Source organism: Nonomuraea sp. NPDC050783 (assembly GCF_040802095.1).
In the GTDB taxonomy this organism is placed as follows: Bacteria; Actinomycetota; Actinomycetes; order Streptosporangiales; family Streptosporangiaceae; genus Nonomuraea.
Genome location: NZ_JBFAHK010000040.1, coordinates 1 through 54,948, shown reverse-complemented (window position 1 = coordinate 54,948; position 54,948 = coordinate 1). Strand labels below are relative to the sequence as shown.

The 54,948-nt window shown below is 72.2% G+C and carries 52 protein-coding genes and 4 pseudogenes (1 of these 56 only partly in view); 36 read left to right on the top strand and 20 right to left on the bottom strand.

Annotated elements, in window-relative coordinates; genetic code table 11:
• The 4 genes from AB0H75_RS47890 to AB0H75_RS47875 all read left to right on the top strand — a co-directional run.
• Positions 1-555, top strand: the 3' portion of a protein-coding gene (locus tag AB0H75_RS47890; protein ID WP_367808318.1) for a GDP-mannose 4,6-dehydratase. 474 nt of this gene lie to the left of the window's left edge; the window shows 555 of its 1,029 coding nt (coding positions 475-1,029); its start codon lies off the left edge, out of view; the stop codon is at positions 553-555.
• 77 nt (positions 556-632) lie between these two features.
• The gene (locus tag AB0H75_RS47885; RefSeq protein ID WP_367808316.1) at positions 633-1,226 is read left to right on the top strand and encodes a helix-turn-helix domain-containing protein; all 594 of its coding nucleotides are present in this window, start codon (positions 633-635) and stop codon (positions 1,224-1,226) included.
• Positions 1,204-2,064 (top strand): SRPBCC domain-containing protein, encoded by an 861-nt coding sequence (locus tag AB0H75_RS47880; RefSeq protein WP_367808314.1) that lies wholly within the window; start codon positions 1,204-1,206, stop codon positions 2,062-2,064. The genes AB0H75_RS47885 and AB0H75_RS47880 overlap by 23 nt, the downstream gene beginning before the upstream one ends.
• Positions 2,065-2,627: 563 nt before the next feature.
• Positions 2,628-3,449, top strand: coding sequence for a DUF559 domain-containing protein (locus AB0H75_RS47875; protein ID WP_367808312.1), 822 nt, complete (start codon positions 2,628-2,630; stop codon positions 3,447-3,449).
• 174 nt (positions 3,450-3,623) lie between these two features.
• Here AB0H75_RS47875 and AB0H75_RS47870 read toward each other — a convergent pair whose 3' ends face one another.
• A complete protein-coding gene (locus tag AB0H75_RS47870) occupies positions 3,624-4,829 on the bottom strand; it encodes a cytochrome P450 (RefSeq protein ID WP_367808310.1) in 1,206 nt (401 codons plus the stop codon).
• 289 nt (positions 4,830-5,118) lie between these two features.
• Here AB0H75_RS47870 and AB0H75_RS47865 point away from each other — a divergent pair, with 289 nt between their 5' ends.
• The 4 genes from AB0H75_RS47865 to AB0H75_RS47850 all read left to right on the top strand — a co-directional run bounded on the left by AB0H75_RS47865 (position 5,119) and on the right by AB0H75_RS47850 (position 9,719).
• Complete coding sequence (locus tag AB0H75_RS47865) at positions 5,119-5,964, top strand: fumarylacetoacetate hydrolase family protein (protein ID WP_367808308.1); 846 nt, start codon at positions 5,119-5,121, stop codon at positions 5,962-5,964.
• On the top strand, positions 5,961-7,262 hold the full coding sequence (locus AB0H75_RS47860; protein WP_367808306.1) for an L-fuconate dehydratase: 1,302 nt from the start codon (positions 5,961-5,963) through the stop codon (positions 7,260-7,262). Before AB0H75_RS47865 ends, AB0H75_RS47860 begins: the two co-directional genes overlap by 4 nt.
• Positions 7,259-8,008: an SDR family NAD(P)-dependent oxidoreductase gene (locus AB0H75_RS47855; protein ID WP_367808304.1), complete on the top strand. Its 750-nt coding sequence runs from the start codon at positions 7,259-7,261 to the stop codon at positions 8,006-8,008. The genes AB0H75_RS47860 and AB0H75_RS47855 overlap by 4 nt, the downstream gene beginning before the upstream one ends.
• 766 nt (positions 8,009-8,774) lie before the next feature.
• Complete coding sequence (locus AB0H75_RS47850) at positions 8,775-9,719, top strand: aldo/keto reductase (RefSeq protein ID WP_367808302.1); 945 nt, start codon at positions 8,775-8,777, stop codon at positions 9,717-9,719.
• A 336-nt stretch (positions 9,720-10,055) separates the two neighbouring features.
• On the opposite strand, the gene AB0H75_RS47845 is transcribed toward AB0H75_RS47850, so the two are convergent.
• From AB0H75_RS47845 to AB0H75_RS47815, 7 genes and pseudogenes are all read right to left on the bottom strand, one after another.
• Positions 10,056-11,012: a TIGR01777 family oxidoreductase gene (locus tag AB0H75_RS47845; RefSeq protein WP_367808300.1), complete on the bottom strand. Its 957-nt coding sequence runs from the start codon at positions 11,010-11,012 to the stop codon at positions 10,056-10,058.
• Positions 11,009-11,509: a GNAT family N-acetyltransferase gene (locus AB0H75_RS47840; RefSeq protein WP_367808298.1), complete on the bottom strand. Its 501-nt coding sequence runs from the start codon at positions 11,507-11,509 to the stop codon at positions 11,009-11,011. Before AB0H75_RS47840 ends, AB0H75_RS47845 begins: the two co-directional genes overlap by 4 nt.
• A gap of 14 nt (positions 11,510-11,523) precedes the next feature.
• Positions 11,524-11,850, bottom strand: a pseudogene (locus tag AB0H75_RS47835) (DUF4143 domain-containing protein); the annotation flags it as partial.
• 177 nt (positions 11,851-12,027) lie between these two features.
• Entirely contained in the window at positions 12,028-12,726 is a 699-nt protein-coding gene (locus AB0H75_RS47830) for a FadR/GntR family transcriptional regulator (protein WP_367808296.1), read from the bottom strand.
• 7 nt (positions 12,727-12,733) lie between these two features.
• Positions 12,734-13,759, bottom strand: coding sequence for an MBL fold metallo-hydrolase (locus AB0H75_RS47825; protein ID WP_367808294.1), 1,026 nt, complete (start codon positions 13,757-13,759; stop codon positions 12,734-12,736).
• Between the two features lie 47 nt (positions 13,760-13,806).
• The gene (locus AB0H75_RS47820; RefSeq protein ID WP_367808292.1) at positions 13,807-14,919 is read right to left on the bottom strand and encodes a steroid 3-ketoacyl-CoA thiolase; all 1,113 of its coding nucleotides are present in this window, start codon (positions 14,917-14,919) and stop codon (positions 13,807-13,809) included.
• Between the two features lie 45 nt (positions 14,920-14,964).
• A complete protein-coding gene (locus AB0H75_RS47815) occupies positions 14,965-15,972 on the bottom strand; it encodes a sigma-70 family RNA polymerase sigma factor (protein ID WP_367808290.1) in 1,008 nt (335 codons plus the stop codon).
• A gap of 97 nt (positions 15,973-16,069) precedes the next feature.
• Here AB0H75_RS47815 and AB0H75_RS47810 point away from each other — a divergent pair, with 97 nt between their 5' ends.
• Positions 16,070-17,527 (top strand): MFS transporter, encoded by a 1,458-nt coding sequence (locus AB0H75_RS47810; RefSeq protein ID WP_367808288.1) that lies wholly within the window; start codon positions 16,070-16,072, stop codon positions 17,525-17,527.
• Positions 17,528-17,612: 85 nt separating this feature from the next.
• Here AB0H75_RS47810 and AB0H75_RS47805 read toward each other — a convergent pair whose 3' ends face one another.
• Positions 17,613-18,227, bottom strand: coding sequence for a TetR family transcriptional regulator (locus tag AB0H75_RS47805; protein ID WP_367808286.1), 615 nt, complete (start codon positions 18,225-18,227; stop codon positions 17,613-17,615).
• A gap of 188 nt (positions 18,228-18,415) precedes the next feature.
• Here AB0H75_RS47805 and AB0H75_RS47800 point away from each other — a divergent pair, with 188 nt between their 5' ends.
• The 6 genes from AB0H75_RS47800 to AB0H75_RS47775 are packed head-to-tail and all read left to right on the top strand — an operon-like array spanning position 18,416 to position 24,637.
• Positions 18,416-20,002 carry an AMP-binding protein gene (locus AB0H75_RS47800; protein WP_367808284.1) on the top strand — a complete coding sequence of 529 codons (1,587 nt, stop codon included), beginning with the start codon at positions 18,416-18,418 and terminating at the stop codon, positions 20,000-20,002.
• Positions 20,003-20,012: 10 nt separating this feature from the next.
• Positions 20,013-21,032 (top strand): acyl-CoA dehydrogenase family protein, encoded by a 1,020-nt coding sequence (locus AB0H75_RS47795; protein ID WP_367808282.1) that lies wholly within the window; start codon positions 20,013-20,015, stop codon positions 21,030-21,032.
• The gene (locus AB0H75_RS47790; protein ID WP_367808280.1) at positions 21,032-22,186 is read left to right on the top strand and encodes an acyl-CoA dehydrogenase family protein; all 1,155 of its coding nucleotides are present in this window, start codon (positions 21,032-21,034) and stop codon (positions 22,184-22,186) included. Before AB0H75_RS47795 ends, AB0H75_RS47790 begins: the two co-directional genes overlap by 1 nt.
• Positions 22,183-23,091: a bifunctional MaoC family dehydratase N-terminal/OB-fold nucleic acid binding domain-containing protein gene (locus AB0H75_RS47785; RefSeq protein WP_367808278.1), complete on the top strand. Its 909-nt coding sequence runs from the start codon at positions 22,183-22,185 to the stop codon at positions 23,089-23,091. Before AB0H75_RS47790 ends, AB0H75_RS47785 begins: the two co-directional genes overlap by 4 nt.
• Complete coding sequence (locus AB0H75_RS47780; protein ID WP_367808276.1) at positions 23,088-23,477, top strand: MaoC family dehydratase; 390 nt, start codon at positions 23,088-23,090, stop codon at positions 23,475-23,477. Before AB0H75_RS47785 ends, AB0H75_RS47780 begins: the two co-directional genes overlap by 4 nt.
• A complete protein-coding gene (locus AB0H75_RS47775; protein ID WP_367808274.1) occupies positions 23,471-24,637 on the top strand; it encodes a lipid-transfer protein in 1,167 nt (388 codons plus the stop codon). The genes AB0H75_RS47780 and AB0H75_RS47775 overlap by 7 nt, the downstream gene beginning before the upstream one ends.
• Here AB0H75_RS47775 and AB0H75_RS47770 read toward each other — a convergent pair.
• Positions 24,634-25,092, bottom strand: a complete 459-nt coding sequence (locus AB0H75_RS47770) for a carboxymuconolactone decarboxylase family protein (RefSeq protein WP_367808272.1) — start codon at positions 25,090-25,092, stop codon at positions 24,634-24,636. The genes AB0H75_RS47775 and AB0H75_RS47770 overlap by 4 nt on opposite strands.
• Positions 25,093-25,164: 72 nt before the next feature.
• Between AB0H75_RS47770 and AB0H75_RS47765 the strand changes: the two genes are divergently transcribed.
• Positions 25,165-26,043, top strand: coding sequence for a sigma-70 family RNA polymerase sigma factor (locus AB0H75_RS47765; RefSeq protein WP_367808270.1), 879 nt, complete (start codon positions 25,165-25,167; stop codon positions 26,041-26,043).
• Positions 26,044-26,223: 180 nt separating this feature from the next.
• Here the strand turns inward: AB0H75_RS47765 and AB0H75_RS47760 are convergent, their stop codons facing one another.
• Positions 26,224-26,586, bottom strand: a complete 363-nt coding sequence (locus tag AB0H75_RS47760; RefSeq protein WP_367808268.1) for a MerR family transcriptional regulator — start codon at positions 26,584-26,586, stop codon at positions 26,224-26,226.
• Between the two features lie 91 nt (positions 26,587-26,677).
• Between AB0H75_RS47760 and AB0H75_RS47755 the strand changes: the two genes are divergently transcribed.
• Entirely contained in the window at positions 26,678-27,376 is a 699-nt protein-coding gene (locus AB0H75_RS47755) for an SDR family oxidoreductase (protein ID WP_367808266.1), read from the top strand.
• Positions 27,377-27,409: 33 nt separating this feature from the next.
• Entirely contained in the window at positions 27,410-28,312 is a 903-nt protein-coding gene (locus AB0H75_RS47750) for a MerR family transcriptional regulator (protein WP_367808264.1), read from the top strand.
• Here AB0H75_RS47750 and AB0H75_RS47745 read toward each other — a convergent pair.
• Positions 28,281-28,901, bottom strand: coding sequence for a TetR/AcrR family transcriptional regulator (locus tag AB0H75_RS47745; RefSeq protein WP_367808262.1), 621 nt, complete (start codon positions 28,899-28,901; stop codon positions 28,281-28,283). The genes AB0H75_RS47750 and AB0H75_RS47745 overlap by 32 nt on opposite strands.
• Positions 28,902-28,954: 53 nt before the next feature.
• Between AB0H75_RS47745 and AB0H75_RS47740 the strand changes: the two genes are divergently transcribed.
• A complete protein-coding gene (locus AB0H75_RS47740; RefSeq protein WP_367808260.1) occupies positions 28,955-29,599 on the top strand; it encodes an O-methyltransferase in 645 nt (214 codons plus the stop codon).
• Between the two features lie 76 nt (positions 29,600-29,675).
• Here the strand turns inward: AB0H75_RS47740 and AB0H75_RS47735 are convergent, their stop codons facing one another.
• Positions 29,676-31,223 carry a hypothetical protein gene (locus AB0H75_RS47735; RefSeq protein ID WP_367808258.1) on the bottom strand — a complete coding sequence of 516 codons (1,548 nt, stop codon included), beginning with the start codon at positions 31,221-31,223 and terminating at the stop codon, positions 29,676-29,678.
• A gap of 262 nt (positions 31,224-31,485) precedes the next feature.
• On the opposite strand from AB0H75_RS47735, the gene AB0H75_RS47730 reads away from it, so the two are divergent.
• The 5 genes from AB0H75_RS47730 to AB0H75_RS47710 are packed head-to-tail and all read left to right on the top strand — an operon-like array spanning position 31,486 to position 35,389.
• Positions 31,486-32,544 carry an ABC transporter ATP-binding protein gene (locus tag AB0H75_RS47730; RefSeq protein ID WP_367808256.1) on the top strand — a complete coding sequence of 353 codons (1,059 nt, stop codon included), beginning with the start codon at positions 31,486-31,488 and terminating at the stop codon, positions 32,542-32,544.
• Positions 32,537-33,217 (top strand): ABC transporter permease, encoded by a 681-nt coding sequence (locus AB0H75_RS47725; protein ID WP_367808254.1) that lies wholly within the window; start codon positions 32,537-32,539, stop codon positions 33,215-33,217. Before AB0H75_RS47730 ends, AB0H75_RS47725 begins: the two co-directional genes overlap by 8 nt.
• Positions 33,214-33,906, top strand: a complete 693-nt coding sequence (locus AB0H75_RS47720; protein ID WP_367808252.1) for an ABC transporter permease — start codon at positions 33,214-33,216, stop codon at positions 33,904-33,906. Before AB0H75_RS47725 ends, AB0H75_RS47720 begins: the two co-directional genes overlap by 4 nt.
• Positions 33,907-33,943: 37 nt before the next feature.
• Positions 33,944-34,882, top strand: a complete 939-nt coding sequence (locus AB0H75_RS47715; RefSeq protein WP_367808250.1) for an ABC transporter substrate-binding protein — start codon at positions 33,944-33,946, stop codon at positions 34,880-34,882.
• Positions 34,883-34,912: 30 nt separating this feature from the next.
• Positions 34,913-35,389 carry a flavin reductase family protein gene (locus AB0H75_RS47710; RefSeq protein ID WP_367808248.1) on the top strand — a complete coding sequence of 159 codons (477 nt, stop codon included), beginning with the start codon at positions 34,913-34,915 and terminating at the stop codon, positions 35,387-35,389.
• 25 nt (positions 35,390-35,414) lie between these two features.
• Here AB0H75_RS47710 and sppA read toward each other — a convergent pair whose 3' ends face one another.
• Positions 35,415-37,112, bottom strand: a complete 1,698-nt coding sequence (gene sppA, locus AB0H75_RS47705) for a signal peptide peptidase SppA (RefSeq protein ID WP_367808246.1) — start codon at positions 37,110-37,112, stop codon at positions 35,415-35,417.
• Positions 37,113-37,308: 196 nt separating this feature from the next.
• Between sppA and AB0H75_RS47700 the strand changes: the two genes are divergently transcribed.
• Positions 37,309-37,962, top strand: a complete 654-nt coding sequence (locus tag AB0H75_RS47700; RefSeq protein WP_367808244.1) for a nucleoside/nucleotide kinase family protein — start codon at positions 37,309-37,311, stop codon at positions 37,960-37,962.
• Between the two features lie 56 nt (positions 37,963-38,018).
• Complete coding sequence (locus AB0H75_RS47695) at positions 38,019-39,458, top strand: ATP-binding protein (RefSeq protein WP_367808242.1); 1,440 nt, start codon at positions 38,019-38,021, stop codon at positions 39,456-39,458.
• Positions 39,459-39,465: 7 nt separating this feature from the next.
• Here the strand turns inward: AB0H75_RS47695 and AB0H75_RS47690 are convergent.
• Positions 39,466-39,620: pseudogene (locus tag AB0H75_RS47690) on the bottom strand (deaminase); the annotation flags it as partial.
• A gap of 69 nt (positions 39,621-39,689) precedes the next feature.
• Here AB0H75_RS47690 and AB0H75_RS47685 point away from each other — a divergent pair.
• From AB0H75_RS47685 to AB0H75_RS47675, 3 genes are read left to right on the top strand one after another with little or no spacing between them, the layout of a single operon-like run.
• The gene (locus AB0H75_RS47685; RefSeq protein WP_367808240.1) at positions 39,690-40,049 is read left to right on the top strand and encodes an ArsR/SmtB family transcription factor; all 360 of its coding nucleotides are present in this window, start codon (positions 39,690-39,692) and stop codon (positions 40,047-40,049) included.
• Positions 40,046-40,495 carry an SRPBCC domain-containing protein gene (locus tag AB0H75_RS47680; protein ID WP_367808238.1) on the top strand — a complete coding sequence of 150 codons (450 nt, stop codon included), beginning with the start codon at positions 40,046-40,048 and terminating at the stop codon, positions 40,493-40,495. The genes AB0H75_RS47685 and AB0H75_RS47680 overlap by 4 nt, the downstream gene beginning before the upstream one ends.
• A gap of 14 nt (positions 40,496-40,509) precedes the next feature.
• Positions 40,510-41,292 carry an alpha/beta fold hydrolase gene (locus tag AB0H75_RS47675; RefSeq protein WP_367808236.1) on the top strand — a complete coding sequence of 261 codons (783 nt, stop codon included), beginning with the start codon at positions 40,510-40,512 and terminating at the stop codon, positions 41,290-41,292.
• Positions 41,293-41,307: 15 nt separating this feature from the next.
• On the opposite strand, the gene AB0H75_RS47670 is transcribed toward AB0H75_RS47675, so the two are convergent.
• Positions 41,308-41,517 (bottom strand): hypothetical protein, encoded by a 210-nt coding sequence (locus AB0H75_RS47670; protein ID WP_367808234.1) that lies wholly within the window; start codon positions 41,515-41,517, stop codon positions 41,308-41,310.
• Between the two features lie 502 nt (positions 41,518-42,019).
• Between AB0H75_RS47670 and AB0H75_RS47665 the strand changes: the two genes are divergently transcribed.
• From AB0H75_RS47665 to AB0H75_RS47640, 6 genes and pseudogenes are all read left to right on the top strand, one after another.
• A complete protein-coding gene (locus tag AB0H75_RS47665) occupies positions 42,020-42,844 on the top strand; it encodes a DUF5753 domain-containing protein (RefSeq protein ID WP_367808232.1) in 825 nt (274 codons plus the stop codon).
• Entirely contained in the window at positions 42,841-43,059 is a 219-nt protein-coding gene (locus AB0H75_RS47660; protein ID WP_367808230.1) for a DUF397 domain-containing protein, read from the top strand. Before AB0H75_RS47665 ends, AB0H75_RS47660 begins: the two co-directional genes overlap by 4 nt.
• A gap of 134 nt (positions 43,060-43,193) precedes the next feature.
• Positions 43,194-44,279, top strand: a complete 1,086-nt coding sequence (locus AB0H75_RS47655; protein ID WP_367808228.1) for an AAA family ATPase — start codon at positions 43,194-43,196, stop codon at positions 44,277-44,279.
• 5 nt (positions 44,280-44,284) lie between these two features.
• A pseudogene (locus AB0H75_RS47650) lies at positions 44,285-44,521 on the top strand (DUF4276 family protein); the annotation flags it as partial.
• Positions 44,522-44,552: 31 nt separating this feature from the next.
• Positions 44,553-44,999, top strand: a complete 447-nt coding sequence (locus AB0H75_RS47645; protein WP_367808226.1) for a DUF4276 family protein — start codon at positions 44,553-44,555, stop codon at positions 44,997-44,999.
• Between the two features lie 88 nt (positions 45,000-45,087).
• On the top strand, positions 45,088-46,518 hold the full coding sequence (locus AB0H75_RS47640; RefSeq protein WP_367808224.1) for a serine hydrolase domain-containing protein: 1,431 nt from the start codon (positions 45,088-45,090) through the stop codon (positions 46,516-46,518).
• Positions 46,519-46,533: 15 nt separating this feature from the next.
• Here AB0H75_RS47640 and AB0H75_RS47635 read toward each other — a convergent pair whose 3' ends face one another.
• The 3 genes from AB0H75_RS47635 to glgB all read right to left on the bottom strand — a co-directional run bounded on the left by AB0H75_RS47635 (position 46,534) and on the right by glgB (position 52,593).
• A complete protein-coding gene (locus AB0H75_RS47635) occupies positions 46,534-48,165 on the bottom strand; it encodes a S8 family serine peptidase (protein ID WP_367808222.1) in 1,632 nt (543 codons plus the stop codon).
• A gap of 164 nt (positions 48,166-48,329) precedes the next feature.
• Entirely contained in the window at positions 48,330-50,318 is a 1,989-nt protein-coding gene (locus tag AB0H75_RS47630; protein WP_367808220.1) for a S8 family serine peptidase, read from the bottom strand.
• 109 nt (positions 50,319-50,427) lie between these two features.
• Entirely contained in the window at positions 50,428-52,593 is a 2,166-nt protein-coding gene (gene glgB / locus AB0H75_RS47625) for a 1,4-alpha-glucan branching protein GlgB (protein WP_367808218.1), read from the bottom strand.
• 282 nt (positions 52,594-52,875) lie between these two features.
• Here glgB and AB0H75_RS47620 point away from each other — a divergent pair, with 282 nt between their 5' ends.
• Complete coding sequence (locus AB0H75_RS47620) at positions 52,876-53,511, top strand: DUF4328 domain-containing protein (RefSeq protein ID WP_367808216.1); 636 nt, start codon at positions 52,876-52,878, stop codon at positions 53,509-53,511.
• On the opposite strand, the pseudogene AB0H75_RS47615 reads toward AB0H75_RS47620, so the two are convergent.
• A pseudogene (locus AB0H75_RS47615) lies at positions 53,496-54,948 on the bottom strand (AfsR/SARP family transcriptional regulator); the annotation flags it as partial. The gene AB0H75_RS47620 and the pseudogene AB0H75_RS47615 sit on opposite strands and share 16 nt — an antisense overlap.

Genomic DNA, 54,948 nt, shown 5'->3' with positions numbered 1-54,948 from the left:
TACGGCGTGGCCAAGGCCTACGGGCACTTCCTCACCCAGAACTACCGCGAGTCGTACGGCATGTTCGCCGTCTCCGGCATCCTGTTCAACCACGAGTCGCCGCGGCGCGGGGCGGAGTTCGTCACCAGGAAGGTCTCCCTCGGGGTGGCCAGGATCAAGCTCGGGCTCGCCGACGAGCTGCGGCTGGGCAACCTGGAGGCGCGGCGCGACTGGGGGTACGCCGGCGACTACGTCCGGGCCATGCACCTCATGCTGCGGGCCGACACCCCCGAGGACTACGTGATCGGCACCGGCCGGATGAAGTCGGTGCGCGAGCTGGCCGAGGCCGCCTTCACCGCCGCCGGGCTCGACTGGGAGCGGTACGTCGTCACCGATCAGGCGCTGCACCGGCCGGCCGAGGTGGACCTGCTGTGCGCCGATCCGAAGAAGGCGCGCACGCAGCTCGGGTGGGAGCCGACGGTGTCGTTCGACGAGCTGGTCGCCAGGATGGTCGAGTCCGACCTGAAGCTGCTCACCGACGGCGGCGACCCCGACCAGGAAGGCTCCTGGCCCTAGAACGCCATGACGCACGCGCGTTCTTCAGCCATGCCCTATTGACAAAAGGAATTTTTACGTAAAGACTCATTTTTGCGATGAGAGACGTCCTGTACCTGGAAGCCATCGAGCAGGCCGAGGCCCTGCTCAAGCCGCAACGCGTGGAGGTGCTGCGGCAACTCGCCGAGCCCCGCACCTGCTCGGAGGTCGCCGAACGCCTCGGCCAGACCCCGCAGCGCGTGTACTACCACGTCAAACGCCTGGTGGAGGCCGGCCTGGTCGACCAGGTGGCCGAGCGCAAGGTCCGCGGGATCTCCGAGGGCATCTACCAGGCCGGGGCCCGCTCGTACTGGCTGTCCCCGCGCCTGGTCGGCCGCATCGGCGACCTGCGCCGGGCCCGCGACGAGCTCAGCCTCGGCTACCTGCTGGACCTCATGGAGGAGGTGCAGGCCGACATCGCGGCGCTCGACCGCGACGCGCCCGAGCTGCCGTCCATCGGCCTGTCCGGCGAGATCCGCGTGCGGCCGGAGCACCGCCAGCGGTTCCTGAGCGAGCTGCAGGGCCTGCTCCAGGACCTGTTCACCCGCTACGGCGGCAGCGAGGGCGACGCCTTCAAGCTCGCCGTGGCCTGCTATCCGACCTCACCCGACGACCGTCGAGGAGACGACGATGACCGACCCGCAGAGCGCTGAGACCCCCATGACCCTGCACGCCCGCATCCCGGCCCCGCTCGCGCGGGTCCGGCAGGCGCTGACCGACCCCGCCGCCATGCGCGTCTGGCTGGCCGAGCACGCCGAGGCGGACCTGCCCGCCGGCCGCTACGCCTTCTGGGGCCCGACCACTCCCGAGGGCGACGCGCCGCACCAGCGCTTACTGCACGCCGACGAGCGCACGCTGCGCTTCGCCTGGCTGCTGGACGGCGAGGAGACGACCACCGAGATCCTCCTGGACGACGACGGCCCCGACCTCACGTCCGTGACGCTGACCCAGACGCACTTCGACTTCGAGGACGTGATCAGCGGCAAGAGCATCCGGGGCGTGCTGCAGACCTACTGGTGCCTGGCCCTCGCCAACCTCGCCGAGTACCTGGAGGGGCGCGAGCTGACGTCGCGGGTCGACTTCACCTCGTCGGAGTTCCGGGCCGAGACCGTCGTGGACGCCTCGCCGGCCGAGGTGTTCGCCTCGCTGGTCGACGGCGAGGCGGTGACGAAGTGGTTCGGCTTCCCGATCGAGATCGAGCCGCGGGTGGGCGGGCGGTTCGCGATGGGCGGCCTCGACCGGGACCCGGCCCCGGCCAAGGTGCTGGAGCTGGAGCCCGACCGCAGGTTCTCGCTGGACTGGGGCGAGTCCGGGGTCGGGACGTGGGAGCTGGAGGGGACGGGTGGCAGGACCCGGCTGACGCTGGTGCAGAGCGGGTTCGCCGCCGAGCGGCCGCCGTACGCGGGGTGGGGCGGCATGCTGGCGGGGCTGTCGGAGCTGCGGCGCTACCACGAGGTGCCGAACTGGCAGCCGATCCTCTCGGCGGCATAGAGCCGCACGCACGTCCCGGCCTGCGCGGGCACCCGTGGCCGTGCGGACGCGCGGGGCCGGCGGGGCACGGATCGGTAGGGGCGAGGGTTGTTGAGCGAGGGGTCGGCGCGGCCCGGCGCGGCCCGGCGCGGCCCGGCGCGGGCCGGCGGGGGCCGGCGGGGGCCGCGGGTCGGCCTGGGACTGTCCTGCGGAACTGAACCCGCCGGTATCCACAGAACCCCGTTCGGCCCCTCGCCGCCCTCCTCCGCTCGGCCATCCTTACGGCCATGACCGCACTCCCGCCAGCACCCCCGCCCTCATCTCCCTCGCCTTCGTCCCTCTCGCCCTCATCCCCCTCGCCCTCATCCGGCCGGGCATCCTCATCCGGCTACCCGCCCACCTCCGGCCACCCACCCACCTCCGGCCACCCACCCACCTCCGGCCTCCCGTCCTCATCCGGCCGTCCGCCTTCATCCGACCTGGCACCCTCACCCGTCTGCCCGCCCTCCGAAATCAGCGAAACCGGCGAAATCGGCGAAACCGGCGACGCTGACGGTCGTTCCCTCATCGCCCGGACACGCCGGTTGACCCGGGCGATCCCGCAAGCCGTCGCCTGCCGCCAGACCGCCGCGCACGTCTGGGGCCTCCAGGTCCTCCCCACCCCCACCGGTGACAACTGGCCGGTAGAGGTGACCGCCCCCGGCCACCTCGCTCTCCCCGACTGCGTGACCTACGTCGCGTCGCTGCCCGGCGAGGACGTCACCGAGCACCAGGGCATCCGCCTCACCACCATGGAGCGCACGGCCCTCGACTGCGCCCGCTGGCTCCCCCGCATGGAGAGCGTGGCGATCCTCGACCAGTTCGCCCGCAAGGGGGTCGATCTGGAGGCGCTCTGGCACCGCCCGCTCAACACCTGGCGCCTGCGCGACACCCTGAGCCTGGCCGACCCGGGAGCCGCCTCCCCGAGGGAGAGCTGGCTGCGCGTGATCCTCGTCGAGGGCGGCCTGCCCAGGCCCGCCACCCAGATCAGGGTCGACCTCGACGACGGCCGGCACGCCTGCCTCGACCTGGGCTGGGAGTCCTTCAAGGTCGCCGTCGAGTACGACGGCCAGGCACACCACACCTCGCCCCTCGACCGCCGGCGCGACACCGACCGCCGCGAGGAGCTGCGCCGCCGGGGCTGGCGCGTGATCGCCGTCCGCCGCGACGTCATCCCCGGCCAGATCGCCGACCTCCTCCACCATGTCGCGAACGCCCTGATCGAGCGCGGCTGGAAACCGGGCCCCGAGACCACGACCCGCATCCTCGGCAACATCCGCGCCGCCCGCCGCCGCTCCCGCCACCACTCCGCGCGCCGAGGCACCCGCCGCCGGCGCCCCGCCCCGGGCGGTGACTGGACCCTGTGACCAGAAAGACCCGGCGGCAGCCGGCCGGTCCCCAACGTTGCTCCGTCTCCGCCCCCGTCCCCGCCCTTCCGGCGGCCGGACGACACCACTCGGGACGGCAGTGCCGTGGCGGGCCTTATCCGTGAGCACGCCGCCCACCGCTGAGGGGGACGAGAGCAGGGAGAGAGAGGAGGGTCAGCCGATGGTCACGGGAAGTTCCTTGATGCCGTTGATGAAGTTGGAGCGCAGGCGGCTGGCCGGGCCCGACTGGCGCAGGCGGGGGCGGCGGCGGGCCAGTTGCTCGAAGAGCACCCGTAGTTCGAGCTTGGCCAGGTGGTTGCCCAGGCAGAAGTGGGCGCCGCCGCCGCCGAAGCCGATGTGCGGGTTCGGGCTGCGGCCGATGTCGAAGACGTCGGCGTCCGGGAAGGCGGAGGCGTCGCGGTTGGCGGAGGCATAGAAGACGACGACCTTGTCGTCGGCCTTGATGGGCTGGCCACCCAGCTCCTGGTCGCGGGTGGAGGTGCGGCGGAAGAGGTTGACGGGGGAGACCCAGCGGACGATCTCGTCGGCGGCGGTCCGGGCCATCGTGGGGTCGGCGACGAGGCGGTCCCACTGGTCCGGGTGGTCGAAGAGGGCCAGCATGCCGCCGGAGGCCGCGTTGCGGGTGGTCTCGTTGCCGGCGACGACCAGGAGGAGGACGAACAGGTCGAACTCGCTCTCGTCCAGCGTCTCGCCGTTCTCGTCCGGCTGCAGGAGCTTGGTGACGATGTCGTTGCGGGGGCTGGCCCTGCGCTGCGCGGCGAGCTGGTTGGCGTAGGCGTAGACCTCCATGGCGGCGTCCGAGCCCTCTTCGGGGCTGGGGGCGTAGTCGGGGTCCTGGGCTCCGATCATGCGGTTGGACCAGGTGAAGATCTTGTCGCGGTCGGAGACGGGCGCGCCGAGCAGCTCGCAGATCACGTACAGCGGGAGGGGCGCGGCGACCTCGGTGACGAAGTCGATCTCGCCCGTGCACTTGTCGAGGAGGTCGTCGCAGATGTCACGGATGTGCTGTTCGAGGGCGTTGATGGTGCGCGGGGTGAAGCCCCGGTTGACCAGGGAACGGCGGCGGGTGTGCTCCGGCGGGTCCTGGTTGAGCATCATGAGCCGCTGGAGGGCGATCTGCTCCTCCTCCAGCTCGTCGAAGAGCGCCAGCTTGCGATGGGAGGAGAACCGATCGGAGTGGCGCGAGACGTGGACCACGTCGTCGTAGCGGGTGACGGCCCAGAAGCCGGGCTCGCCGTGGTGCCAGTGGACGGGGGAGTTCGCGCGCAGCCAGGCGAACTGGTCGTGTGGCGGTCCAGCGGTCGCGTAGCGGTCCCTGTCGACGAGGTCGATGTGCACCCGGCTCACCCTCTTGATCAAGCGCTTGGTTAGAGCGTACTGAAACGTGTTCTATTACGTCGCTGTACGACCGTCAAGGAGGACTCGTGTTTCACGGATCGACGTCCGATGTCTTTGTCGCGGCCACGTTTTCGCCGGTCGGCCTGGATCGCCGGGGCGATGACGCCGCCTCGGGGAAGCGCGAACGGCCTTGGGGCGGTGTGTTCAGGTTGTGGATCGGAGGTTTCGGCGTTCCCGTCCTTGACACATCCTGGATGGGCGCACGAGCATCAGGAAACAAGACATCCGATGTATATGTGAAGGATGCGGTGTGAAGCTGCTGCGAGTAGGACCTGTCGGACAGGAGCGGCCGGTGGTGCTGGACGAGACCGGCCGCCTGCGCGACATCGGAGAGCCCGACATCGACGGCGCTTTCCTCGCCTCCGGGGGAGTGGCACGCGTCCGCGCCGCGCTCGACCGCGGTGACCTCCCGATCGTGGCCGAGGAGGGCCTGCGGATCGGCGCCCCGGTCGCGCGGCCGGGCAAGATCGTCTGCATCGGCCTCAACTACCGCGACCACGCCGCCGAGTCCGGTGCGGAGCCGCCGGCCGAGCCCGTCGTGTTCATGAAGGCGTCCAACACCATGATCGGCCCGTACGACGAGGTGCTCGTCCCCAGGAACAGCGTCAAGACCGACTACGAGGTGGAGCTGGCGGTCGTCATCGGCCGGCGGGCCCGCTACCTGGAGAGCCGGGAGGAGGCGCTGGACGTCATCGCCGGCTATGCCGTGGCCAACGACGTCTCCGAGCGGGAGTTCCAGCTCGAACGCGGCGGACAGTGGGACAAGGGCAAGTCCTGCGAGACGTTCAACCCGCTCGGCCCGTGGCTGGTGACCGCCGACGAGGTGGGCGACCCGCAGAGCCTGCGGCTGCGCCTGTGGGTCAACGGCGAGCCGCGCCAGGACGGCGGCACCCAGGACATGATCTTCGACGTGGCCGAGATCGTCCGCTATCTCAGCCGGTTCATGGTGCTGGAGCCGGGCGACGTCATCAACACCGGCACCCCGGCGGGTGTGGCGATGGGCATGCCGGGGCAGCCGTACCTGCGGGCGGGGGACGTGGTGGAGCTGGAGATCGAGGGTTTGGGGCGGCAGCGGCAGACGGTGGGCCAGGCATGACGGGCGGCGCACCGGCGTACCGGATCGTCGGGATGGAGACGCACGACGTGCGTTTCCCCACCTCGCGCGAGCTCGACGGCTCCGACGCGATGAACCCCGATCCCGACTACTCCGCGGCCTACGTGGTGCTGCGCACCGACGACGGTGACGAGGGTCACGGGTTCGCCTTCACGATCGGGCGGGGCAACGACGTCCAGACGGCCGCGATCGGCACGCTGGAGCCGTACGTGCTGGGCAAGGACGTCGAGGACCTCGGCGCCCTCTACAAGGAGATGGTCAACGACTCGCAGCTGCGCTGGCTGGGCCCGGAGAAGGGCGTCATGCACATGGCGATCTCCGCCGTGGTCAACGCCCTGTGGGACCTGAAGGCCAAGCGGGCGGGCAAGCCGGTATGGCAGTTGTTGTCCGAGATGTCCCCGGAGGAGATCGTCGGCCTCGTCGACTTCCGCTATCTCAGCGACGCGCTGACCCCCGACGAAGCCCTGGAGATCCTGCGCGCGGCCGAGGGCGGCAGGCAGGAGCGGATCACCCGGCTGGCCGAGACCGGCTACCCGGCCTACACCACCTCGCCCGGCTGGCTCGGCTACGACGACGAGAAGCTGCGGCGGCTCTGCAAGGAGGCCATCGAGCAGGGGTTCGGGCAGATCAAGCTGAAGGTCGGCGCCGACCTTGAGGACGACCGGCGCCGCTTCAGGATCGCCCGCGAGGTCTGCGGCCCCGATTTCCCTATCGCCATCGACGCCAACCAGCGCTGGGACGTCGGCTCGGGCATCGCGTGGATCAACGCGCTCGGCGAGTTCGGCCCGCACTGGGTGGAGGAGCCCACCAGCCCCGACGACGTGCTCGGCCACGCCGCCATCGCGCGGGGCGTCGCGCCGATCCCGGTGGCGACCGGCGAGCACGTCCAGAACCGGATCGTCTTCAAGCAACTGTTGCAGGCCGAGGCCATCTCCTACCTGCAGATCGACGCCGCCCGCGTCGGCGGGGTCAACGAGAACATCGCGATCCTGCTGCTGGCGGCCAAGTTCGGCGTGCCGGTCTGCCCGCACGCCGGTGGCGTCGGCCTGTGCGAGCTGGTGCAACACCTGGCGATGTTCGACTACGTGGCGATCTCCGGGACGATGGACGGCCGCGTGATCGAGTACGTCGACCACCTGCACGAGCACTTCGTCGACCCGGTGGCGATCCGCGACGGCCGTTACCTCGCGCCGTCGCGGCCCGGCTTCAGCGCGCAGATGCACGCCGAGTCGATCGCCGCCCACACCTTCCCCAACGGATCGGTCTGGAGGAACACGTGAGCCGGACAAGCGCGGGTCTCAAGGCCGTCGTCACCGGCGGCGGCTCAGGCATCGGCCTGGCGACGGCCACCCTGCTCGCCGAGCGCGGCATGACGGTGGCCTGCCTCGACCTCAACCCGCCCGGCGAACCCCTCATCGGCATCAAGGCGGACGTGACGGACGACGCCGGCGTCCGGGCCGCGATCGCCACCGCCGCCGAGCGGCTGGGCGGCATCGACGTGCTCGTCAACAACGCGGGCATCGGCGCCCAGGGGACCGTCGAGGACAACCCGGACTCCGAGTGGCACCAGGTCTTCGACGTCAACGTGCTCGGCATGGTCCGGGTGACGCGGGCCGCGCTGCCCTATCTGCGCAGGTCGGAGCATGCGGCGATCGTCAACACCTGCTCGATCGCGGCCACCGCCGGGCTGCCCCAGCGCGCGCTCTACAGCGCGACGAAGGGCGCGGTGCTGTCGCTGACGCTGGCGATGGCGGCCGACCACATCCGCGAGGGCATCCGCGTCAACTGCGTCAATCCGGGCACCGCCGACACGCCGTGGGTCGGCAGGCTGCTCGACGCCGCGCCCGATCCCGAGGCGGAGCGGGCGGCGCTCAACGCCAGGCAGCCCATGGGCCGCCTGGTCACGGCGGAGGAGGTCGCCGCGGCGATCGCCTACCTCGCCGGCCCGGAGGCCGGCGCGACCACCGGCACCGCGCTCGCGGTGGACGGCGGCATGCAGGGCCTCCGGCTGCGGCCGGTCAACTGAAACGGCCGATCGACCAAGGAGGCACGCTCGATGCGGTTCGTACGGGTGACCACGGGCGCCGCCCTCGTGACCCGGAAGCCACCACGGCAGGCGGCGGCGGCGTGGACGTGCCCCGGACGGCCGGCGGCGAGCTCAGAGCGGACCTCATACCCGGCACGAACGCACAGAACGCCACGGCCAAGCCGGGTGGCCAAGCCGGGTGGTCAAGCCGGGTGGTCAAGCCGGCGTGTTCATCCTCGGCGGCATATTGGCCCCGCTCACACTGGCCCGCTCACACTGGCCCGCTCACACTGGCCCGCTCACACTGGCCCGCTCACGCTGGCCCCGCTCGCCGCATCCCGGAGACCGACCGCCTCGGCGCGCTCACCGGCGTGCTGGTGAGCGGCCTGGTGCGGAACATCCTGACGCTGGTCGGCGCCTCCGGTTTCTGGCTGGCAGCCGGTCATCTACGGTGCCATCATCCTGATCGCCCTGGTGATCAGCCGCATCGCGGGGTGGGAAGGCACAGGACTGACGAGAGGTACGGCGGTGGGAGGTACGGCGGTGGGAGGTTCGATGGCGGGAAGCAGCGCCACGGGAGGCACTCCCATGGGAAGTTCAGCGATGGGAGTTCTGCAACGGGGAGCTCCGCGATGAGAGGCGCCGCGATGGGGAGTTCCGCGATGAGAGGTGTTGCAACGAGAGGGGCCGCAACGAGAGGTGTTGCGATGAGAGGGGCCGCGACGGAAGGCATGGCGATGGGGGGCACGACGATGGGGGGCATGGCGTGATCGAGTTGCCGCGTCACGGGTTAGGCGGTGCGCCTATCGGTAACCTTTTCGAGGAGGTCACCGACGAGCAGGCCCGCGCCACGGTGGACGCCGCCTGGGAGAGCGGCGTCCGGCTGTATGACACCGCGCCGCACTACGGCCTCGGCCTGTCGGAGCGCCGCCTCGGCGCGGCGCTCGCCGGGCGCTCGGGCTACGTCCTGTCGACCAAGGTCGGCCGGCTGCTGGTGCCCGCGGCGGCGGTGGCGGGTGCCGGGCGGGACGCGGACGTCTTCGACGTACCGGCCGAGCTGGCCCGGAAATGGGACTTCTCGCGCGACGGCGTGCGCAGGTCGCTGGAGGAGTCCCTGGAGCGGATGGGGCTGCCCGCCGTGCACGTCGCGCTCATCCACGACCCCGACGAGCACGTCGAGCAGGCGCTCGGCGAGGCGTACCCGGCGCTGGCCGAGCTGCGCTCCGAGGGCGTGGTGCAGGCGATCGGGCTCGGCATGAACCAGTGGCAGGTGCCGCTGCGCTTCGTCCAGGAGACCGACATCGACGTGGTCATGCTGGCCGGCCGTTACACCCTCCTCGACCAGTCCGGCCTGCCCCTGCTGGAGGCGTGTGCCGAGCGGGGGGTCAAGGTGCTGGCGGCGGGGGTCTTCAACAGCGGCATCCTGGCCACGCACCGGCCGGCGGGCACCTTCGACTACCAGCCCGCCTCCGGGCCGCTGCTGGAGCGGGCCACCCGCATCGCCGGGATCTGCGAGCGCCACGACGTCACCCTGCCCCAGGCCGCCATGGCCTTCCCGTTGCGCCACCCGGCCATCGCCACGATCGTCCTGGGGGCGCGCAGCGCCGAGGAGGTCACGGCGAACGCCGCCCTGTGGTCGCGCCCGGTCCCGGAGGCACTGTGGGAGGACCTGGAAGCAGAAGGACTACTGCCCAGAGGCCAGTCGTCCTGACGCAGCCCCCACCCGGCCGACCCGGACCGTCCGGCCCTGCCCGGCCGCCCCGGATCATCCGGCCGCCCCGGATCATCCGGCCGCGCGGGACCGCCCGGCCGATCCGGACCATCCGGGGCACTCGGACTCGCTCGGCCGGACCGGGCCGATGCGGGCATCCGGGTCCGCCCGGGCCGCCTCGTACTCCCGGGCTATCCCGCGTTCCCGGGTTGTGCCGCGTTCCCGGGTTGTGCCGCGTTCCCGGGTTGTGCCGCGTTCCCGGGTCGTGCCGCGTTCCCGGATCGTGCCGCGTTTTCGGGATCCGGTCGGTCGGCTCGGGGTGTCTGGGGGTTGGGCTCACCCGGTTGAGATGGGGCGTTCGCGGGTTCGTCGTACGAGGTCGTGGGCGGCCTGGGGCCACTCCGGGTAGTCGAAGGAGAAGTCTGCTTCGAGCAGGCGGGTGGGGACGACGCGGCGGCTCTTCAGCAGCAGTTCGGTGTCCGAGCGCAACGCGAGCGCGCCGACTTCGGCCATCCACCGCGTCGCGGGCAGACCCACCGGCATGCCCCAGGCGGCGCGCAGCACGCGCATGAACGCGCGCTGCGGCAGGGGAGCGGGGGCGGCGAGGTTGACCGGCCCCGCGAGGTCGTCCCGGCCGATCAGGAACGCGACGGCGCGGACGAAGTCACGGTCGTGGATCCACGACACGTACTGCCCGCCGCCCGCGACCGGGCCGCCCAGGCCGAGCCGCACCAGCCGCAGCAGGACGTCGAAGGCGCCGCCGCGATCGGGGCTCATCACTATGGCGGTACGCAGGCTGACCTTGCGCGTGGCGGGAGTCTCCGCCTGCTCCTGCGCCTGCTCCCACGCCTTCGCGATCTCCACGCTGTAGCGCCAGTAGCGGGGCACGCCGGGTTCGGAGCCGCCGAGCACGCCGGTCGGCTCGTCGTTCGGGGCGTCGAAGCGGTGGGCGTAGATCGTGGCGGTGCTCATCTGCAACCAGAGCCGGGGAGGCCGGGCGGCGGCCGCGATCGCCGCCCCCACCACCCGAGCGGAGCGGATCCGCGACGTCATCATGGCGCGCAGGTTGTCCGGCGTGTAGCGGCAGTTGACGCTGCGCCCCGCCAGGTTGATCACGACGTCGCTGCCGTCGATCTCCTCCGCCCACGGACCGAGGGTCTCGCCGTCCCAGCGGACGTCACGCTCGCGCGCCGGACGCCTGGTCAGGATGACGACGTCGTGGCCCGCGGCGGTCAGCGCGCGGTCGAGGACGGCTCCCACCTGCCCGGTTCCCCCGGGTATCACGATCTTCATCGGGCGTCGGCGGGGGTCGGGGCCGAGTGTCGGCGGGCGTAGGCGGCGATCCACAGGCTGGGGATCACCTCGGTCTCGCCGAGCAGCGTGAAGCCCAGGCCCTCGTACAGCCTGCGCGCCGGGACGTTGTCCCGTCCGGTGGACACCACGACCCGCCGCCCGCCGGCCCGTGCCAGCACCGCCTCGACCAGCGCCCGCCCGAACCCGCGCCGCGCCGCCGACGGGTGCACGACGAGCCGGTTGATGTCGATCTCGTCGATGCTCTCCTCCCACGCCACGGCCCCGACCGGCCGCCCGCGTCCGCCCGCCGCCCGCTCGCCGTCCACGGCGGCCAGCCAGCGCAGCTCCTGAGCCCGTAGCTCGGCCAGGCTCTCGTGCAGCGGCGGGATGCGGTCGTCGCCGATGAGCTCCGCCTCGACGGCGTACGCGGCCTTCTGCAACGCCAGCAGCTCGCCCCCGAGCGGGTCGTCGTGCGGCGAGACCTCAATGATGATCACCGCACGAGTATCCCTCACCCGACCTCCCACAGCGCGCTCACGGGCATGGCACGCATGCGGTCACCGAAGGGGAGGGTCTGCGTGCCGGTGTAGAACACCAGGCCAGCGATGAAATCGTCGCCCAGCCGTTCCGCCAGGTGCTTCAACCCTCGGAAATCCTCCGCCCGTACGGTGGAGGCGGCCTTGACCTCGATGCCGACGACGAGCCCTCGCCGGTTCTCCAGCACGGCGTCCACCTCGGTGCCGTCCTTGGTCCGGTAGTGGTGGAGCTGCACCCGCTCCTCGGCCCAGGTGAGCTGCCGGGCGAGCTCCATGAGGACGAAGCCTTCAAGCAGCGGGCCGAAGGCACCGTTGTGCTTCCCATGCGTCTAGCGTGACACGCTGGCCGCCGGGTACGTGACACGCCGGCCGCCACGTTGCTGACACGTCGGTCGCCATGTCGCTGACACGTTGGTCGCTGGTGTGGTGGCGCGTCCGACGCCGTCAGGGCGGACGGCCAGGGCCTGGGCGGGGGAGTGTCAGTCCAGGTCGAGGGCCTTGCGGAGCCAGGACTCGACGCCTGCCACGTGCACCGTGGCCCAGGAGCGGGCCACGTCGGCCTGGCGGGCGGCGATGGCCTCGTAGATCGCGGTGTGCTGCTCGCGGGTCTTCTGCATCGCGCCCTCCTGGGTGAGCCCGCGCCACACCCGTGCCCGGGTGGTCGGACCTGACAGGCTCTCGATGAACGAGCACAGCACGGCGTTGCCGGACCCCTGCGCGATGCGCTGGTGGAAGCGCAGGTCGTTGGCGACCAGTTCCTCGATCGTGGGCCGCTCGGGCAGCTCCTCCAGGATGACCCGCAGCTCCTCGATCTCCTCGTCCTTCATCAGCTCGGCCGCCATGGCGGTGGCGGCCGGCTCCAGGATGCGCCGGACCTCGAAGAACTGCAGCACCGTGTCGTCGCGGTGCAGGTCGAGCACGAAGGACATGGTGTCGAGGAGCAGCCGCGGCTCCAGGCTGGTGACGTAGGTGCCGTCGCCCTGGCGCACGTCGAGCACGTTGATGAGGGACAGCGCGCGGACGGCCTCGCGCAGCGAGTTGCGCGAGAGGCCGAGCCGCTCGGCCAGGTCGGCCTCCTTCGGGAGCCGGTCGCCGGGGGCCAGCTCGCCCGAGACGATCATCTGCTTGATCCTGTCGATGGCCGCGTCGGTGACCGCCACGCTCTTCTCCCTGGACATCGGATGTCTAGGAGTCTAGAGCCTGGAAACGTACGGGATCGGCCGCCGCCGTGACGCGGCGGACGCGGCCGCGGGCCTCCAGCGTCCGCAGGTGGGCCGCGGCCTCCCCGGCGGCCATGCCCCGCAGCATGGGGGACATGGTGTCCCACGGTTTGTTCCAGGTCATCATCGCGGCGACCTCCCAGATGGTCAGCGGCTCCGGCCGCCGGGTCAGGAGGGCGAGCAGCCGGTCGAGCTTCTCCTCGTGATGGTCGCGGATTTCGGCGGCCCGTGCCGCCACATCCGGAAATATCCATTCATGCGCGGGCAGCGCGTCGAGCATCCCCATCTCCCCGACCCGCTCCAGCGACCCCAGGAAGTCGCCCAGCGGATCGATGTCGTCGCGATCGTACGGATAAATCCCGATGTGCGGGGTGATGTCGGGCAGGACGTGGTCGCCGGTGAACAGCCGGTCGGCGTCCTCCAGGTGCAGGCAGATGTGCCCCGGCGTGTGCCCGGGCGTGTGGACGGCCCGCAGCTTGCGCCCCGGCAGGTCCACCAGGTCGCCGTCGCGCAGCTCGCGGTCGGGCAGGGCGGGCGGGGACGGCCGCTCGCCCATGACCGCGCCGGCCTCGACCGCGTCGGCCCCGGCCCGCCGGAGCATGTCGGTCTGGAAGGCCGCGTGCTCGCTGCCGGCGTACTCGCGCATGAGCCGGACCAGGGCCGCGTCGTCCTCGTGCATCGCGATCCAGGCTCCGGAGGCGTCCCTGACCCGGCCGGCGAGCCCGGCGTGGTCGGGGTGGAAGTGGGTGACGACCACGCCGCGCACCGCGCCCACGTCGAGCCCGAGCGCCGCCAGGCCGCCGCTCAGCGCCTCCCACGCCTCGGGGTGGTTCCATCCGGCGTCCACCAGCACGGGGCCCTTCGGCGACTCGACGGCGTAGACGAGCGTGTAGCCGAGCGGGTTGCCCGGGATCGGCACCGGCACGCTCCACACCCCGCCGCCGAGGCCCTGCGGGCGCTGCTGCGCGTACGGTCTGCGTCTGCTCTTCATCTGCCCCCCGAATGCGTACAGAGTGTGCTCAACAGGCGCCGGATACGTCAGACCCGCTCCAGGATCGTCGCGGTGGCCAGCGCGCCGCCCGCGCACATGGTCACCAGCGCGGTCGTCGCGTCGGCGCGCTCCAGCTCGTGCAGCGCCGTGGTGATCAGCCGCGCGCCGGTCGCGCCCACCGGATGGCCGAGCGCGATCGCGCCGCCGTTGACGTTGACCCGGTCCAGGTCGGGCTCGTGCACGCTCGCCCAGGACAGCACGACCGAGGCGAACGCCTCGTTGACCTCGAACCTGTCGATGTCGCCGATCGCCATGCCGGCGTCGGCCAGCACCTTGGCCGTCGCGTCCACCGGCCCGTCGAGGTGGTAGTAGGGCTCCGCGCCGACCAGCGCCTGCGCCCGGATGCGCGCCCGGGGGCGCAGCCCGTGCCGCCGCGCCGCCTCCTCGCTCATCACCAGCACCGCGGCGGCGCCGTCGGAGATCTGGGACGAGGTGCCCGCCGTGTGCAGGGCCCCCTCCGCCACCGGCTTGAGGCGGGCCAGCCCGTCCACGGTGGTCTCGCGCAGCCCCTGGTCCCTGCGGACGTCGCCGACCGGCACGATCTCGCGCTCGAAACGCCCGTCGGCCCACGCCTTGGCGGCCAGGTGCTGCGAGCGCGCCCCGAACCAGTCGAGCCGCTCGCGCGTGAGGCCGCGCCGCCTCGCGATGCGTTCGGCGGCGGTGAACTGGTCGGGCAGGTCGATGCTCCAGTCGTCGGGCCGCGGGTTGGCGGGCAGCACGTTGCTGCCGAGCGGCGCGCGGCTCATCATCTCCACGCCGCAGCCGACGCCCACCTCGATCACGCCCGCGCCGATCATGGCGGCGGCCAGGTGGACGGCCTGCTGGGACGAGCCGCACTGCGCGTCCACGGTGGTGACACCCGTGCCGTACGGCAGCCCGGCGTACAGCCACGAGCCCCGGCCGACGTGCCCGCCCTGCTCGCCCGCCTGCGTCACGCAGCCGGCGAACACCTGCTCGACGGCCGCAGGGTCGAGGCCCGACCGCTCGACGAGCCCGTTGAGCGCGGTGGCGAGAACCTGTTGCGGCTTGAGCCCGGCGAGCCGGCCCGCCCGCTTGCCGATGGGGGTACGAACGGCCTCGACGATCACAGGTGTGCCCACAGTCGCCTCCAGCAGAATGATGCTCTGGCGCGACTGTAACGCGTTCTACTTTGCCGCGGAAGCCTCGGCGGGCAAAGTGGCGGGCAGCTCGAAGGTCTCGAACAGGCCCTCCTCGAAGAACATGCCGACGTGGCCGACGGCGCCGCCCGCCAGCGTCAACACCATGATCGCGAACTGCCGGTAGCCGCCGTCCTCGCGCAGGTAGACCGCGAACGCCGGCTGCCCGTTGGCCGCCACCGGCACCAGCTTGAGGTCGCCGGCCCGCTGCGCGGGGCACTGCGTCCTGGTGAGCTGGGCGATCGTCTCGGGGCCCTGGTACCAGCCGGTGAAGGGCGGCATCTCCCACACCGCGTCCTTGGTGAACAGGTGCACCAGGTCGTCCACGTCGTAGTTCTCGAACGCGGCGACGTAGCGGTCGAGCAGCGCCCGCTGCTCCTCGGTCAGCGGCTCCACCGGGTCGTCCAGGCTCGGCGCCGCCTCGTTGAGCTGGGCCCTGGCCCGCTGCAGGATGCTGTTGACGGCCGCGGTGGACACGCCGACGGCCTCGGCCACCTCGGCGGCCTTCCACTTCAGCACGTCGCGCAGGACGAGCACCGCGCGCTGCCGCGGCGGCAGGTGCTGCAACGCGGCGATCAGCGCGAGCCGGATGCTCTCGCGCGCGGTCACGATCGTGGCCGGGTCGCCCGCCGGCCCGCTCGCCCCGGCGCCCACCAGCGAATCGGGCACCGGCTCCAGCCACGGCACCTCGTCGTCGCGCGCCAGCGGAGCGGTCGCCTCGGCGCTGGGCGCGCCGAGCCCGGTCGGCAGCGGCCGCCGGCCGCGGCTCTCCAGCGCGGTCAGGCAGGTGGTGGTCGCGATGCGGTACATCCACGTACGCAGCGAGGAGCGCCCCTCGAAGCCGTCGTAGGCCCGCCACGCCCGCAGGTAGGTCTCCTGGACGAGGTCTTCGGCGTCGTGCACCGAGCCCATCATGCGGTAGCAGTGCGCCAGCAGCTCGCGCCGCATGGGATCGGCCTGGCGGAGGAAGTCGTCGTTCGTCGGCTTGTCGCTCATACTCCCCTTATAAACGTCGCCACCGACAGTCCGATGAGTTTTCCGCGGCCGTCCGGTCGATACAGGTGAACCTCCTACCGGATGTGAAGGAATCACCATGAAGACGGACCGTTCGCGCTGGATCGCGCTCGCCGTGCTCTGCACCGGAATGTTGATGATCGTCCTCGACGCCACCGTGGTGAACGTCGCGCTGCCCGCCATCCAGAACGACCTCGGCTTCACCTCCTCGGGCCTGGCCTGGGTGGTGAACGCGTACCTGATCGCCTTCGGCGGCCTGTTGCTCCTCGCCGGCCGGCTCGGCGACCTGGTCTCCCGGCGGGGCGTCTTCCTGGCCGGGCTGGCGGTGTTCGTGCTGGCCTCGCTGGCCTGCGGACTGGCCGGCAGCCAGGAGGTGCTGATCGCCGCCCGGTTCGCGCAGGGCGTCGGCGGGGCCATGACCTCGGCCGTCATCCTCGGCGTGATCGTCACCATGTTCCCCGAGCCGCGCGAGCGGGCCCGCGCCATCGGCTTCTACAGCTTCGTCGCCTCGGCGGGCGGCGCGGTCGGGCTGCTGGCCGGCGGCGTGCTCACCCAGAGCCTCACCTGGCACTGGATCTTCTTCATCAACCTGCCGATCGGGCTGGCCACCGGCGTGGCGGCGCTGCGGCTGCTGCCGAAGGACCGCGGGATCGGCCTCGGCCGGGGCGCGGACCTGCCCGGCGCGGTGCTCATCACCGCCGCCCTCATGCTCGGCGTCTACACCATCGTCAAGCCCGCCGCCGAGCTGGGCTGGACCGCCGGCGAGACGCTGGCGCACGGCGGGGTGTCGCTGCTGCTGCTCGTGTTGTTCGTGCTGCGTGAGGCCACGGCCCGCAACCCGCTGGTCCCGCTGCGGATCTTCCGCTCGGCCAACGTCACCGGGGCCAACCTCATCCAGGCGCTGACCGTGGCCGGCATGTTCGCGATGTTCTTCCTGGGCGTGCTCTACCTGCAGCGGGTGCTCGGTTACGACTCCCTCGGCACCGGCCTGGCGTTCCTGCCGCTCACGATCGTGATGGGCGCGCTGTCGCTGCGCTGGTCGGAGCGGCTGGTCACCCGCTTCGGCGCGAAGCGGACGCTGCTCGGCGGGCTCGTGCTGATCGCGGCGGGGCTGGCCTGGTTCGCCCGGGTGCCGGTGGACGGGAACTACCTGGTGTCGGTGCTGCCCGCGACGGTGCTGGTCGGAGCCGGGGTCGGCGGCTCGTTCCCGGCGCTGGCCGCCCTCGCCATGTCGGGTGCCACCGCGCGGGACGCCGGCCTGGCCTCCGGCCTGGTGCAGACCACCGCGCAGGTCGGCGCGGCGCTGGGGCTGGCGGTCCTGGCCACCCTGTCGGCCACCCGCACGGCGGCGCTGACCGCCGCGGGCCGGCCCGAGGCGGAGGCGCTGACCGGCGGCTACCGGCTCGCCTTCCTCATCGGGGTCGCCCTGGTCGTGGTGTCCTTCGCCGTCGCGGCGCTGGTGCTCAAGCCCGGCCGCCAGGAGGAGGACGAGGGGGCGGAGGAGCGCGAGGAGGCCGTGCTCGTCCACACCCTGTGAGGGACGGGCCGCCGGGGCGCGGGGCACCCCGGCGGCCATGGCCGCAGGCGCGGGGCCGTCCGGGCCGTGACCGGGGGAGCGGGGCTCAGAGGTCGGCGAGGAGGCGGGAGGCGGCGGTCTCGATGCGGCGCTGGATCTGGTCGTAGGTGCGCCGGCCGCGCAGCATCTCCAGCAGCTCCTGCACCCACACGCCGGCCAGCGACCCCGCCAGGTCGCGCTGCTCCTCGGTGGCCTGCTCGAAGCCGAGCCCGTCGGCCGCCACCCGCAGCAGCAGCCCCGTCATCCGGTCGCCGAACGGGGTCTGGACCTCGGCCAGGATCAGCGAGCGGATGAGCGCGTCGGCCAGCTCGGGCTCGCGCATGAGCCCCCGGGTGGCCCGCATCAGCACGTCGACGGCCCGGCTGGCGGGCGTGGCCGCGCCCGGCGGGCGGCGCTCGATGCTGCTCTCCAGCAGGTCGATCTCCTCGCCGACCACCGCCACCACCAGGTCCATCTTGGACGGGAAGTAGCGGTAGAGCGTGCCGAGGGCCACGCCGGCGCGCTCGGCCACCGTGCGCATCTGCATGGCCTCGACCCCGCCGCGCGAGGCGAGGGCGGCGGCGGCCTGGACGATGCGCTTGCGGCGCTGGTGCTGGCTGCGCGTGCGGACGCTCCCCTCGCCGTCGGGAGAGGTGGCGATCGTCGCGGACGGGATGCGCATGAGAACACGTTATCTGATTCACCGGGGCCGCGGCTTGTTACTCGGCAGTCACAAACAATCCCCTATCAGCCCATGTCTGCCGCATTACCGCCATATATCGCGACTTTTCAGCAGGGTGGCCTCTGGACAATTATTAGAATCTGTTCTAGTTTGCCATCTGCTGACCGAGCGCTTGGTGTGGAGGCGGCATGACCGCGAACACCCTCGCGGCCCTGCTGCGCGCACGGGCCGACGACGACCGACCCGGGCTGCTGTTCGAGGACGCGGCCTGGTCGTGGCGCGCGTACGTCGCCGCCTGCCGCTCGGCGGGGGCGTGGCTGGCCCGGCGCGGCACGGGCTCGCACGTCGGCGTGCTCGGCGACAACGTCCCCGGCCTGGTCTTCCTGGTGGGCGGGGCGGCGCTGGCGGGCCGGGTGGTCGTGGCGCTGAACCCCACCCGCCCACCCGCCGAGCTGGCCCGCGACGCCCGCGCCACCGACGTCGGCCTCGTCCTGTTCGACGCGCCCTACGAGGGCCTGGCCCGCGACCTGGGCCTGCCCGCCCGGCCGCTGTCCGAGGCCGCCTCCGGGGAGCCCCCGCCGGACGTGACGCCCGATCCCGGCGACCTGGTGCTGCTGATCTTCACCTCCGGCACCTCCGGCCGCCCGCGCGCCGTCCGGGTCACCCAGCGCAAGCTCGCCGTCCCGGGCGCCGGCCTGGCCGCCATGCTCACCCCGGACGACGTCGTCTACTGCTCGATGCCGCTGTTCCACTCCGCCGCCCTGATGGCCGCCTACGCCCCGGCCGTCGCCTCGGGGGCCGCCCTGGTGCTGCGCCGCCGCTTCTCGGCCTCCGGCCTGCTGCCCGACCTGCGCCGGTACGGCTGCACGTACCTCCACTACGTCGGCAAGGCGCTCTCCTACGCGCTGGCCGTGCCCGAGCGCCCCGACGACGCCGACAACCCGCTGCGGATCGCCTTCGGCAACGAGGGCAGCGCGGTGGCGACCAGGCGTTTCGGCGAGCGGTTCGGCTGCCGGGTCATCGACGCCTTCGGCTCCACCGAGACCGCGCTCTCGATCAGGCCCGACCCCTCGGGCCCGCCCGGCAGTCTCGGCCGCCTGCCCGAGGGCGTGGCCATCCTGGACCCGTCCACCGGCCGGCCCTGCCCGCCCGGCCGGGTCGCCGCGGGCCGCCTGCTCAACCCGGACGAGGCCATCGGCGAGCTGGTCAACACCGCCGGGCATGGCCTGTTCGAGGGCTACTACAACGACCCCGAGGCCGACGCCGAGCGGGTGCGCGGCGGCGCGTACTGGTCCGGCGACCTGGCCTGGCAGGACGCCGAGGGCCACGTGTTCTTCGCCGGGCGCGGCACCGAGCGGCTGCGCGTGGACGGCGAGAACCTGTCGGCCGCCCCCGTCGAGGCCGCGCTGCGCGAGTTCCCCGGCGTGGTGGAGGCGGCGGTCTACCCGGTGCCCGACGCGGCCGCCGGCGACCAGGTGATGGCGGCGCTGGTGCCGGCGGGCGGCTTCGACCCGGAGGCGTTCGCGGCCTTCCTGGCCGCCCGCCGCGACCTCGGCGCCAAGTCCCTGCCCCGTTACGTCCGCCTGTCCGCCGGTCTGCCCCAGACGCCCTCGCACAAGGTGCTCAAGCGGGTCCTGGCCCGCGAGGGCTGGCGCACCGGCGACCCCGTCTGGCTGCGCACCCCGGCCGGGCTGCGGCGGCTGACCGAGGCGGACGTGAAGGACATCGAGGAGGAGTTCGTACGGCACGGCAGGCAGCACCTCTTGGAGACCTAGGGGACGACACGTGGATTTCAACCTGGACGAGACCCAGCAGGACGTGCGGAGGCTGGCGACCGACGTGCTGGCCAAGGAGGCGGGCGACGGAGCGGCGGGGAAGGCGGGCGACGGGACGGGCGACAGGGCGGCCGAGGAGCGGCTGCGCCGGGCCGGGCTGCTGAGCCTGTGCGTGCCGGAGGCGGCGGGCGGCGCCGGCCTCGGGCCGGTCGAGATGGCCGTGGTGCTGCGCGAGGTGGGCGCCAGGGCGGCGGCGGTCCCCGCGCTGCCCGTGCTCGCGAGCACGCTGGCCCTGGCCCGCCACGGCAGCCCCGAGCAGCAGCGACGCCACGCCGGCGGCCTCGCGACGGCGGTGCGTGAGCCGGGCGGGGCCCTGGCCGACCCGCCGCGCACGGCCGCCCGCAGGGACGGCGACGGCTGGAGGCTGACCGGCCGCAAGACGGGCGTGCTCCACCCGGGCCCGGCCCTGGTGACCGCCGACGAGGGCCTGTTCCTGGTGGAGGCCCCGGCGGCGGCCCCCGAGTACACCTCGACCGGCGAGCCCGCCGCCACGCTCACGCTCGACGGCATCCCGGCCGAGCGGGTGGCCGGCCCCGAGGCCGCCGCCGACGCCCGGCGGCTGTACACTGCCGCGATCGCCGCGCAGGCGAGCGGCGTGCTGGCCGGCGCGCTGGAGCTGACCACCGGCTACATCAGGACCAGGAGGCAGTTCGGCCGGGCGCTGGCCGAGTTCCAGGCCGTGACCATGCAGATCGCCGACGTCTACATCGCCGGCCGGGCGCTGGACGTGGCCATGTGGTCGGCGGTGTGGCGGCTCGGCGCCGGCCTGCCCGCCGAGGAGGACCTGGCGCTGGCCGCCTACCACGCCGCCGAGGCCGTCAAGGCCCTGCACACCTGCCAGCACCTGCACGGCGGCCTCGGCCTCGACGTCACCTACCCGCTGCACCGCTACTTCGCCCAGGCCAAGCACCTGTCCCACCTGCTCGGCGGCGCCGACGCCCAGCTCGACCTGATCGGAGCGCTCGTCTGATGCTCATCGACCTGACCCGGGAGCAGCGCGGGCTCCGCGACGAGCTGCGCGCGTACTTCAAGGACTGCCTGTCCGAGGAGGACCGGCGGAAGATCGCCGAGGACCCGTTCGGGGACGCGTACATGGAGCACTGCCGCCGCCTCGGCCGCGACGGCAAGCTCGGCCTCGGCTGGCCTCGTGAGTACGGCGGCGCCGGCTACGGCCCCCTGGAGCAGCAGATCTTCGCCAACGAGATCGCCCGCGCCGGCGTCCCGTACCCGATCATCACGGTGCAGACGGTGGGCCCGACGCTCATGCAGTACGGCACCGAGGAGCAGAAGGACTTCTTCCTGCCGCGCATCCTGGCCGGGGAGTGCCACTTCGCGATCGGCTACAGCGAGCCCGAGGCCGGCACGGACCTGGCGTCCCTGCGGACCACGGCGGTGCTCGACGGCGACCACTACGTCGTCAACGGCCAGAAGATCTTCACCAGCGGCGCCCACTACGCCCAGTACATCTGGCTGGCCGCCCGGACGAACCCCGAGGCCAGGAAGCACAAGGGCATCACCATGATGATCGCCTCCACCGACGACCCCGGCTTCTCCTGGACCCCGATCGTCACCATGGACGGCCGCCACCACACCAACGCCACCTACTACTCCGACGTCCGCGTCCCGGTGAGCATGGTGGTCGGCGAGGTGGACAAGGGCTGGGACCTGATCGTCAACCAGCTCAACCACGAGCGGGTGACGCTCGGCCCGGCCGGCAACATCGGCCAGACCTACGACCGCTTCCTCGCCTGGGCCCGCCGCACCGGCCTGGTGGACCATCCGGACGTGCGCCGCGCCCTCGCCCGCGTCCTGGTGGCGCTGCGGACGAACGAGCTGCTCAACTGGCAGGTCGCCGCCAACATGGACCTCGGCTGGCTGGGCGCCCCCGACGCCTCGGCCACCAAGATCTACGGTTCGGAGCGCATGCAGGAGGTCGGCAGGATCGTCGCCGACGTGCTGGCCCGCCACGGCGATCCCGCCGACCCCGGGACGGCCGAGCTGATCGAGCGCACCGACGTCGGGGCCAAGGGCGCGGTGGTGCTGACCTTCGGCGGCGGCGTCAACGAGGTGCAACGGGAGCTGATCGCGATGCTCGGCCTGAACCTGCCGAGGCCGCCCAGATGAGGGCGCCCACCGACGACGAGCTGCGCGAGCTGGCGGCGAAGCAGGCCGCCCTGGGCGAGCTGCGCGGCACCCCGGCCGCCGACCCGGTGAACGCCCCCATGATCCGCCACTGGCTCGCCGCCATGGGCGACCGGAACCCCGCCTACCTGGAGCGGGGCCTCGCCCCGCCCGCGATGGCCCAGGTGTGGACCATGCCGGGCCTGAGCACCGCCCCCAAGGACCCCTCCCCGGTGGACGACCTCATGGCCGCGCTCGACGCCGCCGGCTACACCGGCGTCGTGGCGACCAACTGCGAGCAGACCTACCACCGCTACGCCCGCGTGGGCGAGCACCTGACCCCCGCCACCCGCTTCACCGACCTGGCGGGCCCCAAGCGGACCGCCCTCGGCGTCGGCTTCTTCGCCACCTGGACCGTCACCTGGTACGCCGACGACGGCGACCCGGTGGCCGGGATGCTCTTCCGCGTCCTGAAGTTCCGCCCCCGGGAGAAGGAGCCGGCCCGCACGCCCTATCCGCTGCGGCCGGCGGTCAACCAGGACACCGCGTTCTTCTGGGAGGGCGCGCGCCGGGGCGAGCTGCGCGTGCAGAGCTGCGCCGACTGCGGCCTGCTGCGCCACCCGCCGGGACCGCTGTGCCCGCAGTGCCGCTCGGCGAACCGCTCGTACGCCGTCGCGAGCGGCCGCGGCACCCTCTACAGCTACGTCGTGCACCACCATCCGCCGGTGCCCGGGCGGGAGACGCCGTTCGTGGTGGGCGTGGTGGAGCTGCCGGAGGGCGTGCGGATCGTGGGCAACGTCGTGGACTGCCCGATCGAGGAGGTGGAGGTCGGCATGCCGGTGCGCGTGACGTACCGCCCGATGGACGACGAGCTCGTCCTGCCGATGTGGACCCCGGAGGAGCCGTGAGCGAGGCGCTGCCCGAGCTGTCGATCGACCTCACGCCCACCGTGGTCATCGCCACGGCCCTGGCCACCAGGGACTACACGCCGGTCCACCACGACCCCGGGCTGGCCCGCGCCCAGGGCTCCAAGGACATCTTCCTCAACATCCTGACCACGATGGGCCTGGTCGAGCGGTACGTCACCGACTGGGCGGGCCCGGCGGCCGTCATCAGGCGCATCGACGTGCGGCTGGGCGTCCCGGCGTACGCGGGGGACCGGCTGAGCTTCAACGGCAGCGTCGTCTCGCGCGCGGGCGGCGAGCTGACGGTCGAGGTGCGCGGCCGGGTCAGCCTGGGCGACCACGCGACCGGCACCGTCGTCCTGACCCTGGGGGAGGAGAGCGCATGCTGAGCGGACGGACCGCCGTCGCCGGGATCGGCGCCACCGAGTTCAGCAAGAACTCCGGGCGCTCGGAGCTGCGGCTGGCCGCCGAGGCCGTGCTGGCGGCGCTGGACGACGCCGGGCTGTCCCCGGCTGACGTGGACGGCCTGGTGACCTTCAGCCAGGACGCCAACCAGGAGATCGCCGTCGCCCGCGAGATCGGCGCCCAGGACCTGACGTTCTTCTCGCGGGTCGAGTACGGCGGCGGCGCGGCGTGCGGCACCGTCGCGCACGCGGCCATGGCCGTGGCCACCGGGGCGGCCCGCACGGTGGTCTGCTACCGCGCCTTCAACGAGCGCTCCGGCCGCCGCTTCGGCCAGCCGAACGCCGGACTCGGCGGCGAGCCCACCTCGCAGGGGCTGGAGATGAGCTGGCACGTGCCGTACGGGCTGATGACCCCCGCGGCCTGGGTCGCCATGTTCGCCCGCCGGTACATGCACGCCTACGGCGCGACGTCGGAGGACTTCGGCCGGGTCGCCGTGGCCATGCGCCGGCACGCCGCCACCAACCCGGCCGCCTGGTTCCACGGCCGGCCCATCACGCTGGAGGAGCACCAGGCGTCGCGGTGGATCGTGGAGCCGCTGCACCTGCTCGACTGCTGCCAGGAGAGCGACGGCGCGGTGGCCCTGGTGGTGACCTCGGCCGAGCGCGCCCGCGACCTGCGCAGGTCGCCCGCGGTCATCACGGCCGCCGCCCAGGGCTCGGCGGCCGGCCAGATGATGATGACCAGCTACTACCGGGACGACATGAGCGGCCTGCCCGAGATGTCGGTCGTCGGCCGGCGGCTGTGGGAGATGTCCGGCCTGTCCCCGTCCGACATCCGGACGGCCATCCTGTACGACCACTTCACCCCGTTCGTCCTGGCCCAGCTTGAGGAGCTGGGCTTCTGCGGGCGCGGCGAGGCACCCGGCCTGATCAAGGACGGCGGGATCGAGCTGGACGGCCGCCTCCCGGTCAACCCGCACGGCGGGCAGCTCGGGGAGGCGTACATCCACGGCATGAACGGCATCGCCGAGGCGGTCCGCCAGATCCGCGGCACCGCCGCCAACCAGCTCGGCGGCGTCGCCCACGTCCTGGTCACGGCGGGCACCGGCGTCCCGACGAGCGGGCTGGTCCTGTCGGCGGACTAGGGCTTCCACGCGCCCGCGACCTGGCGGGTGGCGGCGTTGAGGCGGTTCCAGACGTTGATGGAGGCGATCGCCATGACGAGGGCGCCGAGCTGCTTCTCGTCGAAGTGGTCGGCGGCTTCGCTCCAGACCTCGTCGGAGACCGCCTCCGGCCGGTCGGCCAGCCGGGTGACGGCCTCGGTGAGCGCCAGCGCGGCGCGCTCCTCGTCGGTGAAGTAGGGCGCGTCCCGCCAGCCGGCCAGCGTCCACAGCCGCTCGTCGCTCTCGCCGTTCTTCTTCATGTCCCGGGCGTGCATCTCCAGGCACACGCCGCAGCCGTTGATCTGGCTGGCGCGCGTGTAGACCAGGTCGAGCAGGCCCGCCGGCAGGCCGGCGTCGTGGACGCTCTTGCCGAGGGCCTGCAACGCCTGCATGGCGCCGGGGACGACGAACGCGGGGTTGCCCATGCGTGCTTCCATGGTGTTCTCCATTGCTTCCGGGCGATTCGGTCGGTCACCGCTATGAACCCTCAGCGATGGAGAATGTGACCGATGAACGACAAAAATGAGCTGACCACCGTCTTCGAGGCACATCGCGACCATCTGCGCGCGGTCGCGTACCGGATGCTGGGCTCGCTCAGCGAGGCCGAGGACGCCGTGCAGGAGACGTGGCTGCGGCTGGAGCGCACCGACACCGGCGACGTGCGGAACATGGGCGGCTGGCTCACCACGGTCGTGGGCCGGGTCTGCCTCAACCTGCTCCGCTCGCGCCGCACCCGTGGCGAGGAGCCGCTCGAACCCCTGGAGCCGCGCATGCCCGACCCGGTGGTGACCTCCGCCGAAGGCATGGACCCCGAGCGCGAGGCGCTGCTGGCCGACTCCGTGGGGCTGGCGCTGCTGGTCGTGCTCCAGACGCTGGAGCCGGCCGAGCGGCTGGCGTTCGTGCTGCACGACATGTTCGCCGTGCCGTTCGAGGAGATCGCCCCCGTCGTCGAGCGCACCCCGGCCGCGACCCGGCAGCTCGCCAGCCGCGCCCGCCGCCGGGTGCAGGGGGCCACGGTCGCGCCGGACGCGGACCTGGCGCGGCAGCGCGAGGTCGTGGACGCCTTCATGGCCGCCTCGCGGGCCGGGGACTTCGACGCCCTGGTCGCGGTGCTGGACCCGGACATCGTCCTGCGGGCCGACCAGGGCGGGTCGCCGCGGAGCTGGCTGGAGGTGCGCGGGGCGCTGGAGGTGGCCGGACGGGCGTTCATGTTCCGGCGCTTCGCCGCGTACGCGCGGCCGGTGCTGGTCAACGGCGTCTCCGGCGTGCTCACCGAGATGGACGGCCGGGTGAGGTCGCTCATGGCGTTCACCGTGGCCGGCGGCAGGGTGGTCGCGATCGACATCCTCGCCGACGAGGAACGCCTGGCCGAGCTCAAGACCGCCTGACGCACCCGGCCCCGACCCGTCCGGGCAGCCGTTTCATGACGAGCCGGTGTCATGCTCGTGCCGGTCACGGTCACGGTCACGGTCACGGCCACCCAGCGCCGTCGCAACCGGATGAGCGCGGCGACTCTCCCGATGAGAGCTGATCACGCTGGTAGTTCCACGCCGGTGGCCGGCCGGGCTTCACCTGGGGCAGGTTCGCCCCTCGTAGGCGGAGGCGGCGTCGATCATCGAGGCGAGCCGGTCGCGGGTCCTGATCAGGTCGTCGATCCGCCCCTCGATGCGCCGCCGTTCGGCTCGCAGCCGCTCCAGCAGCTCGGGCGTCACCTCGCCGGTCACCACGCACGGCATCAGCGGCTCGATCGAGCGGCTCGGCAGCCCGGCCGCGAAGAGGTGCTGGATCATCCGCACCCGGTCCACCGCGTTCTCGGAATACACGCGCTGCCCGCTGGGGGTGCGCTCCGGGACGAGCAGCCGCTGCTCCTCGTAGTAACGCAGCGCGCGCACGCTCACCCCGGTCCTGGCGGCCAGCTCGCCGATCCTCATGAGTGACCCTCCTCACAACACTTGCCTCTGACGTCAACGTGAGGTTTTAGCGTATCCGCGTACCCCTCACTCATTACTTCGGAGGACAACCATGAACATCTCCGGCTCCGTCGCTCTCGTCACCGGCGCCAACCGCGGCCTCGGCCGTCACTTCGCCCAGCAACTGCTGGAGCGGGGCGCGAAGAAGGTGTACGCGACCGCGCGCAACCCGGAGCGCGTCGACCTGCCCGGTGTGGAGCCGCTGCGGCTCGACATCACCGACCCGGCCTCCGTGGCCGCGGCGGCCGCGGCCGCGGGCGACGTGACCCTGCTGATCAACAACGCCGGCATCTCCACCTATTCGAACCTCGTCACGGGCGACCTGGACAAGATCCGCCTGGAGATGGACACCCACTTCTACGGCACGCTGAGCATGGTCCGCGCCTTCGCCCCCGTCCTGGCGGCGGGCGGTGGCGGCGCGATCGTGAACGTGCTGTCCGCGCTGTCCTGGTTCGCCTACGACGGCGCCAACGCCTACGCCGCCGCGAAGGCCGCCGCCTGGAGCCTGACCAACGGGGTGCGCCTGGAGCTGCGCGGCCAGGGCACGCAGGTCACCGGCGTGCACCTGGGCGCCGCCGCCACCGACATGATGGCCGGCTACGAGGGCGACCTGCTCGACCCGGCCGACGTCGTGCGGGCGGCGCTCGACGGGGCCGAGGCCGGCGCGTACGAGGTCGTGGTGGACGAGTGGTCCGCGCACGTCAAGGCGTCGCTGGCCGGCGACCCGCGCGCGTTCTACGACGCCGCTTGAGTCTCCAGCAGGGGGAGGCGCCAGAGTGGGCGCATGGACGGGGACACGCTCTGCTCGATCGGTGACCTGGCCCGGCGCACCGGGCTGACGGTCAAGACCATCAGGTTCTACTCCGACGCGGGGATCGTGCCGCCCACCCGCCGTAGCCCGGCCGGCTACCGCCTGTACGACCCCGCCGCCGCGGCCCGCTTGGAGCTCGTGCGCACGCTGCGCGACCTCGGGCTCGACCTGCCCACGATCCGCCGGGTCGTGGACCGCGAGTCGTCGCTGCCCGAGGTCGCGGCGGCGCACGCCGAGGCCCTGGAGGTGCGGATCCGCACCCTGCGCCTGCGGCAGGCCGTGCTGCGGGCGGTGGCCAGGCGCGGCTCGACCCCGGAGGAGATGGAACTGATGCACGAGCTCGCCACGCTGTCGGAAACCGGACGGCGCCACCTGGTCGGCGACTTCCTCGCCGCCGCGTTCGGCGGTCCGGACGGCGATCCCGCGTACGCGGGGGCGAAGGTGTCGATGACGCCCGAACTGCCGGACGATCCGGAGCCCGAGCAGGTCGCGGCCTGGGTCGAGCTGGCGGAGCTGTCGCGCGACCCGGGCTTGCGGGCCGCGCTGCGCCGGATGATCGAGCGGCACGCCGCCGACCGGGCGGGAGAGCCCGGCATCCGGCCCGATGCCGCCGCCCTGGCGCGTGACCTGGCCGCCCCCGCGCTGGCGGCCGGCGTCGATCCGGCGGGGCCCGAGGCCGAGCCGTACGTCGCGGCGCTCCTCGCCGCCTCCGGCCTGGACCGGGCCGGGCTGATCGACCGGCTGGAGGCGGCCGGCGACCCGCGCAGGGAGCGGTACCTGCGCCTGCTCGCGGTGATCAACGGCTGGCCGCCGCCGGAGAGCCTGACGCCGGCGCTCACCTGGTTCAGCCGGGCCCTGCGGGCCCACGCTGGTTGAGCACGCGGTCCAGGAAGTCGCGCGCGAGCCGGTCGGTGTAGTCGTGCCCGACCGGCTCGTCGGTGACCAGGATCCGGTAGTAGAGCGGCCCCACGAGGCGGTCGGTCTCGGCCGCCACATCGATCCCGGCGGGCAGCTCCCCTCGCGCCACCGCCCGCTCCAGCGGCAGCCGGTCGCGCCGCCGCTGCTCGTCGAGGTAGCGGGCGCGGAAGCTCGCCCCGAAGGCCGGGTCGTGCTGGGCCTGGGCGATGAGCGCCTTGAACACGGCCCCGGTGTCGGTGGCGCTCAGCACGTGGGCGAGCTGGGCGAGGTAGGCGGGCAGGTCGAGGGCGAGCCGGCCGTGGTCGGGCGGCGTCAGCTCCTGGGCCAGGTCCTCGACGAACGCGTCGACGAGCACCGCCGTCTTGCCGCTCCACCACCGGTAGACGGTCTGCTTGGCGACCCCGGCGCGGGCCGCGATGCCCTCCATGGTGACGCCCGCGAACCCTTTCTCGGCCAGCAGGTCGTCGGCCGCCTGGAGCACCGCCCGCCGGGCCGCCTCGCTGCGCCCGTGCCGGTTGCCGTGGTGCCGCCGATCCGTGTCCGCCATGAGGTGAAGAATAGCGTTAGCGTAGACGCGACGTTGCGTCTAGTCTAGACGGCATGACACACACCAGCACACTCGCCGACCCCCGCGTGGCGGCGGCGCTCGACCGCATGTTCGCCGAGGCCGAGCGCGACGACTCCCGGCCGTACCCGGGCGCGGGCGGCACGATGACGGCCCAGGAGCAGGCCGACGCCGCCGCCGAGATCTACATGCCGATCTCCCCCGAAGGCGGCCGGCTGCTCTACACGTTGGTGCGGGCCGCCCGCCCCGCGACGGTGGTCGAGTTCGGCACCTCGTTCGGCATCTCGACCCTCTACCTGGCCTCCGCCGTGCGCGACAACGGCACGGGCCGCGTCGTCACCACCGAGCTGAGCAAGGACAAGATCGCCGCCGCGCGCCGCACGTTCGCCGAGACCGGCCTGGACGACGTGATCACCGTCCTGGAGGGCGACGCCCGCGAAACGCTCGCCGGGCTGCCGGAGCCGGCCGGGTTCGTGCTGCTCGACGGCTGGAAGGACCTCTACCTGCCGGTGCTGCGCCTGCTGGAGCCCCGCCTCGCCCCCGGCACGCTCGTCGCCGCCGACGACACCACCTTCGACAGCGTCCGGCCCTACCTCGACTACGTCCGCGACCCGGCCAACGGCTACGAGAGCGTCCCGTTCCCGGTGGAGGACGGCATCGAGATCAGCTGCCGTCTCTAGTCCCCAGTGACACTTGGCGACCGTAGAACTGCTGTGACCTGGCCGAACCATGATCGCGGAGTGTCACTGGAGCGTGCTAGGGGTTGAGGAAGTTGGGCACGGAGAAGAAGACGATCATCGCGATCACCACGCAGGCCAGGAAGCCGGCCAGCTCCCAGACCCAGTCGTAGTGGCGCTCCTTGCGGCGGCGCTTCTTGTCCGGGCGCGGCTTCAGCTCGGGGCGGCGCTTCGGGGCGGGGCGGGCGCGCACCGGGCGCGGGGCCAGGGCGTCCCCGGCCTTCCCCGCAGGCTCGTCCGCCGGTTCCTCCCAGGGGAGGGGCATGTGGTAGACCGGCTCGGTGGCGGGCCTGGCGCGCGGCTGGAACAGCGGGGCGCTCTCCTGCCGCGGCTCCTGCCGTGTTTCCTGCCGTGCCGGCGGGTGGTCGGGCTGGAGGGGGCGGGCCGGGCCCTTGTGCACCAGCACGTCCTCGGCGGGGGAGGGGTGCGAGCGGCGCGCCGGCCTGGGCCTGCGCGGCCCGTCCCGGTCCGGCGGCGGCGGGAACGCCGGCGGGGACGACGACGAGGAGAACGGCTGCGGGTCGCCGGGCAGCAGTACGTCGCCCGTCGCGTACGGCTCGGGGGAGTCCCTGGGCAGCAGCACGTCACCGGTCGCGAACGGCTGCGCGCCCTCCTCGGCCGGCGCGGCCATGAAGAACGGCCGCTCCTCCCGCCCCGGCCGCTCCACCCGCCCGGCGCGCGCGTCCCGCCCGGCGCGGTCGTCCCGGCGGGAGCGTCCGGCGTCGAAGGCGCCCAGCGGGTCCCTGAGGGGGCGGGCGAGGTCGGAAGGCGGGCTCAGCGGATCGCGGAGCTTGGGCATCGGAGCCGTCGTGGCCTCGTGCTCGGCCACTCGCGACGGCGACGGCGGCGTCAGCAGCTCCGCCGGGAAGATCACGGTGCTGGTCGCCGGGTCGGCCTCGGCCAGCGGCTGCGGCCACACCGGCGGGCTCGGCCAGCGCGGTTTGACGAACAGCGGCGCGGGCTGGGCCGCCCGCGAGCCGGCGAAGTGGATGCGCAGCGCGCCCGGCGGCTGCGGCCACGGCAGGCGGCCGAGGACGTCCCGCAGCGGCGCGACGCCGAGCGCCCCGTAGATGTCGGCGACGGGCTTGGGCACGCGGACGCCGGTCGAGGACAGCGCCGTCGCCAGGGTGTGCCGGAACCGGTGCCCGGCCTGCGCGGCCAGCTCCTCGGCGGTGTCGGGGGCGACGTCGAGCACCCAGGCCAGCTCGTTCCTGCTGAGCCCGCAGACAGTGCACAGCACCAGCACCTCGCGCTGGTGCGGGCGCAGCTCGCGCAGGGCGCGCTCGACGAGCGCGGTGGCCGGATCGATCAGGGGGTCCACGGTGGGCGGCGCGTAGACGACGTCGCGGCGGTGGATCTCGCGGCGGGCGAGCGCGTAGAGAGCGGCGCGGGACGGCTCCGCGCTCGCGGCGGGTACGGCGTTGAGCACCGCCAGCAGGACGTCGGAGGCGGAGCCGAGGTCGCCGAGCTGGTCGGCGCAGTACGCGAACAGCCCGGCGGCATGGCGGTCGTAGAGCTCTGCGATCAGTTCGGCACGGAGGCGCTGATCGGCGAGCGGCTGGGACACGGGACCGGATCCTCTTGCTGGGTGCGGACGCTGAGGGTGTGAGGGATGCGCGTCGGGAGATTGTGGAGGTAATCATGCCAACACTGACAGGTCCGGCGCACTACCAGATCCAGATTTAGGTAAATAAGCCTGGTCAGTGAAACGCTTAACCTTGGCCCGGGACGACACGCCCGCCGGCACCGCCGTAGTCTGTGGTCTCTGAGAGATCATGCGGCGGCCGTGGCACGGGGTCCGCGGCCCTGCCACGAGCGAGAGGTCACGCGTGATCACATTCGACGCTGTCACCAAACGCTATCCGGACGGCACGGTGGCGGTGGACGCCCTGAGTCTGGAGGCGCCCACCGGCGAGATCACCGTGCTCGTCGGTCCTTCGGGATGCGGGAAGACGACGTCGCTGCGGATGATCAACCGGATGATCGACGCGACGGAGGGCCGCATCCTCCTCGACGGCGAGCCGGTCCAGGACATCGACCCGCCGACGCTCCGGCGCGGCATCGGCTACGTCATCCAGCAGGCCGGCCTGTTCCCGCACCGCAAGATCGTGGACAACATCGCCACCGTCCCCTACCTGCTGGGATGGGACCGCAAGAAGGCCCGCTCGCGCGCCATGGAGCTGCTGGAGCGCGTGGGGCTCGACCCGTCGCTGGCCGGGCGGTACCCGTTCCAGCTCTCGGGCGGGCAGCAGCAGCGCGTGGGCGTGGCCCGCGCGCTCGCCGCCGACCCGCCCGTGCTGCTCATGGACGAGCCGTTCAGCGCGGTGGACCCGATCGTGCGCACGAGCCTGCAGGAGGAGCTGCTGCGGCTGCAGGCGGAGCTGCGCAAGACCATCGTCTTCGTCACCCACGACATCGACGAGGCCATCAAGCTCGGCGACCAGGTGGCGGTGCTGCGGGTGGGCGGCCGGCTGGCGCAGCTCGCCGATCCCAAGACGCTGCTGTCGGAGCCGGTCGACGACTTCGTGCGCGAGTTCCTGGGGCACGACCGGGGGATCCGGCGGCTGCAGTTCGTCCCCACGGACGGGCTGCGGCTGCGTACGGACCTGACCGTCGCGCAGGGGGCCGAGCGCGGCACGTCCGAGCCGTGGCTGCTGGTCGTGGACGGCGAGGGCCGCCCGGCCGGCTGGGCCTCGGGCGCGCGCCCCGGCGAGCTGGAGCGCTACGGGACGTTCGTCCCCGGGCGCGACTCGCTGCGGGCCGCGCTGGACGCGGCGCTGCTGTCGCCGTCCGGCTGCGCGGTGGCCGTGGACGAGCGGGGCAGGGTCGTCGGCGTGGCCACCAGGGAGACGCTGGACCAGGCGCTGGCGGAGGCCGCCGATGTCTGACGGCCCTCCCTCGATCTGGGAGTGGATCGGCCGCAACTGGGACACCGGCCGGGCCGACAGCATCAGGAGCCTGCTGACCGACCACCTCACGATGTCCCTGGTGCCGATCGTGCTCTCGCTCGTCCTGGCGCTGCCGCTGGGCCTGGCCTGCGTGCGCTGGCGCTGGCTCTACCAGCCCACGTCGGGCCTGATGAACGTGGTCTACGCGCTCCCGTCGCTGCCGGTCTTCATGTTGCTGATCTCGGTGACCGGGCTGTCGCAGACCACCGTGATCATCCCGCTCACCTTCTACGGCATGGCCGTGCTCATCCCGGCCGTGGTGGACGGGCTGCGCTCGGTGCCCGACCACGTGCGCCAGTCGGCCGTGGCGATGGGGTTCACGCCGCTGCGGCGGCTGCTGCGGGTGGAGCTGCCGATCGCGGTGCCGGTGGTGCTGGCCGGGCTGCGGGTGGTCGCGGTCTCCAGCATCAGCCTGGTCAGCGTGGGCGCGCTGATCGGTCAGGGCGGGCTCGGCGGGCTGTTCACCCGGGCCTACCAGAACCCGTTCATGCCGCCGGTGATCGTCGGCATCGTGCTGATCGTGGTGCTCGCGCTGGTCGCCGACGGCCTGCTCGTGCTGGCGCAGCGGCTGCTGACCCCCTGGGTCCGGGCGCGGAAGGGGCGGGCGACGTGAGCTGGCTGACATCCTTCTTCACCTGGCTGGGGGAGTTCTTCGGCAACCCCGAGAACTGGTCGGGCTCGGGGAGCATCCCCGTCCGGCTGCTGGAGCACCTGGAGTTCTCGGCGCTGGCGCTGGTGCTGGCCGCGCTCGTCGCGGTGCCGCTCGGGCTGCTCATCGGGCACACCGGGCGGGGCGAGGTGGTCGTGGTCGTCTCGGCCAACCTGGCCAGGGCGCTGCCGACGCTGGGGCTGCTGGTGATGTTCGTGCTGCTGCTGGGCTCGGCCTCGATCTGGCCGGTGATCATCCCGCTGGTGCTGCTGTCGGTGCCGCCGATCCTGGTCAACACGTTCGAGGGGATCAAGGGGGTCGATCCCGAGCTGCGGGACGCGGCGTACGGGATGGGGCTGCGCGGCGGGCAGGTGCTCACCCGGGTGCTGGTGCCGGTCGCGCTGCCGCTGATCCTGCTGGGCTGCCGGTTGTCGGCGATCCAGGTGGTCGCCACGACGACGGTGGCCGCCTACACCGGGCTGGGCGGGCTCGGTCGCTACGTCATCGACGGTTTCGCGACCAAGGATTACGCCAGTGTCGTCGGGGGTTCTGTACTGATTGTGCTGTTCGCGTTGGTGGTGCAGGTCCTGTTCGCGCTCGCGCAACGGGTGACGGTCTCACCCGGGGTGAGCCAGCGGCTGAAAGTCCGCTAATCTCCTGCATTACCTGCCGCTTTAGAAGGGAACTGAAATGAGACGCACGTACGGCATCGCGGGGGTGCTGATCTCGGCGGTGCTCGCACTGTCCGCCTGCGGCGGCGGCGGGTCCGGCAACGCGGGCAACCCGCTCGACTCCACGAGCGCGGCCCCCAGCGGCTCGGCCTCCGGCGGGAGCTCGGGCGGTGGCACGGCCGTCATCGGCTCCTTCGACTTCGACGAGAGCGTGCTGCTCGCCTCGATCTACGCCCAGGCGCTGGAGTCCAAGGGGGTCCAGGTCGAGGAGAAGTCGCGCATCGGCAGCCGTGAGGCGGTCTACGACCAGGTCAAGAGCGGTGGCCTGACCATCGTCCCCGAGTACAACGGCAACCTGCTCGCCTTCGTCGACCTCAAGAACACCGCCGCCACCACCGACGAGGTCAACGCGGCGCTGAAGGAGAAGCTGCCCGCCGAGCTGGAGGTCCTCGACTCCTCCCCGGCCGAGGACAAGGACAGCCTGTCCGTCACCAAGGACACCCAGACCAAGCAGTCGCTCACCAGCATGGAAGACCTCGCCAAGGTCTCCAAGACCATGACCGTGGGCGGGCCGCCGGAGTTCAAGAAGCGGTGGGAGGCCCGCTTCAAGGAGGTCTACGGCATCGAGTTCAAGGAGTGGAAGCCCACCGGCCCCACCACGGCCGACGCGCTCAAGGACGGCTCCATCCAGGTCGGCAACGTCTTCACCACCGACCCCAAGATGACCGCCAACAACCTGGTGCCGCTCCAGGACACCAAGAACGTCTTCCCGGCCCAGAACGTGACCCCGCTGCTCTACAAGTCCGGCGCGAACGACACCATCCGCACCACGCTCAACTCGGTGTCCGCCAAGCTGACCACCGAGTCGCTGCTGCAGATGATGCAGAAGATCAGCGTCAACAAGGACGAGCCCGCGACGGTCGCCAAGGAATGGCTGACCACCAACGGCCTGGCCTGACCCCCTTGTCCACGATCGGGCCCGTCGCCCATGAGTGAGTTCACGGAGGCGATGGCGCAGCTCGCGGGCGGGGTCGCCGTGGTGACCGTGCGGGACGGGCGCGACGACCTCGGCACCACGGTGTCGGCGCTCATGTCCGTCTCGCTGGAGCCCCCGCTCGTGCTGGTCAGCCTGGACAGCCGTGGCTACCTGAACGAGGTCCTGCTCCGGCAGGACCGCTGGGCCGCCTCCCTGCTGTCGGCGGGGCAGGCGGCCGTCGCCAGCCGCTTCGCCACGCCGGGCCGGCCCAGCGCCCGCCTGCTGGTGGCCGGGCTGCCGCACCACCGGGGCGAGCACACGCAGGCGCTGGTGGTGGAGGGCGGCGTGGCCGCGCTGGAGGCCGAGACCACGCAGGTGGTCCCGGCCGGCGACCACACCCTGTTCGTCGCGGCGGTCCTGGGCGTGCCCTACGTGGACCCGGCCCTCCAGCCGCTGGTCCGGCTGCGGGGCCGCTACCGGCCGGTCTGACGGCGGCCAGGGACGCCATCAGGGGTCAGCGGATCACGTACCACTCGGGCAGGATCAGCGGGCCGGCGGCGGGCAGGCCCAGCTCGGCGGAGAGGCGGGCCAGCGGCCCCCAGGCGTCGAGGCGGATCCTGGCCAGCGCGGCCGACTTGTCCTCGCTGGACTCGGGGCCGCGCAGCCGCTCCAGCGGGTTGAGCCGCGGGTACATGCGCACCGGCGCGTCCTCGCTCAGCCCGGCCCGCTTCCTGGCCAGCACCAGGGCGTCCTCCAGGCCGCCGAGCTCGTCCACCAGGCCGTTGGCGTGCGCGTCGGCGCCGGTCCAGACCCGGCCGCGGGCCAGCTCGTGGGTGCGCTCGCGGCTGAGGTCGCGGCTCTGGGCGACCTTGCCCACGAAGTCGTCGTAGATGCGGTCGAGCCAGGCGTTGATCCGCTCCCACTGCTCGGGGGAGAAGGTGCGGGAGGTGGAGAACATGCCGGCGTTGGCGCCCTCGGCCACCATTTCCGTATTTATCCCCATCCGCTGGAGGAGGTCGGTGAAGACGGGCTTGCCGCCGTACACGCCGATCGATCCCGTCAGCGTCCCCGGCTGGGCCACGATCACGTCGGCGGCCATCGACACGAAGTAGCCGCCGGAGGCCGCCAGGTCGCCCATCGACACGATGACCGGCTTGACCTTGCGGGTCAGCGTCACCTCGCGCCAGACCGTGTCGGAGGCCACGTACGAGCCGCCCGGGCTGTCCACCCGGAACACCACGGCCTTGATGTGCTCGTCCTTGCGGGCCGCCCGCAGCGCGGCGCTGATGGTGTCGGAGCCCATGGCCCCGCCTCCGCCGAGCGGGCTGCGACCGCTGCGGCCGGTCTTGATCATGCCGAGGCCGTGGACGAGCGCGATCCCGTCGGACCCGGGGTGCGACAGCTTCCTGACGGCCGCCGCGCGGGCGTACCTGGAGACGAAGAGCAGGTGGGCGTCCGGGCCGGCCGCCTGCCTGACCTCGTCGTACACCTCGTCCCGGTAGGCCAGCCGGTCGACCAGCCCCGCCTCCTCGGCCTCGGCGGCCGTGAACGGGCCCCGGTCGATCAGCTCGCGGACCTTGCCGGGGTCGAGCCGCCGCCCCTCGGCGATCCCGTTGATGATCGTCTCGGTGACCGACTCCACGATCCGGCCGACCGACTCGCGGTGCGGCTCGGTCATGTGGTCCTGGGTGAAGGTGTTGGCGGCGGTCTTGTACTCGTGCCGCTGGCCGAGCTCGTACCCGACGCCCAGCTTGCCCAGCGCGCCCTTGAGGAAGCGCTGCTCCATGGCCACCCCGGTGAGGCCGACGTCGCCGCTCGGCTGCAGGTAGACCCGCTCGAACGCGCTGGCCAGGTAGTACGGCACCGTACCCCCGGCGAACTCGCCGAACGTCTCGGCGAAGGCCACGGTGAGCTTCCCCGAGGCCCGGAAGTGGGTGACCGCCTGGCGCAGCTCCTGCACCATGGCCAGCCCCAGCGGCTGCCCGCCGATCTTGACGACGAGCCCCTTGACCCGGGAGTCCTGCCGCGCCCGCCGCAGCCCGCCGACGATGTCGGCCAGGCGCGTCTTGCGCATGGACAGCACGGCGGCCAGCGGATCCGCCGGCGGGCCTTCCGTGACGCCCTCGGTGAGATCGAGCTCCAGGATCAGCGGGGCGGTGCGCCGCTGGCGAAGCCTGTCGACGGTTTCGAAGATCGCCTTGCCTGCGTCCATATAACTCACCCTAAGCGACACATTTCGAATCGTGCTCGCCGCCCGCGAGGCCGACCTCGGCCACCGCCCCGCCCGCACGTCCTCGCCGACATCCGCGGCACCCGCGGCACCCTCGCCCGGCGGGACGGCCCGGTGAGGACAATGGGTCCGTGCACCTGACTCCACACCGCCCGCTCTCCCGGGCCGGGAAAGCCCGATGAGCGCGCTCGCCGACACCCTGATCGACCGCGTCGAGGGGCTGGCCGCCGGCGGCGGGCGCGTGCTGCTCGGCATCGCGGGCTGTCCGGGCGCGGGCAAGTCCACCCTGGCCGGCTGGCTGGCCGGGCGGCTCACCGCGGCCGGGCTGCCCGCCGTGTGGGTGCCGATGGACGGCTTCCACCTCGCCGACGCCGAGCTGGAGCGCCTGGGGCGGCGCGGCCGCAAGGGCGCCCTCGACACCTTCGACGCCCACGGCTACCTGGCCCTGCTGCGCCGCCTGCGCGCCGAGACCGGCACGACGGTGTACGCCCCCTCGTTCGACCGCGACATCGAGCAGCCCATCGCCGGGTCGATCCCCGTGCCGCCCGCCGCCCGCGTGGTCGTCAGCGAGGGCAACTACCTGCTCGCTCCCCAGGACCCGTGGCCCCGGGTGCGGGCCGCCATGACCGAGGTCTGGTACGCCGACCTGGACGACCGCGTTCGCCTCGACCGCCTCACCCGCCGCCACATCCGCTTCGGCAAGCCCCCGGAGCAGGCGGCCCGCTGGGTGGCCGAGGTGGACGAGCCGAACGCCGCCGCCATCCGCGCCACCCGCCCCACCGCCGACCTCGTCGTGGACACCGCCGCCCTCCCCCTCACCCCCCTCCCTTAGCACGGCTATAGAAACGTGGACCTTAGGAGTACATCCCTTAGCTGTACAGTTCTCCTATGTCGTTCCTCCAGAAGCCGGACCACGTCTTCGACCGCGACGACGAGTGGGCCGGCCTGGTCCGGTTCGCCACGTCGCCGAGCCCGGACGTCAGGCTGGGCATCGTGAGCGGCCGACGGCGGCAGGGCAAGACGTTCCTGCTCGACGCCCTCGTGGAGGCGGTGGGCGGGTTCATGTTCACGGCGGCTGAGGAGACGGAGCCCGAAGCGCTGGCCCGCTTCGGACGCGAGCTGGCCACACGGACCGGGGGCGGCAGATACGCCTTCGCCGACTGGGACGAGGCGCTGGAACGCCTCTTCACGGCCGTCCCGAGGGGCCTCGTCGTGATCGACGAGTTCCCCTACCTGGCCAAGGCGTCTCCCTCCCTGCCGTCGTTCCTCCAGCGCGCCCTGGATCCCAGGGGATACGCCCGCAGGGGTGAGGTGCGGTTGCTGCTGTGCGGCTCGGCGATGGGAGTGATGGGACGCCTGCTGTCGGGCAACGCGCCCCTGCGAGGGCGGGCGAGCCTGGAGCTGATCGTCAGACCGCTCGACTACCGGGCCTCCGCCGCGTTCTGGGGTATCGACGACCCGCGCCTCGCCGTGCTGGTGCACTCCATCGTGGGTGGCACTCCCGCCTACCGGCGCGAGTTCGTCGCCGGTGACGCGCCCGCCTCGCTGGACGACTTCGACGCGTGGGTGCTGCGGACCGTGCTGAACCGGCAGATGCCGCTGTTCCGCGAGGCCCGCTACCTGCTGGCGGAGGAGACCGACATTCGCGACATGGCCACATACCACGCGGTTCTCGCCGCCATCGCCGCCGGGAACGCCACGCGCGGCGGCATCGCCAACCACATCGAACGCAAGTCCCCCGACATCGGCCATCCGCTGTCGGTCCTGGAGGATTCCCACTTGATCGCCCGCGAGGCCGACGCGTTCAGAAAGAGCCGGACCCGCTACCGCATCTGCGAACCGTTGATCGTTTTCTATGAAGCCGTGATGCGGAGCGAGTGGCCGCGCCTGGAGCGGGGGAGGGCGGAGGCAGCCTGGCGCGACGCCCGGGCCCGGTTTCTCTCCCAGGTGGTCGGACCGCACTTCGAGAGCCTGTGCCGGGAATGGGCGATGCTCGCCGAGCCCGACGTCTTCGGCGAGCTGCCCGGGGACGTGGCCGCCGGCACCGTCGCGGATCCACTCAACCGCACACAGATCGAGATCGACGTCGCCGTCCTCGCTCCGGAGGAGCACGGACGGCCACGCCGGGTGTTGTCCCTGGGCGAGGTCAAGTGGGACAAGGTGCTGACCGCGGGCCACGTGGACCGGTTGCGGAGGGCCCGCGACCTGCTGTCGGTCAAGGGGTACGACACCCGGGACACCGTGCTCGCCTGCTACGGCGGGGCGGGCTTCCAGGAGGGCCTGCCGGGGGACGTCCGGTTGATCGGCCTGCCGGACCTCTACGCGTGAGTGCCGCTCACCGTCGCCAGAAGAGGTGGTGCGTCACGCCGCTCGGGCCGGGCACGGTCTCCAGGGGAAGCGGTCGAGGAGCTGCCGGACGGTCCTGACCCCGCCGCCGAGCCGGACGTCCTTGCCCCGGGCCGCCTCCCGCGCCCGCTCCAGCACCGTGGCCGCGAAAGTCGTCGTTCTTCCACAACCAAAAGGTTGTGAAACCATACGGTTGTGGTTAGGGTGGGGGTCATGCCCGTTGCCGATGACGAACTCAGCCTGGTGTTCTCGGCGCTGGCCGACCCCACCCGGCGCGCGATCCTGGAACGCCTGGCCGTCCAGGACGCCACCGTGAGCCAGCTCGCCGAGCCGTTCGCGCTGACGCAGCAAGCGGTTTCCAAACACCTCAAGGTGCTGGAACGCGCCCGCCTGATCTCGCGGACCAGGAGAGGGACGGCCCGCTCGTGCGCCCTCGACGCCGACCGCCTCGACGTGGTGGCCGGCTGGATCGCGCACCACCGCCGCATGTGGGCCGACCGCCACGACCGGCTCGACCGCCACCTGGCCGCCCTGCGGGCCGAACGGCACGACGACGAAGGGACACCACCGTGACCGGGACCGGCGAGCTCACCTACCGGCGGATCCACCACGCCTCGCGGGAGCTGCTGTTCGACTGCATGACCACGCCGGAGCACCTGACCCACTTCTGGGGCCCGGCCGGGACGAGCACGCCCATCGACGGCATCGTCATCGACCTGCGGCCCGGCGGGGTCTTCCGGACCACCATGGTCAACGACGCGGACGGCAGCACCCACACCATGCGGGCCGTCTACGTGGAGGTCCGCCGCCCGGAGCGCCTGGTGTGGGTCGAGCCCGACGTCGAGGGGGGCATGCGCACCACGATCACCTTCGTCGCCCTGGACGACACGCGTACCGAGGTGATCACCCACCAGACCAACGTGCCCGCCGCCTACCTCGGCCCCGAGGCCCGCGCCGGCTTCTCCACCAGCCTCGACCGCTTCGACGCCTACCTCGCCCACCTGACCGCCCACGCATGAGCAGGAGCCACCCCATGCCGCACGTCACCTCGGCCGACGGCACCACGATCGCCTACGAGCGCACCGGCGACGGCCCCGCGCTCATCCTGGTGGACGGCGCCATGTGCCACCGCGCCGCCGGCCCGATGCGGCCGCTGGCCGCGCTGCTCCAGGACCGCTTCACCGTCTACACCTACGACCGGCGCGGGCGGGGCGACAGCTCCGACACCCCGCCGTACGCGCCCGCCCGCGAGGTCGAGGACCTGCGCGCTCTCGTCGCCGAGGCGGGCGGGCAGGCGTACGCGCACGGCATGTCCTCGGGCGCCGCGCTCGTCCTGGCCGCCGCGGCGACCGGCTCCGGGATCATCAGGCTGAGCCTGTACGAGCCGCCGTTCACGGAGGAGGCCGAGGACGGCGTACGGGCCAAGGAGTACACCGAGCGGCTGCGGCGGCTCCTGGACGCCGGGCGTCGCGGTGACGCCGTGGCGCTGTTCATGGCCCGGGTCGGCGTCCCGGCCCCGGCCGTCGAGGGCATGCGCGCGCAGCCGGGCTGGGCCGGGCTGGAGGCGATCGCGCCGACGCTGGCCTACGACGACGAGCTGCTCGACGGCGGCCGGCTGCCCCGCGAGCGGGCCGCCGCCGTCACCGTCCCGGTGCTGGTGCTCGCCGGGGGCGCCGGCCATCCCGCGCTCCAGCGGGCCGCGCGGGCGACGGCCGACGCCCTCCCGTCCGGCCGCCTGCGCACGCTCGACGGCCAGACCCACGACGTGGCCCCGGAAGCCCTGGCCCCCGTCCTGACCGAGTTCTTCGAGAGCTGAGCCTGGCCTTCGGCTCTACGGCGAGCGCGCCGCCCGCCGCGAGGGTCCGGCTCCCTCGCGGCGGGCCTCCTGGGCCAGGCGCTCGTACAGCTCGGGCACCGTCGCGCCGCACCGTACGTTCGACAGGCCCGTGCGCGCGGGAACCGGGACCGCGCGGTAGGCGATGTAGCCGCCTCCGGCCCCTTCCACGATCCGCCAGCCGGGGAACCTCGGGGGAGTCGTCACGGCGCCCGCCACCCCCGGACGAGGCCGTGCAGGTAAATGGCCGCCTCCTCATGAGCCCCCGCGGGGAAGGACGTTTCCTCGTACCGGGGGCCGTACGAGCGCACCGCGTAACGCGGCCCTTCCTCGGCACCGACGACCTCGACACGCGCCCGCAATTCACCCCCGCTCCCGCGCACCTCCAGGACTGTTGGCGCTGATCGGAGATAGGACGGCTTTCCGGATCGCGTTTCGAGATGGATGACCTTTATCAGGGTCGCGTGGACGTTCAACGGCCGAAGGGCGATGCAAAGCAGCTCCAACATGCCCAGGCTTTCCCTTCTGAGATAACAAAGCCGGGTCGTCCAGTTATGTTGCGGGCTTGGATAAGAATTTCTCGACAGCCATCCCAAGGATGCGTCCAGCCAGCTATTTTCAGTACTCGGACGCCGTGACAGCTTCGCGCAGAGCTGTTGTGAGGATGTTGCGGCAAACCGCAACTCCGCCCCCTGTCCATGGAGTCGAGATGCCGGTCGAGCCTGCCGTGACCGCTGAAGTTTCCCCGGAGGCCGCCTTCGGCCGTGAGCTGCGCAGGCTGCGACACGAGCGTGGATGGTCGCTGGAAGCGCTCGGGGCCAAAGTCGGATACTCCGGGACGATGGTGGGCTACTTCGAGCGGGCGGAACGACCGGTGCCCGAGTCCTTCGTTCCCATCGTGGAGAACGTGCTCGGAAGCGGTGGGAAGCTGGCGGCACTCTGGCAGGAGATGGATCCGAGGCATCCGCAGAAGTGGTTCCGGCGCTGGCCGAAGATCGAGGCGGCGGCACGGACCATACGCAGTTGGGAACCATTGCTGGTTCCGGGGCTGCTGCAAACCGAAGGCTACGCCCGCGCGGTTCTACGCGGGATCCCAGGCGCAACCGAAGAGGAGGTCGAGGAGTTGCTGACGGTACGGCTTCAACGTCAGGGGATATTCAGCGGACGCACGCCGCCCATGTACACCGCCCTGATGGACGAGGGCGTCCTGCACCGTCCGATCGGTGGTGCGACAGTGATGCGCGGTCAACTCGAGCATCTTCTGGCCCTGATGGACCATCCCAGATTCACCGTGCAGATCGTTCCTCTTGAGGCTGCTGTGACCACGGGCCTGCTCGGAGGATTCGCCATCGCTCAGCTTTCCGAAGGGCGATACTGGGCTTACCTGGAATCGGCCAGCGACGGTCAGGTGACCGATCATCTGGATGAAATCCACGCCATTAGCCTGAAATATGACACTATACGTGCGTGGGCACACCCCGTGCACGTCACCAAGGAAGTAGTCCGCGAGGCGATGGTGAGGTATGAGCCGTGAGTGACGAGCTCGCACAGGAGCTGGCAAGCGCGAAATGGCGCAGGGCCACGAAGACGGGGGCCAACGGCGGTAACTGCCTGGAGGTCGCTTCGTTGTCAGGAGGCCGAGTGGCCATTCGCGACTCGGAAGCCCTGGAGAAACCTCCGTTCGTGGTGCGCGGGGCCGTTTGGGACGCGTTCATCGACGGCGCGAAGAAGGGGGAATTCGACTTCTGAGCCGCGTCGTGAACGAGGTGACTTCTCTCCGTCGGCCCGCTGACCGCACGTCTCGGGCGGCCGGCGGATGGGCTCGGTCCCCGGCCGCAGGAGGATGGACGCCCCGCAGGGATGGATCACTCTAAGCTGGGCTCATGGCGCCGCGGAGACTGCAGTCGATCGTGATCAGGGGATACGCCTCGATCCGCTCCGCTGAGGTGCGGCTGCATGATCTCAACGTCCTGATCGGTGCCAACGGCGCGGGCAAGAGCAACTTCATCTCCGCTCTCGCCCTGCTGGGCAGGATCGTCGACGGAGAGCTGAACCTTTTCGTCGGCCAGGCCGGTGGAGCCTCCGCCCTGCTCCATCGCGGAGACGGGAGCGTCCCGGAGATCGGCCTGCGCCTGGAGTTCGCGTCCAGCGAGTACGAGGCCAAGCTCATACCGGCGGCCGGTGACGAGCTGATCTTCGGATACGAGGAGATCGAGCTGCGTGGCGAAAGACACGTCCTGGGACGGGGGCATCGGGAGACCCGCCTCCTGGACGAGCCCGATGAGGAAGACTTGTCGTCCGTGGCCGGGCACGTGGTCGAGACGCTGCGGGGCTGTCGGGTCTTCCATTTCCATGACACCAGCGCGAACGCCCCGGTCAAGCAGAAGGGCTTCGCCTCCGACAACATCGCCCTGCACCCTGACGGCCGAAACCTCGCCGCCGTTCTGCTGCGCCTCCACCAGGAGGACCACGCCGCCTACAGGAGGATCGTCCGGACGATTCAGCAGGTCGCGCCGTTCTTCAGGGACTTCGTGCTCGTCGAGGAGAACGACCGGCTCCGGCTGCGCTGGCGCCAAGAGGGCTCGGACGTCGTCTTCCCCGCTGACGCGCTGTCGGACGGGACGCTCCGTTTCATCTGCCTCACTACCCTGCTGAGCCTGCCCAATCTCTCCAGCCTGGTCGTGCTGGACGAGCCGGAGCTCGGCCTGCATCCCTATGCCATCGTCCAGTTGGCCGACATGCTGCGCGCCGCCAGCAGCACCAGCCAGGTGCTGATCGCCACCCAGTCGGTGACGCTCATGAACCAGTTCAAGGCGGACGACCTCATCGTGGTGGAGCGCGCCGGGGGAGCGTCGGCCTTCAACCGCCTCGATCCCGAAGGGCTGGCCGGCTGGCTGGCGGAGTACTCCTTGGGCGAGTTGTGGGAGAAGAACCTGCTCGGGGGCAGACCGCAGGCCGAGCCACGGTGACGGGAATGCGGCGATTGCACATCTTGTGCGAGGGCCAGACCGAGGAGACCGTGGTGCGCGAAGTCGTCGAGCCCTACCTGCGCGGCTCCGACGTCTACGTCACCTGGTCGATCTTCATGACCAAACGTCCCGCGGGCGGCCCCTCCTGCAAGGGAGGACTGTCCACGTGGGGCAAGCTCGCCACGGAGATCCGCCTGCTCCTGGGTGACTCCTCCATCACCGTTCTGACGACCATGCTGGACTACTACGGGCTCCCCGGCCGACGTGCCCGGCATGGCGACCCGTCCTCCAGGTTCGCCGTACGAACGGGTGACTCACGTCGAGCGTGCGATGACCGATACCATCGGCCACCCTCGTTTCCTGCCTCACCTGGTGCTGCACGAACTGGAGGCATGGGTTCTGCTGGGCCATGAGGCCCTCGGCGAGCTGACCGGAGATGACGCGCTCGCCCGGGCCGTCCAAACGATCGTGACGCGAGCCCAAGGCGCCGAACTGGTCAACGACGGAGCCAGCACGGCCCCCTCCAAGCGCCTGATGCGGCTGTATCCGCGATACCGGAAGACCTCCGACGGCCCGCTCGTCATAGCCGAGCTCGGCATCAACGCCATCAGGAATGCCTGCCCTCACGCGAACGCCTGGTTCTCCGCGCTGAACACCGCGCTCGCGCACGGACCTGGACACGAACCGGCTCCCACCCATCCAGCGGATCCTCATGGCTGAGTGCGCGAGGCACGGGGAGTCCGGCTTCTGAGCCGGGTCGCGGGACGCAGCCCGGGCGAGGGAGAGGGCCGCTTGTTAGAGTCCCCGGATGCTTTCGCAACGTGCCCTGTTGCCGCGCTCGGCGCCGGCCGCGGCCGGGGTGTCGTCCCGGGCGGTGGCCGCGCTGCTGGATCGGCTCGAAGCGCAGTCCGTCGAGTGCCACTCCCTCATGGTCGTGCGCCGCGGTCACGTCGTGGCCGAGGGTTGGTGGGCGCCGTACTCGGCCGGGCGGCCGCACCTGCTCTACTCGCTGACCAAGTCGTTCACCTCGATCGCCGTGGGGCTCGCGGTCGCCGACGGGCTGCTGGCGCTGGACGACCGGGTGGTGGACGTGCTGCCCGATCACGTCCCGGCGGACGTCTCCGAGCAGGGGCGCCGCCTCACCGTGCACCACCTGCTGTCCATGACGGCCGGGCACGGCACGGACAGCCTCGCCGAGGCGTGGGAGCTGGAGCCGGGCGACCTGGTGAAGGGTTTCCTGCGTGTGCCGTTCTCCGCGCCCGAGGGGACGCGGCACACCTACGACAACGCGACCACGTTCGTCCTGGCCCGGATGGTGGAGCGGGTCACCGGACGCGGCCTGCCCGAGCTGCTGGACGAGCGCCTCTTCCGGCCGATGGGCATCGGGCACGCGGAATGGGACAGGGTGGCCGGCGGCGCCGCCTTCGGGTTCCACGGGCTGCACCTCACGACCGAGGCCGTGGCCGCCTTCGGCGAGCTGCTGCTGCGCGGCGGCCTCTGGGGCGGGCGGCAGTTGGTCCCGCGCGCGTGGGTGGAGCTGGCGACCAGGCGGCACATCGGCGCCCCGCCGCCCGAGGACGGGCCGGGGAACGCCGACTACCTCCGCGGCTACGGTTACCAGTTCTGGATGTCGCGGCACGGCTACCACGGTGACGGCTCCTTCGGCCAGCTGTGCGTGGTCGTCCCCTCGCACGACCTCGTGGTCGCCGTGACCGGCGGCCACCGGCGGGCGCAGGCGGTGCTCGACGCGATCTGGGAGTGCCTGCTGCCCGGCACGGACCAGGCGGCAAGCGCCGGGGACGACGAAGCCCTCGCCGACCGGCTGCGGCGGCTGTCCCTCGCGCCCGTGCCGGGCACGGCCGCCCCGGGGCGTTCGGCCAAGGCGGTGCTCGACGCCTCCGCCGGGGACTCGCCGCTGCCCGGCGGGACCACGGTGACCGTCGATCCCGTGGACGGGGGATGGGCGCTGCGCTTCGGCTCGCTCCTCGACGTCGAGGCCGGCCACGGCACGTGGCGGGAGAGCTCGCCGCTCGGCCGCCCTGTCGTCACGTCCGGCGCCTGGCAGGGCGACACGTTCGTCGCCGACCTCTACGTCATCACCACCCCGCACCGGATCCGGCTGGCGGTGGACGCCGCCGCGGGGACGGCAGTCGCGACGTGGAACCTCGTGCCCCTGACCGGCCCCGGCCTGGAGCCGCACGTACGGTCCCCGCTGATGACCCGCCCCGACGTCGCGTAGGCGCGGCCGGCCGGGTCAGGCGGAGGCGCCGGCGGTGGCCTGTTCGGCGTCGATGCGGGGGGTGGTCACCGTGGTCTCGTCGGCCGTGTACTGGAGGGGGCGGCCCGTGGTCTGCAGGCGTTCCAGGCTCTGCGCCACCGTGTAGGCGGGGAAAGCCTGCTTCATCAGGGCGAACACGCCCGCCACGTGCGGGGCGGCCATCGAGGTGCCGCTCTTCTCCTCGTACGTCCCGCCGGGCACCGACGAGCGGATCGCCACCCCCGGCGCGAACAGGTCCAGCAGCGGCCCCCGGTTCGTGAACGAGGCCAGGGCGTCCTGGTTGTCGGTGGCCCCCACCGTGACCGCCGTGGAGATGCAGGCGGGGGTGGTGACGCCGTCGGTGAAGCCGTTGTTGCCGGCCGCCACCACCGACGCCACCCCGAGCCCGGCCAGCGTGTCGAACTCGGGTTTGACCGCCGCCGCCTCCGGGTCCTCGTCGCACGCCGCCGTGAACGGGCCGCCGCCGCCCAGGCTCATGTTGACCGCCGCGACGTTGAGGGCGCGCGCCACCCGCGACACGTACTCCAGCGCCAGCTTCTGGTCGGAGGTGTAGCTGAGGAAGCACGGCGCCTCAATGCCGCGCATGACGCAGGACAGCGGGTTGTCCACGCGGCTGAAGACCTGGATGGCCAGGATGCCCGCGTCGGGGGCCACTCCGTTGGACGGGGCGCCGGCGACCATGCGCCCGGCCGCGATCCCGGCGACGTGGGAGCCGTGCGTGCAGGCGTTGGCGCCGTCCGAGAGGCACTGGGCCGTCTCGGCGTCGGCGGCTCCGGCGCCGGTCTGGCTCGGCTGGTTGTTGGGGCAGAGCGAGATGGTGCCGTCACTGGCGTCGGAGGAGGAGAAGCAGGCCTCATCGACGAGACGGCCGGAGAAGAAAGGGTGGTCGCGGTCGATCCCCGTGTCCAGGACGGCGACCGTCGTTCCCCTGCCGGTCCAGCCCGCGCTGTTCGCCCGGTCGGAGCCGATCAGCCTGGTGCTCGTCTCCAGGCCCTGGTTGGTCACGGAGGAGCCGAGCGGGGTGGGGGCGCTCAGCGCGTCCTTGTAGACGGACTGGACGCGGCCGTCCTTCCTCAGCTTGGCCAGCGTGAGCTGGTCGACCTCGGCGACGAAGAAGTTCGGCGAGGCGGCCGTCTCCAGGACCCGGCTGCTCTCCGACGCCTGCTCGATGTCACCGGCGACGGCCTGGACGCTCTGGCCCGGTTTGAGCTGGATGATGGAGCGGACGCGGGTCTTCGAGCGGATCTCCCGCACCAGGGCCTCGCTGATGACCGGGCCGGCGGCGTCCATGGTGTCGGCGTGCAGGGCTTCGGCCCCGGCGCCGCCGCCGTGCGAGGTGCCGCCACCATGTGAGGTACCGCCACCATGCGAGGTGCCGTGCGAGGTGCCCGGCGGGGCGCCCGGCGGGACGGGTGGGTCGTGCGGGCCGGTGTGCAGGGCCGGCGCCGTGCCGGCGTGCGGGATCGGCGCCGTGCCGGCGGGCCGGGCCGGTGCGGCGCCGGCGGGCCGGGCCGGTGCGGCGCCGACGGGCGGGGCCGGTGCCGTGCCGAGCACGGCCGAGACGCCGGCCAGCGCGACGGCGCGGGCGAGCAGGGAGCGGAGCCTCACTGGTTCCTCCGGGATCGGTGTTCAGCCGGTTACCTCCCCTCCCGTATCTGGTGTGATGTGGGTGACCGGTGTGACTCGGGTCAACATTGGGTGCCTTTTTGCCTTCTCGGGAGCCGACGCGAAGAAGGGCCGGCCGTCGCCGGCCGGCCCTTCCTGACGTGCGGTTATTTGACGGTCTTGAGGACGTTCTTCGTCGCCTTCTTCAGCGCCGACGTGGACGGCTTGCTCAGCATCCGCACCTTCTCCGCGGCGCTCAGGGTGGTCGTGCCGTTCCTGCCGTGCGCCCAGTTGAGCCAGGCCGTCAGCAGCGCGCTGTCCAGCTTGGCCTTGTTGGTCCTGGTGTTCTTCAGCACCCGGTACGCCTTGCCCAGCGACGAGGCCTTCGTCAGCTCGGGGAACACCTTGCTCGACTTCGCGATCAGCTTCAGGTAGCAGGTGAGCGTGGCGTCGGGGATCTTGCCGCTGCCGCGGTGGATCTCCACGGCCCACTTCCCGGCCGTCAGCTTCTTGCCCGCCGTGCCGCGCGTGCAGACCGTGGCGGTGCCGGTCGGGGTCGCGGACGGGGAGGGGGTCGGCGTCACGGTCACGGTGACCGTCACGGTGGGCAGCGGCACCGGCGAGGTGGACGACGACGGCTGCGGACCGGGCGAGGAGCCGTCGGACGGCTGGTCCGAGGGATCGTCCGTGGAGTCGTCGGTCGGGCCGTCCGACGGCCGGCCGGGGGCCGGACCGGTGTCGTCCGACGGGGACGGGCCGGGCTGGGTGACGGTGGGCTGCGGCGTCGCCCCGGCCAGGGCCGCCGCCAGGTCCAGGCGCGGCGTGGTGACCTGCGTGCCGTTCGCCTCGTACGTGTACGGCCGCCCGGTGCTCTTCAGCGAGTCGATCAGGTCGCCGATCGGCGCCTGCGGCGAAGCCTGCTTCATCAGCGCCAGCGCCCCGGCCACGTGCGGCGTCGCCATCGAGGTGCCGCTGTAGACGGTGGTCCGGTTGTCCGGGACGGCCGACTCGATGTCCACGCCCGGCGCGAACAGGTCCACCAGCGCGCCCCGGTTGGAGAAGTCCGCGATGGCGTCGTTGTTGTCGTTGGCCCCGACGGCCACGGCCGAGGAGATGCACGCCGGGTACGAGGCCCCTTCGAAGGACTCGTTGCCGGCCGCCACCACGGTCGCCACGCCCTTGGCGAGCAGCGCGTCGATCTTCGGCTTGAGGATCGCGCCCTCCTCGCCGGCGTCGCAGTCGGTCTCCGACAGCGCGCCGCCGAGGCTCAGGTTGACCGCGGCCAGCGGCTGGTCGAGCCCGGTCACGTAGTCCAGGGCCAGGCGCAGCGACGACTCGAACGCCAGCAGGCAGCTCGGCTCGCCGCACACGTCCTCGTCGTTGACCCGGCTGAACACCTGCACCGCCACGATGCCCGCCTGCGGGGCGACGCCGCCGCTGCCGGCCGCGATGCCCGCGACGTGGCTGCCGTGGTCGCACAGGTTGACCTCGCCGGCGAGGCACTTGGGGGTCATGGCGTCGGCCGCGCCTTCGCCGGTCTGCTCGGGCTGCCCGTTCGGGCACAGCGACTCGACGCCGGTCTCCACGGCGGAGAAGCACGCCTCGGCCACGATCCGGCCGCTGAACCACGGGTGGTCGCGGTCGATGCCGGTGTCGAGCACCGCCACCGCCTGCCCGGTCCCGGTGACGCCCTTGGCGTGGGCCTGGTCGGCGCCGATGAGCTTGAGGTTGGGGCTCACGTCGGCCGGCGCGTACGTCCGGTCGCGGTGGATGGAGGTGACCCGCGGGTCGGCGGCCAGCCTGGTCAGCTCCTCGGCGGTGCCCTGCACGACCATGAACGACTGGTTCCGCGGGCGCAGCACCACGTCCACGCTCTCGGCCGCCGCCTGGCTCGCCACGGGGGCGTTCTGCGCGGGATCGGTCAGCTCGACGACGGCCCGCTCGGTGCCGCCGCCCGCGCCTAAGCCGTCCTCGACCTTCTCCTCGGGGGTGGAGGGGACCGGAGCGGGGGCCGGGGTCGAGGTCGGGGCCGGGGTGGCGGTGGGGGCGGGGGTCGGCGTCGGGGTGGGGTCGTCCGCGAAGGCCGGAAGGGCCGGGCCCGATAACGGCATCAGGGCCAGCGCGACCGAGCAGACGATCAGGTGGCGAAATCGCACGCGTCTTCCTCCGAAGGGGATGATCTCGGAGTTTAAGGCGATTTGCCGGACAGGCACAGGTCTCCGGTCCGGTTTCTCACCGAACTTTCAGCGACCCCACCCCAGACGTTCAGCCGTTCTCGACCGGCCCTTCGTGCGTGAACCAGACCGCGCCGAGCGGCGGCACCCGCAGTGTCGTCGAGTACGGCAGCCCGTGGCAGGACTGCTCGACCGCCTCGACCGTGCCCAGGTTGCCGACCCCGCTGCCCCAGTAGTCGTAGGCGTCGGTGTTCAGCACCTCGTCCCACCGCCCCGGGTACGGCAGCCCCAGCCGGTAGTTCTCGTGCGGGCTGCCGCTGAAGTTGACCACGCACGCCACCGCCGAGCCGTCCTTGGCGTAGCGGACGAACGAGAACGTGTTACCAGGGGCGTCGTCGGCGTCGAGCCACCGGAACCCCTCCGGCTTGGCGTCCTGCTCCCACAACGCCGGGGTCTGCCGGTAGACCCTGTTCAGCTCCCGGACCAGCCGCTGCACGCCCTGGTGCCCGTCGAACTCCAGCACCCACCAGTCCAGCCCGCGCTCCTCCGACCACTCCGAGCCCTGGCCGAACTCGCCGCCCATGAACAGCAGCTGCTTGCCCGGATGCGCCCACATGAACGCCAGCAGCGCCCGGAGCTGCGCGAAGCGCTGCCACTCGTCGCCGGGCATCTTGCCGAGCAGCGAGCCCTTGCCGTGCACGACCTCGTCGTGCGACAGCGGCAGCACGTAGTTCTCCGAGTACGCGTACAGCAGCGAGAACGTCATCTGGTGGTGGTGGTACTGCCGGAAGATCGGCTCGTGGCGCAGGTACTCCAGCGTGTCGTGCATCCAGCCCATGTTCCACTTGAAGCCGAACCCGAGCCCGCCCAGGTGCACCGGCCGCGACACGCCCGGCCAGGCCGTCGACTCCTCCGCCACGGTCGAGATGCCGGGCGCCTCGCGGTAGCTGACCGCGTTCATCTCCTTGAGGAACTCGACCGCGTCGAGGTTCTCCCGGCCGCCGTAGATGTTCGGCGTCCACTCGCCCTCGCGCCGCGAGTAGTCCAGGTAGAGCATCGAGGCCACGGCGTCCACGCGCAGCCCGTCGATGTGGAACTCCTTCAGCCAGAACAGCGCGTTGGCCACCAGGAAGTTGCGGACCTCGCGGCGGCCGTAGTCGAAGACGTAGGTGCCCCAGTCGGGGTGCTCGCCGCGCGCCGGGTCGGCGTGCTCGTACAGCGGGGTGCCGTCGAAGCGGGCCAGCGCCCATTCGTCCATCGGGAAGTGCGCGGGCACCCAGTCGAGGACGACGCCGATGCCGTTCTGGTGCATACGGTCCACGAAGTGGCGGAACTCGTCGGGGGTGCCGAAGCGGGCCGTCGGCGCGTAGTAGGAGGTCACCTGGTAGCCCCACGACCCGCCGAACGGGTGCTCGGCCACCGGCAGCAGCTCCACGTGCGTGAAGCCCATGTCGGCGACGTACGCCGACAGCTCGTCGGCCAGCTCGACGTACGACAGCCCCGGCCGCCACGACCCCAGGTGCACCTCGTAGATGCTCATCGGCTCGGCGAGCTGCTGCTTGCCCCGCCGCTCGACCATCCAGGCGTCGTCCTGCCAGCTGTAGTCGGACTTCTCCACCACGGACGCCGTCATCGGCGGCACCTCGGTGCGCCGCGCCATCGGGTCGGCCTTCTCGCGCCAGGTGCCGTCGGCGCCGAGGATCTGGTACTTGTACCGCTCGCCCGCCTTCAGCCCGGGGACGAACAGCTCCCACACGCCCGAGCGGCCCAGGGAGCGCATGGGGTAGGCGGTGCCGTTCCAGTGGTTGAAGTCGCCGATGACCCGGATGCCGCGCGCGTTGGGGGCCCAGACGGCGAACGCCACGCCCTCGACGTCCTCGTGCTCCATCACGCGGGCGCCCAGCGCCTCCCACAGCCGCTCGTGCCGCCCCTCGCCGATGAGGTGCAGGTCCACTTCCCCCAGGGTGGGCCAATGCCGGTACGGGTCCCGCACGGTGAACGGCTCGCCGCCGGCGTACTTGATCCGCAACGCGTAGCCGGGCACCTTGTCCAGCCCGGGAACCAGCACCTCGAACACCCCGTGGGCCTGGTGTTTCATGTCATGGGTCGTACCGTCGTCGTCCAGCACCACCGTGACCCGCTCGGCGAGCGGGCGCAACGCGCGGAAGACCACCCCGCCCTCCACGGGGTGTGCTCCGAGCACGGAGTGTGGATCGTGGTGCGCCCCGCCCGCGAGGCGGTCGAGCTCGTTCCTCATCGGCATGCTCCCAACACTGCCCTATACGACCGTCCATCCCAGGCACTGCCCGCTTTCTCCGAGACAATCACAGAAAGTGCAAAATCCCGGGTTCATCACAAGAGGGTGCCGGGATGGATAACCCATCCTTTACCGGTTCCTGGCTCGACATACTGGTGCGCTGCTCGTAACCCAGCCAGAAAGGTTGCAGCAATGTACCCCCCTCCTCCTTCCCCCACACATCCGTCATATCCGCAGCCGCCGGCCTTACGTCCGGTCCGCGGCCTGGCGATCTTCGCGGTGGTGGCGCTCGTGGCCGACTCGCTGGTCGGCGTCGTCGCCGGGGCCATAGACCTCTGGTACGCGAACCTCGTCGAGCGTGTCCTCGCCGACGCGGACTCCGTGTCCGAGGCGGAGACCAACACCGGGGACCTCGTCTACGGGCTGTCCGGCATCCTGGAGACCGTCACCTACCTCGTCGCGATCGTCGCGTTCCTGACCTGGCTGTTCCGGGTGCGGGCCAACGCCGAGACCCTGTCGCCGCACGGGCACCGGCGCTCGCGGGTCTGGGTGATCCTCGGGTGGATCGTCCCGATCGTCTCGCTCTGGTTCCCCAAGCAGATCGTGGACGACGTCTGGGACGCCTCCAACCGCGACCCGTCGCCGCCGAAGGGGCTCTTCCACGCCTGGTGGGCGGCCTGGCTGGTCGGCGCCTGGGTGTCGAACATCGCCTCGCGGGTGCTGTTCAACGCCGAGGAGCCGGCGGAGCTCGTGACGGCCGCCCGCTTCGACCTGGTGAGCATCGTCCTGATGCTGGTCGCGGCGGTGCTCGCGATCCTCGTGGTACGCCGGATCAGCGACGCCCAGGAGGCGCGGCTGGCCGAGGCCGCCGGAGCCTTCCCCCACTCCCCGGCGCCCACCGGCTACCCCTGGGCGTGAACGGCCAGGAGGTCGTCCAGCGGGAGGGCGGCGCCCCTGGCCATCGCGGCCGCGGCCTCCTCCCCGCCCAGAGCGGCCTCCACGGCGGCGGTGACGCGATCGACGTCGAAGCGCTCGCCGGGCGGCAGCGGAGCGCCCACGGACGCCCGCAGCGCCGTCGCGTGCCCGAGCAGCAGCGCCGCCGCCTCGGGCCGCCCGGCGAGGGCCCGCGCGCCCGCCAGCCCCTCCAGCGCCAGCGCCACGGCCCGCGGATCGCCGACCTCGCGGGCCGCCTCCAGGGCCCGTAGCTGAAGCTCCAGGGCTTCCCGCGCGTTCCCGCGCTGCTCGGCGGCGAAGCCCAGCTCGGCCAGGATCAGGGCCGCGCCGGGCGCGCCCGACACGTCGGTGACCCAGCCCAGCCAGTGGCGCAGCCGCCGCTCGGCCTCCTCCAGGCGTCCCTGGCGGCGGGCGGAGAGCGCCAGGCCCAGCTCGGCGAACTCCTCGGCGGGCCGGTTCGACTGCGCCGCGGCCAGCCGCCGGGCCCGCTCGTGATAGTCGTCGGCCCGCGCGTGGTCGCCGGTCAGCATCGCCACGCGGCCCAGCCGCGACAGCGCGTCCGGCACCGCGCTCCACAGGCCCAGCTCCTCGGCCATGCGCAGGCACCGCTCGCGCAGCTCGGTGGCGCGCGGGTAGTCGCCGGTGATCTCGGCCAGCGTGCTCAGGTTCTCCGCGGCCCGCATCTCGCCCCACCGGTCGCCGACCCGACGGAACAGCGCCAGCCCCTGCTCGCCGTCGCGCCGCAGCGCCTCCAGGTCGCCGCACATGGCGGCGTGCCGGGCCAGGACGTTGAGCGCGGCGCCGGTGCCCCACTCGTCGCCCAGCTCGCGGAAGGCCGCCAGCGCGGAGCGGACGAGGCGCACGCTCGCCGACAGGTCGTCGTACCCGTAGAGGGCGAAACCGGCGAACCACCGGGCGCGTGCCCGCGTGCCCGGGTCCTCGATGGCCTCGAACAGGGCGGGGTCCAGCTCCTGCGGCTGGCCGGACAACATGCCCAGCCCGGCCAGCCACACCTGGGCCGCCGCCGCTCCCGGCGTGCCGGGGCCGGCCACCTCCAGCGCCGACTCCAGGGCGCGGCGGCCCTCGCCCAGCCTGCCGCGCAGCACCCAGTACCAGGCCAGCGCGTTCACCAGCCGCAGCGCGTCGCCGGCCGCGCCCTGGCGGGTCAGCGTCTCCAGGGCCGCGTGCAGGTTGGCGGCCTCGGCGTCGAGGCGGGCCAGGGCGTGCTGCTGGCCGGGGCCGCGCAGGTGCGGCTCCTCCCGTTCGGCGAGGTCGGTGTAGTAACAAGCGTGCCGCCGCGCGATCACCTCAGCCTCGCCCGCCTCCGCCAACCGCTCCACCCCATAAGCCGCCACCGACTCCAGCAACCGATACCGCCCCCCCTCCCGCACCACCAACGAC

What these genes read in the sequence shown, in the direction of transcription:
- AB0H75_RS47685 (WP_367808240.1), top strand. Translation starts at nt 39,690, where the DNA reads ATGCCCGTTGCCGATGACGAACTCAGCCTGGTGTTCTCGGCGCTGGCC.
- sppA (WP_367808246.1), bottom strand. Translation starts at nt 37,112, where the DNA reads ATGGACGCAGGCAAGGCGATCTTCGAAACCGTCGACAGGCTTCGCCAG.
- AB0H75_RS47640 (WP_367808224.1), top strand. Translation starts at nt 45,088, where the DNA reads ATGCTTTCGCAACGTGCCCTGTTGCCGCGCTCGGCGCCGGCCGCGGCC.
- AB0H75_RS47805 (WP_367808286.1), bottom strand. Translation starts at nt 18,227, where the DNA reads ATGCGCATCCCGTCCGCGACGATCGCCACCTCTCCCGACGGCGAGGGG.
- AB0H75_RS47645 (WP_367808226.1), top strand. Translation starts at nt 44,553, where the DNA reads ATGGCGACCCGTCCTCCAGGTTCGCCGTACGAACGGGTGACTCACGTC.
- AB0H75_RS47830 (WP_367808296.1), bottom strand. Translation starts at nt 12,726, where the DNA reads ATGTCCAGGGAGAAGAGCGTGGCGGTCACCGACGCGGCCATCGACAGG.
- AB0H75_RS47880 (WP_367808314.1), top strand. Translation starts at nt 1,204, where the DNA reads ATGACCGACCCGCAGAGCGCTGAGACCCCCATGACCCTGCACGCCCGC.
- AB0H75_RS47845 (WP_367808300.1), bottom strand. Translation starts at nt 11,012, where the DNA reads ATGAAGATCGTGATACCCGGGGGAACCGGGCAGGTGGGAGCCGTCCTC.
- AB0H75_RS47700 (WP_367808244.1), top strand. Translation starts at nt 37,309, where the DNA reads ATGAGCGCGCTCGCCGACACCCTGATCGACCGCGTCGAGGGGCTGGCC.
- AB0H75_RS47740 (WP_367808260.1), top strand. Translation starts at nt 28,955, where the DNA reads ATGACACACACCAGCACACTCGCCGACCCCCGCGTGGCGGCGGCGCTC.
- AB0H75_RS47800 (WP_367808284.1), top strand. Translation starts at nt 18,416, where the DNA reads ATGACCGCGAACACCCTCGCGGCCCTGCTGCGCGCACGGGCCGACGAC.
- AB0H75_RS47710 (WP_367808248.1), top strand. Translation starts at nt 34,913, where the DNA reads ATGAGTGAGTTCACGGAGGCGATGGCGCAGCTCGCGGGCGGGGTCGCC.
- AB0H75_RS47770 (WP_367808272.1), bottom strand. Translation starts at nt 25,092, where the DNA reads ATGGAAGCACGCATGGGCAACCCCGCGTTCGTCGTCCCCGGCGCCATG.
- AB0H75_RS47675 (WP_367808236.1), top strand. Translation starts at nt 40,510, where the DNA reads ATGCCGCACGTCACCTCGGCCGACGGCACCACGATCGCCTACGAGCGC.
- AB0H75_RS47775 (WP_367808274.1), top strand. Translation starts at nt 23,471, where the DNA reads ATGCTGAGCGGACGGACCGCCGTCGCCGGGATCGGCGCCACCGAGTTC.
- AB0H75_RS47790 (WP_367808280.1), top strand. Translation starts at nt 21,032, where the DNA reads ATGCTCATCGACCTGACCCGGGAGCAGCGCGGGCTCCGCGACGAGCTG.
- AB0H75_RS47810 (WP_367808288.1), top strand. Translation starts at nt 16,070, where the DNA reads ATGAAGACGGACCGTTCGCGCTGGATCGCGCTCGCCGTGCTCTGCACC.
- AB0H75_RS47665 (WP_367808232.1), top strand. Translation starts at nt 42,020, where the DNA reads ATGCCGGTCGAGCCTGCCGTGACCGCTGAAGTTTCCCCGGAGGCCGCC.
- AB0H75_RS47655 (WP_367808228.1), top strand. Translation starts at nt 43,194, where the DNA reads ATGGCGCCGCGGAGACTGCAGTCGATCGTGATCAGGGGATACGCCTCG.
- AB0H75_RS47885 (WP_367808316.1), top strand. Translation starts at nt 633, where the DNA reads ATGAGAGACGTCCTGTACCTGGAAGCCATCGAGCAGGCCGAGGCCCTG.
- AB0H75_RS47715 (WP_367808250.1), top strand. Translation starts at nt 33,944, where the DNA reads ATGAGACGCACGTACGGCATCGCGGGGGTGCTGATCTCGGCGGTGCTC.
- AB0H75_RS47750 (WP_367808264.1), top strand. Translation starts at nt 27,410, where the DNA reads ATGGACGGGGACACGCTCTGCTCGATCGGTGACCTGGCCCGGCGCACC.
- AB0H75_RS47755 (WP_367808266.1), top strand. Translation starts at nt 26,678, where the DNA reads ATGAACATCTCCGGCTCCGTCGCTCTCGTCACCGGCGCCAACCGCGGC.
- AB0H75_RS47765 (WP_367808270.1), top strand. Translation starts at nt 25,165, where the DNA reads ATGAACGACAAAAATGAGCTGACCACCGTCTTCGAGGCACATCGCGAC.
- glgB (WP_367808218.1), bottom strand. Translation starts at nt 52,593, where the DNA reads ATGAGGAACGAGCTCGACCGCCTCGCGGGCGGGGCGCACCACGATCCA.
- AB0H75_RS47695 (WP_367808242.1), top strand. Translation starts at nt 38,019, where the DNA reads ATGTCGTTCCTCCAGAAGCCGGACCACGTCTTCGACCGCGACGACGAG.
- AB0H75_RS47725 (WP_367808254.1), top strand. Translation starts at nt 32,537, where the DNA reads ATGTCTGACGGCCCTCCCTCGATCTGGGAGTGGATCGGCCGCAACTGG.
- AB0H75_RS47745 (WP_367808262.1), bottom strand. Translation starts at nt 28,901, where the DNA reads ATGGCGGACACGGATCGGCGGCACCACGGCAACCGGCACGGGCGCAGC.
- AB0H75_RS47860 (WP_367808306.1), top strand. Translation starts at nt 5,961, where the DNA reads ATGACGGGCGGCGCACCGGCGTACCGGATCGTCGGGATGGAGACGCAC.
- AB0H75_RS47760 (WP_367808268.1), bottom strand. Translation starts at nt 26,586, where the DNA reads ATGAGGATCGGCGAGCTGGCCGCCAGGACCGGGGTGAGCGTGCGCGCG.
- AB0H75_RS47815 (WP_367808290.1), bottom strand. Translation starts at nt 15,972, where the DNA reads ATGAGCGACAAGCCGACGAACGACGACTTCCTCCGCCAGGCCGATCCC.
- AB0H75_RS47825 (WP_367808294.1), bottom strand. Translation starts at nt 13,759, where the DNA reads ATGAAGAGCAGACGCAGACCGTACGCGCAGCAGCGCCCGCAGGGCCTC.
- AB0H75_RS47785 (WP_367808278.1), top strand. Translation starts at nt 22,183, where the DNA reads ATGAGGGCGCCCACCGACGACGAGCTGCGCGAGCTGGCGGCGAAGCAG.